Consider the following 56,791-nt stretch of genomic DNA (forward strand, 5'->3'; position numbering starts at 1 on the left):
ACAACAAGACATTCTCTCATCCGCAAAACAATTCAATGGATTATCCTACTTATGGGCAGGAACTTCTGGCTTTGGTTTGGATTGTTCAGGATTCACCTATTCTGTTTATCGCCAGCACGGTATAGATATTCCAAGAGATGCGAGTGTTCAAGCCACTCATGGTCTCGCTGTATCGAAAAATAACTTACAGCCCGGAGATCTGCTTTTCTTCGCTTACAATAATGGAAAAGGGAACGTCCATCACGTAGGCATGTATATTGGTGATGGAAAAATGATACACTCCCCTAATCCTAAGAAAACAGTTGAAATTCTTTCTATAAATGCCGAGCCGTATCGCTCTGAATTTTCAGGAGCGCGTCGTTATTTAAAATAACGACAGAGAAAGCCCATTCGTTAAACTTACACGAATGGGCTTTTTTCTGCTGTTATTTCAAAATTTCGTTATACAATTGGCCATCATCTTCTAGTGAAATAACTTTAAGACGTTTTTCATTTTTCACGAATACGCTTTTCAACACTTTTTTACCGTTTTCATCCTCAAAAAGAATTACACGTGTTCCTGGATTGTCAGTCTCAACAATACCATTGTAAGATGAAACATCTTGGACTTCGTTAATTGTGCTGTATTCTTCAAACGAACTCAATTCGTTTGACGAATTTCCATCTTCAGAAGAAGCGTCTTCAGAGCCATCATCTTCAGAAGCCTGTTCTTCAGCCTCTGATTCGTCCTCTGGCGGTGTATTTGTTGCATTTTCCTCTAACGAACTTGACTCATCTTCAGTCGGTTCAGGTGCTGGAGCGGCGTCATTGTCCGCACATCCTGCCAACATAATTGACAAAGCACCAAAGACTAAAAACTTTTTCAAAATCATCGACCTCCAATATATTTTTCCCAATAAAGTATGTTAGACATCTGACGGTTTAAAAACAACTAATTGGTTCTAATCAGTGTATACCCACTTCGTTCTCGACAAAATCCTTTCTAATTCGCATGTTTCTTGTTAAGCTTAAAATGAGAAAAGAAAGTTAAATCCATTTATTCAAACGGTTTTTGAGGAGTTGTTACTGAAGTGTCGTTACGGAAGAATTTTATTATTGGACTCATGCTTTTTGCACTTTTTTTAGGAGCTGGAAATATAATATTTCCACCTAAGCTGGGTCAATTAGCAGGAAGCGATCTAGCAATTGCTATGTTTGGTTTCTTAATAACGGGAGTAGGGTTACCGTTACTAGCTATTTTAGCTATTGCACATGCCGGAGGAAATTTGCGCTCTATTGCAGATCGGGTGCATCCGATTTTTGGTGTTGTCTTCACCATGATTGTCTATTTAGCCATTGGACCATTTTTCGGTATTCCCCGAACAGCAACAGTTTCTTATGAAATTGGCGTATCTCCATTTTTATCCAACCAGTTAGCCGATGCTCATTGGCCGCTCTTTGTTTTCAGTATTCTGTTTTTTGCGATTACAATAGGTCTGGCCTTGAATCCCGCAAAATTAGTAGACCGCATCGGTAAGTTTTTAACGCCGATTTTGTTCTTGGTTATAGCGCTTTTGGCTATAAAAAGTTTTACAAATCCCATTGGTACAATTGGCAGCCCGAATGAAGTTTTTGGTGCTCATCCTTTTTTCAAAAGCTTCGTTGAAGGGTACTTGACGATGGATGTTATTGCCGCGCTAATATTCGGCAGTGTTATAACAGCTGCAATCCATGGAGAAGGTGTAACTTCTTCGAAAGGGCTTATGAAATCGATGATTATTGCAGGGATTGTAGCTGCAGTCGGATTAGGTTTTGTCTACATATCTTTAGGCTATATTGGAGCTACAAGTATGGAAACAATCGGCATCCAAGAAAACGGAGGGGTTGTGTTATCGCTCGCTTCTGAGTTGTTATACGGCTCATTTGGCCCTATGATTTTAGCAATTACAATATTGTTTGCGTGCCTGACAACGTCAGTAGGTCTCGTTTCAGCATGTGCTCAATTCTTTTCTAACATTGTACCTTCAATGTCTTATAAAACATTCGTCGTGATTTTTGCAATTTTTAGTGCAATCGTTGCGAACGTAGGTCTGACCCAGTTAATTTCCTTGTCTCTGCCTGTACTGTTAATGATTTATCCTCTTGCTATCGTCTTAATGCTATTATCTTTCATCGATAATGCATTCGGCAGACGACCGATTGTTTACGTGCTTGCATTGACAGGAACAGCACTTGTCAGTATTTTTGATGGACTGGCTGGAGGTGGAATCGTAATTGAACCTGCCATAACGATTCTGAAGCATTTACCGCTGCATGAACAACAAATCGGATGGCTCATGCCCGCAATTGTTGGGGGAATCATTGGCTGGATTATTACACTTGTCACTCCTTCTCGATCTGCAAGATAAGTAACTCATCTTTATCCATGTTTAGCTTTCGTGAATAACAGGAAGACTAATATTAATTGGACAAAAGGAGAGATTATCATGAATGCAAAAGAAACTGCACAAAAGATTTTAGATGAAAGTCATGTTGGTACAATGTCAACAGTTGAAGCAAATAAACCGTTCAGTCGTTATATGACGTTTTTCCACGAGGACTTCACATTGTATACAGCGACTTCTAAGAAAACGGAAAAAGTGGATGAGCTTGAAAAGAACCCAAATACACACATTTTACTTGGTTACGAAGATGAAGGCTATGGAGATGCCTTTTTAGAAATTGCAGGTAAAGTAACTATTTCTGATGATAAGGAAATGAAAGAAAAGGTTTGGAATGATCATATGAAACCTTGGTTTGATGGACCAGAAGATCCAAACCTAGTTATATTAAAAGTGACTCCAGAGTCAATCCGAGTTATGAACAAAAAAGGCGAAGAACCCCAAACAATTACGTTTTAAATGAATACAAAAAAAAGGATGAGCTCATCGCTCATCCTTTTTTACTATCCAAATCTTTTTCATATTCAACGCGAGCATTTTTAGCGATTGCTTTTAGGTCACTCTCGTCTGCACCGCGCAAGAAGTATGCAATCGCAGCCTTTCCGATTGCGTACGTACCGCCGCTCGCAATACTTGCACTTATCGCAGATCCGGCACCAGGAATTACAAGATTTGCAAATTTACTACCCTGTTGAGCAATCATCCGCAATGTAAAACCGGTCGCACCGATGCCACCGAGTGAAACCAATACTTCACGTGCCGTTTTGAAATCGAGCTCACGTCCAGATAGATACGCAATGATCATAAGCAGAATAGATTGCAGTGCGAGTAACACAGCGATGTCCGTTGCGATTAACGGGCTGAGGGCAACAGTTCCAGCTAGTGCTGTAAAAACTTTAATGAAACGCAGGGCAATTCTTTCAGAAATGCTATTGAGACGAACGGATAGACCTAGATGGATGGCTGCCCGGATGTCCAGGCTGTCTTCCAAAAAATCGATTAGATCCTCGATTCCAAAACGCCCGTCAAATTCAATTGATGGGCTGCCTTCTTCGTCTTCTGACCATTCTATATATGAGGACACTGGAAGGAAAGCGGATGCTTTTAAGTCATGCTGATCAAAAATACGTTTGAGCTGCGTTATTTTATCCTCTATTAAGCGAAGTTTTTCTGTAGGATACTTTTCAGGTTCTTTCACGCGTGAAGGGTTTAACTCATCCACTTGAGTGATCACTGCGATTAAGGGAAGACCTTCAGCGGCTTTTTTCATAATCTTTTTTGTGATTTCCACGTCTTTGTCGATATGAGCGCGTTCTGCGGCTTTTTGTAAAAATAGAACAGCATCCGGTTCGAACGATTGAATCACTTCTTTTAATGCCTCTTCGGCTTTTGTATCAAATGATTCCGATTCCCCAATACCACGTGTATCGATTACTTCAAAGTAAACATGTCCATCGGCTTCATAGGCATAACGTTTTGCTTCCGTCGTTCCGATTTCAATCTCACTTACTTCTGCCAGATAATGACCGCTGATAGCGTTTATTAAGCTGCTTTTCCCAACGCCAGTTCGGCCTACTAATACAAATCTGGGCGGCCGTGGATTTTTTAAACCATCTAACAAATTTTGAAGTTCATCATCATCCATCATAATTTGCATCATTTTTTTACGCTGCTTCTCAGATATCAAATTTCCGGGTAGTTTAGTGAACAGCTCTTCAATGTAATTGGACAAATTGCCAATGTGATGAAGTCGCTGGCGCATTTCTTCAAATTGGGTTCCCATCAACAACACCCTCTTTCGTAGTTCTATATATATCTTGTACCCATAACCGCTTGTCTTCAAGCGGAACGTAAGCTGTGTGAAAATATTGTACAAACTTATGATGAATTGCATGGTATACTGAGGAACGAAAATTTGAACGGTATTAAAGCGGTATTAATTGGGGGAATTACATATGAAACAGCTGGCAGGCGGTATTCAATGGGCGGTATTTTTAATGGCATCATCCATTGCAGCTCCTATTGCAATCGCCCACGTATTTGGAATGGATTCTGGAGATACGGCATTGTTTTTACAGCGCACGATTTTTGTATTAGGAATAGCCTGTTTACTGCAGGCATTCATCGGCCATCGACTGCCAATCAATGAAGGGCCCGCAGGTCTTTGGTGGGGAATCTTTGTTGTCTATGCCGGTATGGTAGGTGTTTTTTATAGTACTCCGCATGATGCTTTACAGGCACTTCAAAGCGGTATGTTATACAGTGGCGTGCTGTTCCTTATTCTAGCAGCTGCAGGTGTAATCACAAAAATGAAAAAACTGTTTACGCCTGCAATCACTTTTACGTACTTAATGCTACTAATTTTACAATTGAGCGGTACTTTTTTAAAAGGGATGACAGGTGTAGAAAACGAGGGTGATTTAATTGACCTTAAAATTGTTTTAGGCAGTTTTCTTGTGCTCCTGATCACATTCCTCGCCATGGGGAATAAGAGAGAATGGGTTTCTAAATATGCAGTGCTGTTATCGATTTTAATTGGCTGGGGAATTTTTGTCTTACTTGACCGAGCGCCAGATGTAGATATTGTTTCGAAGCACTTGATTGAGTTACCTAAAGTGTTTGTGTATGGACTGCCGGTTTGGGATGGCGGCGTGTTTGTTACAGCTATTTTCATAACTCTGCTGTTAATAGCCAATATGCTCGCGTCCATCCGAGTTATGGAGAATTTGTTGAAACAAAAGTTTTCTATGGAAGTGGTAGACCGCACACGTCAAGGTTCGTTCATTTCGGGCATTAACCATTTGCTCTCAGGTGTGTTTTCGGCGATTGGTCCGGTGCCGATTTCAGGGGCTGCCGGATTCGTTGGTACAACGGGTATGGCTTCTATTATCCCGTTCATTGTCGGAAGCGGATTGATCGTCGTGATCACATTCTTCCCAGCGATTATGGCGGTATTCGCCGCGTTACCTGCACCTGTTGCTTATGCTGTGACATTTGCAATTTTTACTAAGATGGTATCGATGGCATTCTCTGAACTGGATGAGGATGCTGAAAAAGAACGGGCGAGGAAAGCGGTGGCCATTGGTCTCATGACGGGTGTCGGCAATATGTTCATTCCATCTGAAAGTTTTGCGGAACTGCCGGCAGTTTTAGCTTCAGTCTTATCAAACGGCTTAATTACCGGAACGATCGTTGCGATTATAGTAGAACAATTATCGATCTACCAAACACGTCGACAGTAAAGATTCCTTTTAGGTTTGCCTAACCTCTATTTGCGGGAATGAGTTTAGAAGATGAACGCAACTAGGAAAGGAAGATAGAGATGAAACTTACAACAGGACAGACATATTGGGATAAAACTGCAAAACCGGCAGATCGTTTTACCACATTAGAAAAATCTATAGATACAGAGATTTTGGTTGTCGGCGGGGGAATGTCCGGCACTTTGACTGCTTATAAATTAGCCAGCGCGGGAAAAAAAGTGACAGTTGTAGACCGTGATGAAGTAGGGAAGGGGAGCAGCTCCGCTAATACTGGCCTTCTTCAGTATTGCAGTGATACGATGCTATCTGAATTTGTAGACCGTATAGGCGAAGAAGACGCGGTTCTATTTTACAAGATGTGCTTAGAAGCTATGCGTGAACTAACTGAGATTGCTTCAACATTGCCTGAAACTACGGGTTATCGTCTAAGGGACAGTATTTATTATGCATCGACTGAAAACGATGTAGACAAATTGAAACGGGAATTCAGTTATTTAGAGAAATATGGCTTTCCAGCTGAGTATTTGTCCAATGAAGAACTAATGGAGCGGTATGGCGTGGACAAACCAGCTGCACTAAGAACCTGGAATGATGCGGAAGTAAATCCTTATCAATTCATACAAGCGTTAACTGCAGAAAACTTGAAAATGGGTGTTACATACTTTGAACATACATCTTTGGATATGGATTCTATAACGGATGATACAATCCAAACAGGAGCAGGGGACACCATATCATTTGAATCACTAGTAATCGCTACAGGATATAGTAAATTGTACAGGGAATTAAATGATAAAGCACAAATCAATCAGACATTTGCAATTGCTACAAAACCTATAGAAGGCGAGCTTTGGAAAGACAATGTAATGGTATGGGAAACGAAAAAACCATATTTATACTTCCGTACCGCTCCTGGAGGAAGAATGATCGCAGGAGGATTGGACCAAGAATCGAGTGACTTACACGAGAATGCGGAAGTAATTCTTCAAAAAGGCCAAGAAATACTAGATGAAATTACAGAAATTTTTCCTCATTTGGAAGTGGAGATAGACGATTCGTGGAATTCGTTATTCGGTATTTCAAAAGACGGTTTACCGTTTATGGGTCGATCTGCCGAGACTGCGACCGTGTATTATTTATTAGGTTTTGAAGGGAATGGGACATGTTATTCAATGGCAGGTGCTTCGATTATTTTAGATCTGATTGAAGGGAATCAGAATAAGTATGCTCATATTGTAAAACCGAGCCGTTAACTTAAAAAATATCCGTGCCGTCGATGACTTGACGGCATGGATATTTTTGTTTAAGTTATTAAAAGTTTAAGCCGGAAAATGTGTTGCCGCCTTCAATTGTTCCATTTTTAAACCCTTTATAAAACCAATCTTGTCTTTGTTTTGAAGTTCCATGAGTAAAACTTTCCGGTACAACATATCCTTGTGATCGCTTTTGAATGGTATCGTCACCGACAGCACTAGCTGCAGTAAGTGCTTCTTCTAAATCTCCCTCTTCCAGCAGATTCTGCTGCTTTGCCCGGCCAGCCCAAACGCCAGCATAGTAATCGGCTTGCAGCTCAAGTCGTACAGAGTATTTGTTGTATTCTTCTTTAGATAGACGATTTCGAAGTGCATTCATTTTATCACTTGTTCCGAGTTGCTTTTGAACGTGATGTCCAACTTCGTGAGCAATTACGTACGCCATTGCAAAATCTCCTGGTGCTTGAAACTTACTTTTTAATTCATCATAGAAACTTAAATCGATGTATAATTTTTCATCACCAGGACAATAGAAGGGTCCTACTGCAGAACTTGCGCTGCCGCATGCAGATTGGACGCTGCCCGTATACATAACAAGGGTAGGGTCTTCATAAGTCATTCCTTCTTCAGCAAAAACATCGGACCAAACATCTTCCGTGTCAGCTAGCACTACGGACACAAAGTCAGCTAATTCCCGTTCTTGCTCTGTCTCTTCGTACGGCAGTGATTGACTCGTTTCACCGCCAGTGATTGACCCAAGTAATTCAGAGGGGTCTCCGCCTAGAAAGAGGACAACGAGTGCGATTACAACTGTTCCGATTCCACCTCCGACAACTGCTGTCCCGCTCATTCCGCGTCGATCTTCTACATTTGAACTTTCCCTTCGTCCACGCCATTTCATATGCATTACTCCTTATAATCATTAATGAGTGCTCGCTTGCTTAGTTGTTCTATACCCAAAAGTGACTGCACTTTATCCAAAAATGAGAAAGCTGTTTTATTTTTATGAGATTTTTTCAGTGAAACGTTTAAATAACCCTGATCCAACCTATACAAGAATCTTTTGCAGAAACCAAAGGCAGACTGAAGCATAGAATAAATGGATTGTGGGAAGAAGTAGGTAAACACTATTTGAGGGGGGGAGTAAGTATGAGGGAGCAACTGAATCAAACAATGGTGGTCGGCGGTACAGGAATGGTTTCAGGAAAACCGGATCTTGTCTCAATTCAACTGGGCATTACAACGCATGCAGCGCAATTGTCTGACGCACTAACTGATAACTCTGACCGTTCTCAATCTGTCATTGATCAGCTGACGGCACTTGGGGTATCCCGGGAAGATATCCAGACTTCTCTTTTTAATGTATCGCCGCAATATGACTATATTGATGGTCAGCAGCATTTCAGGGAATATGAAGTTCATCACCAGTTGAAAGTGACAGTGCGAGACATTCAAGATGTTGGCGAGATTATCGATGCTGCGGTTCGAGCAGGTGCCACTGAAGTATCTTCTATTCAATTCAGTATTGATAATTCATCTGAACTCTATGAAGAAGCACTTACAAAAGCTGTACGAAATGCACAATCACATGCTTTAGCATTAGCACAAGCCGCAGAAGTGGTGTTAAACCATGTACCCGTTCATATACAAGAGACAACACAACCTCAGGCAATGCCTTTTACGGTCCAGGCTATGAAAATGAGTAAAGCTCCGCCTATTGAGTCCGGTGTCCTTGAAGTAGTAGCAAATGTGATGATTACGTACAGTTATCGGTGAAGGTACTCCTATGCATGACAGGAAAAGATAGGTAAGTCCTGCATGGTTCATAAAAAATGTCACATATTTATCAATTCAGGTCTTTCTGTTTCTGTCCAAATGATGATATAGTAGGATGAAGGAAATATTGTCTTCGTACTACTTATCATTCTTCAAAGGATGCGAACTTATGCAAAAAACAATGGAGCGAACGATTGAAAAAGAACAGTCAGCCTCTACACTTGCGACTGATTTGAAATATTTATTCAAAGGACCTGTGTTAGTTGCAAACGTACTTCCTGTTTTTGCAGGATTTTGGTTGGCGATTTACTTTTATGGCGGGACATTTGCGGAATACATCTCATTATTTTTCTTAACAATGGTAGGAAGCACTCTTTTGATGGCTGGTGCACTCACGTTAAATAACTGGTACGAAGTAGATCTCGACCGAGTAATGAAACGCACTCAGCAGCGCCCGACAGTAACGGGCAATATTTCGATGGTGAACATTCTCAAAATAGGAATAGGCTTGTCTGTTGTTGGATTTTTAATGCTTTATGCGGCAACACCTAGTGCAGCCATTTATGGGTTTGTCGGGTGGTTTACGTATGTCGTATTGTATACGATGTGGTCAAAACGAAAGTATACACTGAATACGGTTATTGGCAGTGTTTCAGGTGCTGTCACGCCGTTAATTGGCTGGGCAGCTGTTGGGCCATCTTATCACATGGTACCGATTGTACTGGCGATTGTTCTATTCATTTGGCAGATGCCACACACTTTTGCCATTGCCATTAAGAAAGTAGATGAGTATCGAGCAGCTGGGGTCGCGATGCTTCCGGTTGTTAAAGGAATTCCAATGACAAAAAGACAGTCCATCGTCTACACGGCTTGTCTCCTGCCTCTTCCATTTTTCCTTGCGGCGTTTGGGACAGGATTCATCTTCCTGATAACGGTTATGAATATTGGATTTTTCGTACTGGCTGTTGCGGGGTTGTTTATGAAAGATGATTTTAAATGGGCGCATTGGATGTTTTTGTACTCAGTCAACTATATGACCATCTTCTTCATGTCGATGATTCTTATGACAACTTCAATTTTATAAAACAAAAGGCAGAGTGCTTAAGCACTCTGCCTTTTGTTTCAGACTGTAGACAAACTCTTAAGTTTTGGAGTTTGCCTGCAGTCTTTTTTCTTTTACAATGGAAGCAACGTGAAAACTGTTGATTTCCGCTGCGAGCGGACGCTTTCCGGGGGGCACGGCTTCAGCCGCTTCCTCCGCTTCGCTCCGTCCAGGGTCTTCAGCTCGTGCTGATCCCCCAGGAGTCGCCGCTCTCCGCTCCAATCAACTGATGTCTCTTACTACTCAATGAGGTGATGGATATGATGACAAAAAATCAAGTTAATGAACGCGACCAGTTGGAAATCCTGACGATTGAACAATTGGTTCCACAAGATCATCTGGTCCGTAAACTGGATGCCGCCCTTGACTTTTCCTTCGTCTATCCACTGGTTGAGAATTTATATTCGGTTGTAGGACGGCCAAGCATCGATCCGGTTGTCCTGATCAAGATGACATTCATTCAATATACCTTCGGTATCCGCTCAATGAGACAGACCATCAAAGAGATTGAGACCAATGTGGCGTATCGCTGGTTCCTTGGCTTCGGCTTCCATACTGAAGTTCCTCACTTCTCAACGTTCGGGAAGAATTATGTCCGCCGATTCGCAGATACCGATCTCTTTGAACAGATATTCTACCGCGTACTCAAAGAAATTACAGACCACGGCCTGCTGAGCCCTGATCATGTATTCATTGACTCCACACATGTGAAAGCCAGCGCGAACAAACGAAAGTTTGAAAAGAAGACAGTTCGCAAAGAGAGTCGTGCGTATGAACAGAAGCTCCAGGAGGAGCTCAACTTAGACCGTGAGGAACACGGAAAGAAGCCATTTCCTCCAGAGAAGTTCGAGAAAGAGGAACACAAGGAAATCAAGGAGTCCACGACAGATCCAGAAAGCGGCTACTATGTGAAGGACGAGCGGACAAAACAGTTTGCTTATTCCTTTCATGCAGCCACAGATGAAAAGGGATTTGTGTTATCTGCAATTGTGACACCGGGAAACGTACACGACAGTCATATCCTTCAACCGCTTGTTGAGAATGTCATTGAAAAGGTGAAACGGCCGTTGGCCGTTGCGGCAGACGCTGCCTATAAGACCCCTGCGATTGCAAAATTTCTTTTGGAGAATCAGATTTTACCGGTACTTCCTTATAAACGACCGATGACGAAAGAGGGCTTTTTTAAGAAGCATGAGTATGTTTATGACGAGCATTATGATTGTTATCTTTGTCCGGAAGGACAAGTTCTACCTTATCGAACGACCACGAAGGAAGGTTACCGTCAGTATGCCTCATCTCCTTCTATCTGCTCCAGCTGTCCGGTAATTGATCAATGCACAAACAGCAAGAATCAACAAAAGGTCATCCAGCGGCACATCTGGCAAGATTATCTGGACATGGCAGAAGAATTGAGACACCATACCGAAATCAAAGAAATTTATGAGCAGAGGAAAGAGACGGTTGAACGTGTCTTTGCGGATGCGAAAGAGAAGCATGGAATGCGATGGACAGTCCTGAGGGGCCTTAAAAAATTGTCCATGCAGGCGATGCTTTCTTTTGCTGCCCAAAATCTGAAGAAACTTGCCAGCTGGGCATGGAATCCACTTGGTAACAAAGGTGCCCATACATATTCAGTGTCCTAAGGGATACCGAGTTGATCGGAGTGCAGGGCGGCGACTCCTGGGGGATCAGCGCAGCGCGAAGACCCCGCAGGAGCGAAGCGACGAGGAGGCTGAGGGCAAGCCCCCCGGAAAGCGTCCGCCCGGAACGGAGATCAACGTCTTTCGACCACTTGCATTTTTATCACTTCAAAACCAAAAGGGTTGGAAATCGATTTGATTTCCAACCCTTTTGTTTAGTTGTTAAAAATCCATGAAAGTATCTTGTTGGGCTCGCTGGATGTCTTCGGCGATCAGTTGAAGGTCATCTGCGGAAATTGTGAGGATTTCGTAAGGCTGCTTGTCTGCAAACTTTTCTGCCATCCGTTTCATGAATTTGGGGGATCCATCGTTTTCTTCGTCATAGACTACCAGCAAACCATCTGTATTGCGTAACAGAAACTTATCGCGTTCGATGAACTGCCAAGGTGCTTCATATGGACGTTTTGTTAGGCTCACTTGATAATCGGCAATGACCTGCAACTCTTCGTAGTCTTGCTTCTTCAAATCATTCCAATTTTTTTCTTGCTCTAAAAACGGAGTGATAATCGCTAACTTGAGTGAAGGATAGGTATCTTTTAACTCAGCGACGACTTGTCCCGCCCAAGTTTCACAGCCCGGCTGTCCGCTAATAATAACCCATTCAAGTCCGTTGTCCACTAACGCCTGCAACCGATCGAATAATGCCTTTTTAATAATCGCTATTCCTGGATTCTTTGTATCGAATATACCTAACTCATGCGGTTTATAACCCGTAACCAAAACGCGTTTCACTCAATCACCTCGCAATGCATTGCAGCTTTTGCTTCCTGCCACGGGACGGTATACCCTTTACCCTTAGTGCAGAATACAGAGGAAGAGGAGTATTCTGGATCGGCAGATTTGTCGTAACCAATTCTCTCAATCACTTCTTCAGTGTTATGACATGGGCCATATCCGTCGAAAGTCAGAAGTAAAACACCTTTGCCTCCAGTATAGGAAGCAAATTCAGTGTTGTAATTTATAAACGTTGCCACTGGGACACTTCCTGTAACAATTGTATGGGGACCAGATGTCTCGGGTACATTAAACGTTCCATGCGCTTGCTGGATATCCGTTAATACCCGGCCGATGAGTTCGCTATCCACTTTCATCTTAAACGCATAGTAAGGTTCAAGGAGAAGGTTTTCTGCTTGTTCCAGTCCTTGCCGGATTGCACGAAACAGAGATTCTCTAAAATCCCCGCCGGAAGTATGTTCGTTATGCGAACGACCGGTCAATAACGTTACCGATAAATCGGTTAGGGGAGAGCCGGTTAATAATCCATGATGCTCCCGTTCAAACAAGTGTTTTTCAATTACACGCTGATGTCCATAAGAAAGCGCGTCCGTATGACAGACAGAGTGAAATTGAATACCCGTTTCACGCTCAGCCGGTTCTAATTTAACATGGACTTCGGCATAGTGTTTCAAGGGCTCGAAATGGCCATATCCGTAAACAGGGGCTGCGATGGTTTCTTTATAAAGGATTGTCGGCGTCCCGAATGTGACGGACATATTGAATCTCTCGTGTACGATATGTTGAAGCACCTCAAGCTGTATAACACCCATGACCCGGATTTCGATTTCTTGGCTATGTTCGTTCCAAGCTGCATGTAAAGTTGGATCTTCAGCATCGAGCAATCTGAAGATGTTCCATACATCTTTACTGGAGTGTGAGGGATCGAATTGAACGGCAACTTTCAGGGCAGGAACCGAACTGAATTCAGCGCATTCACCTTGTACTCCAATCGAATCCCCCGTTGCCGCATTCGTTAAACCGGTTACAGCTACCAAATCTCCTGCTGCCGCTTCAGAAATCTGTGTAAACCTCGTTCCGCTATAGACCCTGATTTGAGTAATCTTTTCAGACAGGCTGCCAACAACGACTTCGTCCCTCGCGCGAAGTACCCCGCTATGTACTTTTAAAAATGTTAGACGCTGACCGTTTTCATCATGACGGATTTTATAAACAGACCCGCTGAATGGGGCAAGGCTGGAGTCCTGGAAAGGCCGGTTCGTCAGACGAACAAATGTAGAAAAGAAAGATTCGATACCGATATCCTTTAGTGCAGAGCCGTTACCGCAAGGAAACACACGGCCATCCATAATTAGTTTTTTTAACGTATCCAACCACATAGCCGAGTCGAATCCGTCTTCCAAATAGTGTGTTAGCAGCGTTTCATCTCGTTCTGCCAGCCACTCGACGAATTCCTCAGACATAGTCCCGTCGCTATGAATATGGCGTAAGTCAAAGCAATCAGACGAGAGGGATTCTTGCAGTTCAGTGAGAATTGTGTTGGCATTCGCTGTATAGCGGTCCATTTTGTTAATGAATAAAAAAGTAGGAACGTTGGCACCTCGTAATAACTGCCAAACCCGTTCAGTATGACCTTGGACACCGTCTGCAGCGCTAACTAGCAAAATCGCTGCGTCCATGACGTGTACCGCGCGTTCCATTTCAGGAGAGAAGTCTGCGTGACCTGGTGTATCAATCAGTGTAAATGCATGACCATCATATTCAATCTCTGCTTGTTCGGCAAATACGGTAATACCGCGAGCACGTTCAATGGAATGATTGTCTAAAAATGCATCTTGATGATCGACTCTTCCACGTTCCCGGATTTGTTTCGTTAAATAGAGTAGTTGTTCTGAAAATGTCGTTTTCCCTGCATCCACGTGTGCAAGAATTCCGATTGTCTGCTTCATTGTATATACCCGCCATTCCACAAAATCATAGTACTGACAGTATATCATCAACCCGTTTTTAGATGAAACCCAAACTGTCTTGAAAGCTGAAATAAGCAAGTAACCAATAGAGATGCAGTACAGCAATACCGGCATAAAGGATAATGCAGAAAGATAGAAGGCGATGTATCACACGGGAATGAGCAACGAAAGAATGAAACGCGACTAGACTAAAGGGAAGACCAAGTTTGATGAAATAGAAAGCAAAAATGCTATAAGAATATACATAGGACATCAAAGGATTCGCTTCGTCGATTAACCCAAAACGAAGTCCAAAATCAGTAGTACCTGCATCAAAGACGGATAATAAGATTAGTAATACTAGCTTCCATTCAAATCTTATTTGAATTGGCACACGCTGCTCTTTCACCTCATCCACGATCATTCTCCGTTCTGCTATGCAGCTGTTTCTACACAGCATGCATAGCGGAAAGCTCCTCTATACCCAAATGTATAATTCCTTTCGAGGAGATTGGAAATGGTTGATTAAGTAAAACGTTGATTTTCGTTCTGGACGGTCGCTTTCCGGGGGGGCTTGCTCTCAGCGGAAATCAACTTTTCCTAGTTAATACTATTGTAAAAGAAAAAGACTGTAGGTACCCCATGATTTCTGAGGTATGTCTACAGTCTGAACCTTTCTCCAATGAGAAGAAAGGTTAGCCGGTCAATGGATCGCGGACTTAAATCGGGATCCGTGGGTTTCTTGTGTATTCATAATCGTAGTGAAAGCAGAAGGATCGATATCATGCACAATTTGTTTTAACTTTGTCAACTCGAGCCGTGTCACAACAACATAGATTACATCCTTTTCATCATCACTGTAGCCGCCTTTACCATGTAATTTAGTAACAGAACGTCCCAAGCGTTCACCAATGGCAGATGCCAATTCTTCAAATTCATCGGAAACAATAATTGCGGCTTTTGTTTCATCAAAACCTTGAATGACCGCGTCAATCGCTTTTGCTGCTATGTAATACGTTAAGATCGAGTACATCGCTTTTTCAGGTCCCAGAACAAAACCTGCCCATCCAAAGATGAATATGTTAAGAAACATGACAAATTCTCCGACAGAATACGGGACTTTACGAGTTAACAATATACCTAGTATTTCGGTGCCATCCAATGCACCGCCATTTCTAATAACTATACCGACACCCGCACCTAAAAGAATTCCTCCAAATGCTGTCGCTAAAAGGGGGTCCGTCACAAAAGGTCCGACCGCTTTAAGTGGAAATTCGATAACTGCTAAGAATACAATTGCGAAAGTTGAAGAGAGAAAGAAGTTTTTCCCGATATGCTTGTACCCAAAAAATACGAACGGCAAGTTAATGATCAATATTAAAATACCAAAAGGAATATCCGTTAAATAATTGATGATCAGGGAAATCCCGATAATCCCGCCGTCGATAACAGAATTTGGTATAAGGAACAGTTCCAATGCCACTGCGGCTAAACCCGCGCCAATCGCTATAAATAAATATCTGCGGACAAAATGGCCAAAGGACTCCTTTTTATGTTCTTTTCTCATAGAAACTAACCACCTTAATTTTATAAAAATGTTTGCCTGACTTAACTTATCAATTTGGAAATCCCCTGGATTAATGGGCGAAACTATCGATATTAAGTAAGTATACCATTGTAACCGTTTACAGAAAAACTATTGACAATCAAATTAATCGCATATAAAATTTTATTAACGACGATTTAGCGACATTTCTTGCTTATCTGAAAATTCATTAGGGGTGGGGTAAAATGATGGATACAAAAACTCGTGAGAAAAAAGAGATAAATTTTTGGATGGCGATATTACCTCTTATAGTGATGATCGGAGTTATGCTCGTCACTGTGGTCTGGCTTAAACAAGGTCCTCATATGCCATTAATAGTTGGGACATCAGTCGCTGCTCTAGTTGCATGGAAATACGGTTTTAACTGGAAAGAAATTGAGGAAATGATGTATAAGGGGATTCGTTTAGCTCTTCCAGCTGTTATCATTATTATGTTGGTCGGATTAACGATCGGCTCTTGGATGGGCGGCGGAATTGTCGCAACCATGATTTTTTATGGCTTGAAGTTGATTACACCCGCTTGGTTTTTAGTAGCGATTATGATTATTTGTTCCATCGTCTCTCTAGCGATCGGCAGCTCTTGGTCGACAATGGCGACGATCGGTGTCGCAGGAATGGGTATTGGTCTTAGTATGGGTATTCCAGCAGGAATGGTTGCAGGTGCTGTCATTTCAGGTGCTTATTTTGGAGATAAAATGTCACCGCTTTCAGACACCACCAACTTAGCTTCGGGGCTTACAGGAACAGACTTGTTTGACCATATCAAGCACATGCTCTATACAACGATTCCGGCACTTATTATTGCATTTGGGGTATTTACAGTGCTTGGACGGCGTTTTGCTTCGAGCAATATAGATTTAGATAAAATTGCCCAAACTTCAAAAGTGATGAGTGAAAGCTTTTTGATTTCTCCGTGGCTATTACTTGTGCCGCTTGCAGTTATTGTAATGGTTGCAATGAAAATACCTGCAGTTCCAGCATTAATTGTCGGAATTGTCATGGGATTCTTAAGCCAGATCTTCATTCAAGGCGGTACCGTAACAGGTGCTTTATCAGCTCTTCAAGAAGGATTCTCGATCCAAACTGGAAACACGCTTGTCGATAACTTGTTTGATGGCGGCGGTTTGGACTCGATGATGTACACAGTGTCCATGACAATTGTCGCGATGACATTTGGAGGAATATTAGAATACTCCGGTATGCTGAAAGCAATTATGGATCAGCTGATGAAAGTTGTTAAGTCAACGTCGTCTCTTATCATTTCTACAATCGGTGCATGTATTATGACAAACGCTACGTGCGCAGAACAATACATCTCTATCGTTGTACCTTCACGTATGTTCAGTAAGGCTTATAAGGACAAGGGGTTAAGTTCAAAGAACTTGTCACGTGCCCTAGAGGATGGGGGAACGCTGACTTCTGTATTCATTCCTTGGAATACATGCGGCGTGTTCATCCTTGGAACTCTGGGAGTAGGTGTAACCGAATACGGACCGTATGCGATTATTAACTTAGTCGTTCCGATTCTATCGATCATCTATGCACTCACAGGATTCTCAATCGTGAAAATGACCGAAGAAGAAAAGGTACGGATGCAGGAAAAAGAAGCGCTGCTCGATCATTCTTCTGAAGAAAACGAGCAACTACCGGTACACTCATAATTTGAAAAAGCTGTTCAGGACGTCAAATTACAGACGGCCTGAACAGCTTTTTGTTAATACACAGGGAAACTTAATTCGTAAACAGCTCGCGGCCGCCCTTGCCGATATGTCATTTCTTCACCAACGGCGTGTGCATAATTATTGTTCAATAGCTTTTTGATGGTTCGCTCAGCAGTTCTGCGGGAAACGTCTAAATGATTTGCAAGGTCATTTGCAGTAAATTGTGTAGATTGGTGACTCTGACCAAATGATGATAATTTTGATAAAACTGCCGGACTAAGCGCAGTCTTTTCTGCTATTTCCGTCAAAAAAGGTTCAATTACCCGCAACTCCACCGGATCAGCCGCAGACTCCAATAGATTGTGAAGTTCCTTCTTTTCATCCAGCAAATAGACTCCGACTTGTTTTTCGAATTGCATATAACGGAGCGCACTGACTGCATTTTCTTTTGCTGCTGTCAGCGTGTGTCCGCTTCCAAATGCTAGGTTGCCACTGAACTGCGTAGTTATTTCAACAAATTCAGGAATGTACCGGGCTGACTGAATTGCGCCTTGAGTGGTATAAAACAAAATACCTTCATCCGCTTCAATGAAATGCGCGTGCAGCAATTTTGCTAGTAATTCGTAAGTCCCCTCAGACACTGAAGGGGAACTAGGCAGTTCCAATATTCCTGCAGCGATTTTGGAAGTTTCACTCTTATGCAGCAGGGCTTCCTGACAAACCTGATCCAACGTAGCGAGAAACGAACTTTTTACATTAATCATTTTAACTACTGGAATATTGAGCTCCACCAAACGATCATAGGCAGCATGTACACTCGTGATTGCAAGAATCGTTTCTTTCCTCTGATAGGATGCAACGTGAAACTGGATAATATCCTCTAACAAATAATCTTCTTTCAGCTCATAGACTAGGGGCCGTTGATCCATTTTGTCGATATCTGATAATACATTGTCTAAAACATCCGCGTTCCGGACATCAATGGACGTCTCGTGCAGTTTCAAGCCTTCCTGAAGAGATATCGCGAGTAATGTAGTCGCAATTTCAGTTTCGTTTTGCTTTAAATAGAATGCGGGTATAGGAATCGTTTCCAGCACGTTTATCGAAGCAACATAGGGAAGGGATCCTGAGAATAGAATCGCATCACAGGGTAGTAGGCTTTTCAACAATTCAGGTGCTTCGCTTGGTATGGCATATGGATAACAATCCAAAATCACCTCACTGCGCTGATCTGTATATTGAACAGCGCGTTTACAAAATTCTTCGGAGCCGAATATGGCTACTTTCATTCTCATCGAAATCCACCTTTATAATTAGCGACTATTTACCGACAATGATACAATAAAAGAGTACATAAACCAAGCAGGGAGGAACTATATCATGAAAATTCAAGAAATTGAGATTTTCGCTATTAGACTACCACTCCACGAGCCATTCGTCATTAGTTATGCAACTTATGATAATATGCCTTCAATTATTGTGAAACTGACGACGGATACTGGAGTTGTCGGATATGGTGAAGCCGTAGCAGACGATCACGTAACAGGCGAGAGCTGGGAAGGAACGTTTGCGGTTCTTCGTCACACGCTTGCGCCGGCAGTAATTAGACTCGATCCCAGCGAATTTGAACGACTGCATGAGTGTATGGATAAAGAAATTTATGGAGTGCCTACAGCGAAAGCTGCAATTGACATCGCTTGTTTTGATGCAGTTGGTAAACATCTTGGCGTCCCGGCGTATCAATTGCTTGGCGGCCGTTATCATAAGGAATTCCCTATAACTCATGTGCTAAGCATTGGCGAACCTGAAGCAATGGCAAATGAAGCGGCACAGAGAATGGAAGCTGGCTATACATCGTTTAAAATGAAAGTCGGTACCAACGCTGATGAAGACGTTAAACGAATTCAAGCAGTACGTGCGCGAGTTGGAGAGGACATAGCGATACGTGTCGATGTCAACCAAGGGTGGGTAAACAGTTCGACAACACTGCAAGCGATGAAAAAACTGGAATCGTGTCATTTGGATTGGTTAGAACAACCTGTAAAAGCGGATGATATTGATGGGCTAGTTGAAGTGAAATCGAAGAGCGCAACACCGTTAATGGCAGATGAAGGGGTTCGGGGCGTTCGCGAAATGCGTGAAATTATCGCTAAGAGAGCAGCAGATAAAGTCAATATTAAACTGATGAAATGCGGCGGGATGTATCCAGCTATGAAGCTGGCCCATATGGCTGAAATGGCAGGGATTGATTGTCAAGTCGGTTCTATGGTTGAGTCATCTGTAGGTTCAGCTGCAGGGTTCCATGTTGCGTTTTCGCAGAAAGCGATGACTAGTGTGGAATTGACAGGACCATTGAAATTCAGCAAAGATGTCGGCAATTTAACGTACGACGTTCCTTTCATTCGTTTAAACGAAAAGCCAGGTTTGGGTATCGATGTGGATGAAAAAGCTTTAGCAGAACTTACTGTTTTCAGTGAAAAGGTTGTGTCTGCATGAACCAAGTGAAATTAAAAGACGGGACAAACTTGCCTGTAGAGGTTTTAACGATAGAGGACTTACCTGAAGTGAAACAACTGCAAGCTAAAGTATTTGAAAGTTTGGCTAATCGTGCTTTCTTGCAGCCATTAGAAGAAGAAGATTTTCTCAATATTCTAGGAGGAAATGGGGTTGTAATAGGAGTGCGTTCAGGAGGCCGTCTTATTGCATTCAGGGCGATGCTGGATCCAGGAGAAGATCCTGAACACTTAGCTAAAGACGCACGTATTCCTAAGGAGGAATGGAGTACTGTACTTTACTCTGAAATTACGAATGTTGACCCCGAATTTCAAGGGAATGGCTTGCAAAGGCAATTAGGCACTATTGTCTTCAACGAGGTGGACACGAATAAGTACCACTATATTTGTGCAACTGTTGCTCCGTATAATATCGCGAGCATAAAAGATAAATTAGCACTGGGCATGCATATTGCTGCACTTAGTATTAAATATGAAACGTTAACGAGATATATCATGTTGAAGAACCTGAAGAAGGATGTAGAAAAGGCAGCTAATGATACAAGGAAAGTTTCTATGGGAGCAATAGACGAACAGCAGCAACTTTTAAAAGAAGGTTGGATTGGAACAAGTATTCATGAGGATCAGGAAGGCTGGACAGTCGTCTATCAAAAGTAGCAATAAGAAATCGGAAAACTATAAGTCTAAATGAAAAACGGGCATCCAATTAGTAACTGGATGCCCGTTTTTCATTTGTCTTTTCGCTTAGATTGCCGTTGTTTTACAGCGGTATCAATTGCATCCAGTTCGCGAGAAATTTCTTCTCTCATTTCTGATGCAGAAAGCTTTTGTTTTTTAGGCGTTTGTGGAAGTGAAGCCGCATTCTTACCGCCTTTTGAGTGTTCATCGCGTCCCATACATATGCTCCCTTCGATGTATCTTCCAATTCAGTATGTGCAGGACTTTGTAAACCATACGGAGAGATATTAATCAAAGGAAAATGTCTCAGCAGGCCGATATTTAGGTGAGGAGGCAGGGTCAATCGAAAACAAAGTAATTCCTTTAACGGAGTGAAGAAGTGGCGGAAAATGTTCTGTTTCAATTGGATGTGGATTATTATCTTTCTTCTTTTTAGCAATCGTAATATGGGGGGTATACTCTAACGATGCTGGCTTTTGTAAAACAAACTCCAGGCGTTTCCCAAGTGCATGATAAAGTTCAGCCAATTGTAATTCAGGTTGAACGGACAAATAGACAACTCTCGGACCTGTTGGATTGCCGAAAAAGGATATACCGTCGATTGTAACTGTGAAGGATTCCGTATTCTTCGCAATAACCTCTAGCTCTTGCTTAACAAAATCGAGCTGTAATGGGGTTAACGCACCGAAAAAGAGGAGCGTAATATGCAAGTCATCAGGATGGGGGATAACCTTGTAGTGAGATGATAATTCGTAATATGCAGACGCTTTCTTCAGTGGCTCAGCAACGATGCCAAATGGGATGGGAATTGCGACGAAGTAATGTGTCATCAAAAAGATCTCCTTTATCTTTAATTTCAGAAAAACTTCGTAACGAATCATTAGGTAACCCGCCCTAGCTTTCAAGCATACATTAGCACAGAAGACGACATGAATGGATGAAAGGGGATTGCGTGAACAATTTAAATGGAGAACATCCTAACAGAAAGAACCAAAATGCTAAAGAACGGCAATTAGATGAATACCGTGTAAATAACTTCGGTACACAGATGACAACCAACCAAAGTACTAAAGTATCGGGGGATGAGAATTCACTAAAAGCAGATGTGCGGGGACCTTCTTTGCTGGAAGATTTTCATCTGAGGGAGAAAATTACGCATTTTGACCATGAACGGATTCCAGAACGGGTAGTCCATGCGCGCGGTTATGCAGCACATGGTGAATTTGTTTTGCACAAATGCATGAAAAAATATACATCTGCTAAGTTCTTACAGGACGTTGGTAAAAAGACTCCTCTTTTCACGCGGTTCTCGAATGTGGCAGGCAGCAAAGGATCTTTTGACACCGCTCGTGATGTGAGAGGTTTTGCAGTGAAGTTTTATACAGAAGAAGGTAATTATGATTTAGTTGGGAATAATATTCCGATTTTCTTTATACAAGATGCCATCAAGTTTCCTGATTTGATACATGCAACTAAACCCGAGCCTCATAACGAAATTCCTCAAGCAGCTACAGCTCATGATACTTTTTGGGACTTTGTTGCGAACAACCAGGAATCTGCTCACATGATTATGTGGCTCATGTCAGACAGGTCAATTCCAACGAACTTTAGAAAGATGGAAGGTTTTGGTGTGCACACATTCAGGTTAGTGAATGATGACGGTGTTGCCCATTTTGTGAAATTTCATTGGAAACCAAAATTGGGGATGCACTCACTCGTATGGGATGAGGCCCAAAAAATTAGTGGAGCAGATCCGGATTTTCAACGACGGGACTTATGGGAGTCCATTAAAGCAGGTAATTTCGCAGAATACGATTTAGGTGTACAGCTCATCCGTGAAGAAGACGAATTTATGTTTGACTTTGATATATTAGACGCAACAAAATTATGGCCAGAAGAAATTGTACCTGTTGAATTGATTGGGACAATGACGTTGAATCGTAATATCGATAACGTATTCGCAGAGACGGAGCAGGTTGCTTTTCATCCAGGTAATGTCGTTCCGGGAATCGATTTTACAAATGATCCATTACTGCAAGGCAGATTATTTTCCTATTTGGATACACAATTGCTGCGGTTAGGCGGACCGAACTTTGCGGAAATCCCCATTAATCGTCCCGTCTGTCCATTTCATAACAACCAAAGAGACGGATTCAGCAGACAGCGAATTGACGTCGGGCAAGTTAGCTATCATAAAAACTCCCTGGCGGATAATACACCATCACCGACACCAGTTGAAAAAGGCGGATATGGACATTATCAAGAAAAAGTGGAAGGCCATGTAATCCGTGCGAACAGTCCTTCGTTTGAAGATCATTTCTCTCAAGCACGGCTATTTTGGAACAGTATGGCACCTTATGAGAAACAACATATCATCGATGCGTTCAGTTTTGAGGTCGGTAAAGTACAAAGTCAATCGGTTCGTCAGCAAGTTGTGGATATGTTTTGTCACGTCGATAGCGGACTCTCCGAAGCAATCGCAACCGCGGTAGGAGTAAAACGAGCCCAATGCACACCGTCAGATGTGACGGCTTCTTCCCCTGCACTTAGTATGAAAAATATAATTTTCGTACCAGAAACTTTGAAAGTAGCCATTTTGCTCGGAAAAGGATTTGACAGTGCGGTCATCGGGAATACCGTTAGGTCACTCCGTAATGCTGGAGTGACGGTAGATATTGTCAGTACAACATTAGGCCCAGTTCAAAGTGCGTCAGGCAGGACTGCAACTGCAAATCAGACGTTCATAACAGTTTCACCTGTATTGTATGACAGCATTTTAGCAGGCGGAGGGACATCTGAAAATCAAGCGGAATTTGACAGTCATTTGCAAAATTACATTGAGGAAGCCTGGAAACATTATAAACCAATCGCATTCACATTGAATGGTTCACGCTATATATCCAAGACGTCTGTCCAAGAAGGGCCAGGAATCATCGTTGAAAAAAATGAGCGTGATTTTAATAATGCTTATATAAATGCGTTGGCTAAACAAAGGTTTTGGGATCGGAATATCTTTGAATAACGTGACAGCTTTTTGAATGAAGAAGTGATGTGTATAACTTTTTAAATTCTCCTCATGCTAAGCATGTAACACGAATGCTAACGAAAAGAGGAGAGACACATGGGCATTATGAGCGGTAATTCTAAAGATGATCCAATGCATTATGGTGAAGTCATCGGATGTTGGGCATACGTCGGTGCAAACAAAGGGTTAATAAGTGCATATCAAGCATTTATAAACCATGCAGGTGATGAAGACCTGAAAAAGCTGTTGCATGAAGCTGTGGATATGATGAAAAATCATGACAAGCAGCTGGTGGAAGTACTAAAGGCGAATGGCATTATGCCGCCCCCTACGCTGCCTGACCGTCCAACATGTTCGGCAGATGATATTCCGCCAGGAGCGAGATTTATGGATCCGGAAATCAGCGGAGCTGTATCCATTAACGTGGGGCAGGCACTTGTTTCGTGTAGTCAGGTGATGGGTCAATGCTTGCGCGAGGACATTGCAACGATGTTTGCAAAATTCCATACAGACAAAGTCATGTTTGGAGCTAAGCTATTAAAGATGAACAAAGAAAAGGGATGGATTATACCTCCGCCGCTACATTTGAATGGCCACCATACTAAAGAATAAGCAGTATTGTATTTAAAGATAGCGAAAGAAGGGTACGAGTTCTTTCGCTGTTTTACATAGAGGTTACCCCGTTTTTTGGCAAAGTCTCAGTAACTGAAGTACTCAGAATTCAGTGGTATACTATTTTTAAAAGAGGGGGAGAACCTATGGAAAAGTTAATATCAGCAGAGCAATTTGATACATTTAAAAAAGGAGAACGGACCGTATTTTTGTTTTCAGCAGATTGGTGTCCGGATTGCCGTGTAATCGACCCGTTACTTCCGGGAATTGAAGCAGATTATCCTGAATATGAGTTTGTCTATGTCGATCGTGACCAGTTCATCGACATTTGTGCAGAGCATGATATCTTCGGTATTCCAAGTTTTATTGTTTATAGTGAAGGGAAGGAAGTTGGCCGTCTCGTCAGTAAGGACCGGAAAACTAGAGAAGAAATCACAGCATTTCTTGATCATCCTGAAGCTTAACGCATACAAAAAATCGGCAGCTGTTTTTGCTTAGGTGACTTTCAAAGACAGCTGCTAATTTGCATTTTCTATTAATAAAAACTTCAATTCCCTCCAGAAATCCTTCTCCTGCCGTTAGCTGGCTAATTATTTATTTCTCCTTTTGTAAACTCTTTCCACTCAATCGAGTCTTTAAGATCACAAGCACAGTTTAAAATTTGTATAGGGAATTTTCAGAATGAAAGAACTTCTTTGCGTTCTGTCAGTCAACAACCACAATGTACTTGTAATTTGTTAGAATAGTACAGTTGACACGAACGGAGGGACAAGATGACGTTTAAAGAATTTAAGAAATCAGCAATTTTTGACTATCTCCAAATTATTGTAGGGTCAGCGTTTGTCGGACTCGCATTTACTATTTTCTTATTACCTTCCCGAATTGCCGCTGGCGGGGTTTCTGGGATTAGTACAATTGTTTATGAACTTTACGGATTTAACCCTGCATATGTGCAGTGGGCGATCAATTTACCCCTGCTGATTCTGGGACTTGTACTGGTCGGAAAAGACTTCAGCTGGCGTACAATTGTCGGTACGTTTTTTGTGCCTTTTTTCATATTCCTTACAACGGACATTAATGTACCCATTCATAATCCATTGTTAAGCTCCATATATGGCGGGATTATGTTAGGTATAGGGCTCGGTATTGTTTACCGAGGCAACGGATCTACAGGCGGAACAGCTTTAATCGCACAAATACTTAAGAAATATACCAATTTTTCAAGTGGATTCGCACAACTGATCGTAGATGGCTTTGTCGTGATTGTATCCGCATTTGTTTTCGATTTGGAGCTAGCACTCTATGCCATGATGGCGATTTACGTAACGAGTAAGGTCATTGACTTTGTGCAGTTGCAAACATCGCCTACAAAACTTATTTTAATCATTACGGAAGAAGAACAGAAAGTGCAATCGCTAATCAGCAATGAACTCAATCGCGGGCTAACGAAAGTCAAATCGTTAGGCGGCTATTCCAACCAAGAGAAAACGATGATTCTGTGCGTTGTTGAACAGTCTGAAGCAATTTACTTTAAAAAAATCGTACAAGAGCAAGAGCCGACTTCTTTTGTAATTTTCCTGAATGCTTCTGAAATTTTAGGACGGGGATTCTCTCGAGCGCAATTTGACGATTAACCGGCTATTAAAGTCTGTAAAATGGTATTGAGGGAATTTACCGTTATTAGACTATACAAACAACTTAGAAATGGTATACTGTTCTGTAACTGAATATGCTTATCAAGAGAAACTGAGGGAATTGGCCCGATGACGTTTCAGCAACCCCTGAACTTTTCAGGAAGGTGCTACTTCCACGAGACTTTGTCTTGAGAGATAAGAAAAATGGATCACAACTTCCACTTTTTCTTCTCAGAGAAAGTGGAAGTTTTTTATTGAGCTGAATAGGAGTGGAAAGCTATGCCGATTACAATCCCTAAACAATTGCCTGCAGGAGAATTATTGAAACAAGAAAAAATATTTGTGATGGATGAAGAGCGTGCAACAACTCAAGATATACGTCCGCTCCGAATTCTCGTTGTGAATTTAATGCCTCAAAAAGAAAAAACCGAGCTGCAACTTTTACGGCTTCTTGGGAATACCCCTGTACAAGTAGATGTCACGTTTTTACATACAGAAACGTACGTATCAAAGAATGTTAGCCAAAACCATTTGGATTCCTTCTATAAAACATTCCGTGAAGTGAAAAATGAAAAGTTTGATGGGATGATCGTAACAGGAGCACCGATTGAACAAATGGAATTTGAAGATGTGGAATACTGGGAAGAGATGCAAGCGATTTTGGACTGGGCTATAACAAATGTTACGTCTTCCATGCATATTTGCTGGGGTGCACAAGCTGCACTTTACCACTATTACGGGGTGGAGAAATACCAGCTGCCTTCTAAATGTTTCGGTATATTTGACCATATCGTCACAGATCCGACTGTGAACCTTGCTCGAGGATTTAATGATCTCTTTCCAGCTCCTCACTCTAGACATACAGGAGTTTCTGGTGATGCGATAGAACTACACCCCGACTTAACGATACTTGCACATTCAAATGACGTGGGTCCATTTATCGTCTTATCAAACGATGCTAAAAATATTATGATTACGGGACACCTTGAATACGATGCAGGGACATTAAAAGAGGAGTACGATCGTGATGTAGCAAAGGGACTTGAAATTGACATCCCAGTCAATTATTTTCCGAATGACGACCCATCCAATGATCCATTGAATAAATGGCGTTCTCATACGCATTTACTTTTTTCTAACTGGCTGAATTACTATGTTTATCAACAAACTCCTTTTGAGTGGAAATAAATTAGTTAAGCACATAGCGTTGATCCAACTGTAGACCTTGAAGTTTATAGTGGATTAGGATATAATGAATGACAGTCAGTCATATGCGGAGGGATGTTATGAATAAGAAAGACAGGATTGTTGAGTCAGCGATTCAAGTCTTTACTGAAAAAGGCGTGGACAAAACCACAATATCGGATATCGTGAAATCTGCTGGTATCGCACAAGGAACATTTTACTTGTATTTCCCATCCAAACTTTCTCTCATGCCTGCAATTGCTGAGGAGATGGTCCAACTTACGTTAAAAACTGTTATTGAGACCGTTCAAAAAGAATCCTCTTTTCAAGAACGACTGGAGCAGTTTGTCGATGCCATCTTTGCAATTAACAAAGAACATCATGAAATTCAAGCGATGATCTATTCCGGTCTAGCATCCACTGAACACTTGAAAGAATGGGAAAGTGTGTATGCTCCTATGTATGAATGGGTGAGTGAACAAATTGCGATAGGACAAGATCGAAAAGATGTGCGCAATGACAGTCATCCCGATCAGCTAGCGAAGTTAGTTATTGCTTTGACCGAATCAGCTGCAGAACAGATTTACCTATATGATGATGACACAGATCAGGTAATCCGAGCTGAGCAGCAGAAGAAGGAGACGATATTATTTTTAACATATGCCTTAGGCTTAACTAGCACGATATAATAGCGTTTTGTCATTTGCTGCTGTCTTTTTTGAAAAATGGTTAGACGGCAGCAAGAGTTATTGTATTTTTATCTATTAAAATGAATGACAGTCAGTCATACAAAAGAGGAGTATTTTCATGAGAAAAGCGTGGCTTTATGTCGCAGCAACTAGTTTCTTTGAACTTGTTTGGATATTTGGTTTTAATGTTGCATCTGTTTGGTGGCATTGGATTCCAATTATATTATTTATATTTGTAGATTTTCACTTCTTATCTAAAGCCTGTGCGGAGTTGCCAACGGGCACTGTGTATGCAATATTTGCGGCGATTGGTACAATCGGAACGGCTTTAATGGATGTGTTTTTCTTCAGTCAATCGTTAAGCGGCGGAAAGGTTTTCTTTATATCTGTTTTGATAATTGGTGTAATTGGATTGAAGTTAGCAGATGGACAAGATGAAAAAGCTGCAGTAAAGGGGAATGGGTAATATGGGTTGGTTATTTGTAGCATTAGCGGCAGGATGTGAAGTTACAGGTGTAGTTGGCTTAAACAAATACAGTCAGAAGAAAACCATTCCAACTGGTTTGTTATATTTTTCCGGATTCGGGTTGTCGTTCGTATTCCTATATGCGTCGTTCCATTACTTACAAGTTAGTACCGCGTATGCAGTATGGATTGGGATTGGAACAGCAGGTGCTGTGGTATTGAATATGATCTTTTTCGGTGAGTCTAAAAGCCTCGCCCGTCTGGGAAGCCTTGCCCTTATTATCATAGGCGTTGTTGGACTAAAAGCACTTTCATAAATGGGGTTTGATATTTTAATGGATGTTGCGCATAATGAATGGATAAGGAGAAGTGACTATGCGAAACAACTCAAAACAACAATCAGCTCAAGCAATGCAATATACCGTAAAAGAAGAACAAACGTTATTGCCTTTTCTATTACTTTCCGTTAAGAAAAGCAGGAATGCCGTGAAAGGGATTCTGTCCCGTGGCCAAGTGTCTGTAAACGGAGAACTGACAACACAGCACGACAAGTCGTTGAATGTTGGAGATTCTGTTGAAATTACCACTAACGAAGCCACCAAAAAAGAACAGGAACTCACAGGTTTGTCGATTATGTATGAAGACGATTCCATTATTGTTATTGATAAGGAAGCGGGCTTGTTATCCATGGCTGCTAAAGATAAAAAGGAAACGACTGCATTCAGTGAGCTTTCCACTTACGTAAGAAAAGCAAATCGCAATCATCGTGTATTTATTGTCCATCGATTGGACCGTGAAACGTCAGGAGTCATGGTGTTTGCTAAAACTGAAGACGTTAAAAAGATGCTTCAAGATAACTGGGAGCAAGCTGTTCAGCACCGGGGGTATATCGCGTTAGTAGAAGGAAAAGTGCGTCAAGAAACGGGCGAAATCATTTCTTGGCTGAAAGAAACTAGAACGTTCAAAGTCTATTCCAATCCAACCGATAATGGAGGACAAAAAGCAATCACGCGTTATAAGCGTCTTCAAGCGAATGCACAGTTCTCATTACTTGAATTGAAATTGGAAACAGGGCGGAAAAACCAAATCCGTGTCCATATGGAAGAGATTGGACATTCCGTTGCGGGTGACAAAAAGTATGGAGCTTCAACGAATCCCCTCAAGCGTTTAGGGCTTCATGCAGTGCGCTTAACTATGATTCATCCAGTTACTAAAGAAGAGCATACATTCATATCAGATCCACCCACTGCTTTTTATAAAAAATCAAAATAACCGCAAACGCCGTAATGGCGCTTGCGGTTGTTTTTTAGTTCCATTTAAAGAGTATCAACTGAATGAGTTGATTTATAAAAGGCTATACAGTAGTAATAATCACTGCAATGGAGGTAATCCTGGTTGGCCTTGTGAAGGAGCAAACGCATTAAGCAGCTCATTCATATCTTGTGTAGCTAATTGAGGCACTTGGTAATAATGATGTTTGTTTTGATAAATGGAAAGCTCATATGCCATCTCGATACAGTTGGGCACTGAATCTGCAAGCACACGTCGGACCACTGGATTACACACTTCGCACGCTCCCATTGTTTTCATGGAAGCACCTGCTTTTGCAGAGCCTAACAAGAAGCCGGAAATGATTTCATCAGTAATTTGGGAAGCATCCGTGATTGGCTTTTTCGGCTGACCGGGTTTCATGCCATAGATGAAATCATTGCCTTCTTTCATTTTGTAGCTTTGTGTAGGGTGAGATGGATCTTTACCGGATTTGAAGCACTCGACTGTAATGTTGTATTCATCCAAGGTAAAACGATATTGCCGATCGAGTATATCCAAGAGCTCGGGATCTTTGACGTGCGGTCGAAGTAAAATCGCCTGATTGAGAGCACCAATTGTACTCGATAATATTTCATGAACATCAAAAAGTTCATGGCCGCCATGGTTCATGGATGGTGGAACAGTGCCTGTCTGCATGTTTTGATGGGTTGTTTCATTGTGATTTGTTGTCATTGTTTTCCTCCTAGATAGTGGTGTTTTCGTTCAAGGGTAGTATGTGACAGTGACCTATTTCTATCCGGTAATGTGATTTCCATGTATAGCTTACTGTGGGCATTCATACAATGGACTACGAACTTGTATGGAAAGGTGTGCATCAAAATGCAAATACACGTTGTCCGGAAAGGTCAAAGCTTATATTCAATAGGTAAGCAATATGGGATTGGGTGGAAGGAAATAGCGGATGCGAATGAGTTAGGGGATTCGGGTGACTTAGCTGTCGGTCAAGCTTTGGTCGTACCAATAGTTGGAAGTTATTATTGGATAGAACCTGGAGATACTTTATATGAGATAGCCCGTCGAGAAAATATGACGATAACAGAGCTTGCGAATATAAACAAAATTCCTATTTCGGCACCTTTGAAAGTTGGCGAAAGATTATACATTCCACCTGGACCAAAGACACTTAAACAGTCCTTGCTGTATGTTGAACCGCGGACTCCTGTAACTCAAGTAATGATTGATGAAACTGAAAAGAGAGCGGATGCATTAACGTATTTGGCTATGTTCAGTTACGAAGTGAGAAGGGACGGCACATTGAAGGAACCGTCCATCGCCAATTTAACAACTATTGCAGCAAATGCAGGAGCTCTAAATGCCATGGTGATCAGTAACTTGGAAGACTTTGCATTTAGTGCAGGGCTTGCTCATGATATTTTTGTAAGCAGAGGTGTACAGGATTTATTGTTTACAGAAATTCTGAGGGTTGCACAGCAAGTCGGATATAAGGATATCCATTTCGATTTTGAATTATTATTCCCTGAGGACCGGGCCTTATACAATGCCTTTTTGAAGAGGGCACGAGATCGATTCCATCCTGCGGGGCTGACACTTTCTACAGCTCTTGCTCCCAAGGTGAGTGACGTAAAGACAGGTATTTACGGAGCACACGACTATAAGGCACACGGGGAAATTGTCGATTTTGTCTCGTTGATGACCTATGAGTGGGGGTACACCTACAGTGAACCTCAAGCAGTAAGCCCATTGCCGCAAGTAGAGCAAGTGGTGAAATATGCGGTGCAAGAAATACCTAGGAATAAAATATTTTTAGGACAAAATTTATATGGATACGATTGGCAAAAACCGTATCCAACTCAAGGCGGTTTACCAGCAAGGGCGCTTAGTCCAAAACAAGCTACGGAACTTGCCATTCGAGAGAAAGAAGCTATTTCTTATGACGTTATTGCCCAAGCGCCTTATTTTACGTATATCAGCCAAGATGGCATTCAACATGAAGTTTGGTTTGAAGATGCACGCAGCATTCAAGCAAAATTTGACCTGCTGAAAAAGTATGATCTGCGAGGCATTATGTATTGGAAATTGGGTCTGGCATTCCCTCAAAATTGGCTTCTTCTCGAAGATAATTTTAAAATCGAAAAGTTGTAACATGTTAAGTTTATACACAGTGAAAACAGGGGGAAACAGCCCTCTGTTTTTATTTGCAGATTAAAATATATTTTCAAAAATATTCATACTAGCGTATACTGATGTAATACAACAATTTCGATTCGGGATTAGGGGGAAGTGTATGACGAAGTTAAATGTAAAGCATGTAGATGTCCAACAGCGTTCAAATGACTATGTCCACCAAGTGTATGAACAAGTAAAAAGAAGAAATCCAAACGAAGTTGAATTCTTGCAAGCAACACGTGAAATATTCGATTCACTCCGTCCGGTTTTTGCGCAGCATCCAGAATACATTTCGAGCGGTATTCTAGAACGTCTTACAGAGCCCGAGCGCATTGTTACATTTCGTGTGGCTTGGGAAGACGATGCTGGAAGAGTACACGTGAACCGTGGCTATCGTGTCCAGTTCAACAGCGAGCTTGGACCATATAAGGGCGGACTCCGTTTTCATCCATCTGTAAACAGCAGCATTATGAAGTTTTTAGCGTTTGAACAAATCTTTAAAAACGCATTAACCGGTCAACCCATTGGGGCAGGTAAAGGCGGAGCTGATTTTGACCCTAAAGGAAAATCAGATCGCGAAATTATGCGTTTTTGTCAGAGTTTCATGACTGAACTAAGCCGTCATATTGGTCCGGACATCGATGTGCCTGCGGGTGATATTGGCGTTGGCAAACGTGAAATCGGTTATTTGTTTGGACAATACAAACGGTTAAAAGGCGGATATGAAGCAGGTGTGTTAACTGGTAAGGATCCAAGCCATGGAGGAAGTTTAGGGCGAAAAGAAGCGACAGGATATGGAACTGTCTATTTTACAGAAGAAATGCTTAAAGAATATGACATGTCCCTAGAACAAAAAACAGTCATCGTTTCAGGTTCGGGTAATGTATCCATATATGCAATGGAAAAAGCACAGCAACTAGGCGCAAACGTAATTGCGTGCAGCGATTCATCCGGATATATTGTTGACAAAAACGGGATCGATATAGAATGTGTTAAGCAGTTGAAGGAAGTTGAAAATAGACGGATTAAAGACTATTTGAAAACACACCCTGACTCACAATACTTTGATGACTGCTCGGGGGTCTGGTCTGTACCGTGTGATATTGCATTACCTTGTGCAACACAAAACGAGCTGAATGAAGAAGATGCGAAACTTCTCATTAGCAATGGCGTGCTTGCTGTCGGTGAAGGTGCTAATATGCCATGTACAAATGAAGCATTAACACTTTTTCAGGATCATGGAATTTTGTTTGCTCCAGCTAAAGCTGCAAACGCTGGAGGGGTAGCTGTTTCAGCAATGGAAATGGCTCAAAATAGTATGCGGTTGCGATGGACTTCTGAGGAAGTCGACGCGCGGTTACATGTTGTGATGCGATCTATTTATGAAAGTTGTATCGATGCTGCAGAACGGTTTGGCAAACCAGGGAATTTAATAATGGGAGCTAATGTAGCAGGGTTCTTAAAAGTTGCAGATGCTATGGCAGCACATGGCCTTAGTTAACTCGGAAAGAAAAAATGTTGTTACGCTGCGACGTTCTCGCATAAAAAGATGTCTCAAAATGTCATTCAAGTGACCTTTTGAGACATCTTTTTTTGTGGATTTAGCAGTGGATTTCAAAACTTAGCGCGCCGATTATTCTGTCTATTAAAAGAATCTGAGTTTTCTCTTGCAATTATTTTCGAGCATGTTATTATAAATATACTTTATGATGTATAAAGATGCATTCGGATGAGAGAGAGGTTTTTATAATGACAAACAAAAAAGTAGTATTAGCATATTCAGGCGGACTTGATACATCGGTCGCAATTCAGTGGTTAACAGATCAGGGGTACGCGGTGGTTGCTTGTTGTTTAGACGTGGGTGAAGGTAAAGATCTAGAATTCATTCAGCAAAAAGCGCTAAAAGTCGGTGCTGTAGAAAGCTATGTAATCGATGCGAAAGCGGAATTTGCACAAGAGTATGCATTGCTCGCTCTTCAGGCACGTACAATGTATGAAGAAAAGTATCCATTGATTTCCGCATTGTCCCGTCCGCTTATCGCGAAGAAGTTAGTTGAAGTGGCTCACAAAGAACAAGCTGTAGCAGTAGCGCATGGCTGTACAGGAAAAGGAAACGACCAAGTGCGTTTTGAAGTGGGGATTAAAGCGCTCGATCCGACTTTAGAAGTCATTGCACCAGTCCGTGAATGGAGCTGGTCACGTGAAGAAGAAATTGCCTATGCCAAGGAAAAAAACATTCCGATTCCAATCGTGCTGGATAGTCCGTATTCGATCGACCAGAACTTGTGGGGCCGCAGTAATGAATGTGGTATCTTAGAAGATCCATGGGCAGCACCTCCGGAAGATGCATACGGACTTACCGCTTCTATAGAGGAAGCACCGGATTATTCAGATGTTGTTGAAATTAAGTTCGAACAAGGTGTTCCCGTGAGCTTGGACGGCAAAGCATATGAGTTGCAGGATCTCATCCTTCAATTGAATGAGCTGGCAGGAAAACATGGAGTTGGACGTATTGACCACGTAGAGAACCGTCTCGTTGGCATTAAGTCGCGGGAAGTGTATGAATGTCCCGGTGCCATGACACTTATCAAAGCCCACAAAGAACTTGAGGACATTACGCTTGTGAAAGAGACAGCGCATTTTAAACCGCTTGTTTCACAGAAGTTAAGCGAACTGATCTATAACGGTTTGTGGTTCTCACCTTTACGTACTGCGCTTGAAGCGTTCGTAAAGGATACCCAGCAAGTCGTGAATGGTACTGTGCGTGTGAAACTATTTAAAGGTCATGCAATCGTGGAAGGGCGTAAGTCAGATAACTCACTGTACGATGAAAAACTAGCGACGTATACATCGGATGATGAGTTCGACCAAGCAGCTGCAGTCGGCTTCATCAAGCTATGGGGGCTGCCGACTGAGGTAAATGCCGCAGTTAACAAACAACTTGTGAAACAAAAAGCATAATAGGCAATTTAAAAGCCCTTCCGTTTGGAAGGGCTTTTTGCAGTTAACGAAGTAAAGTTTCGATTAAGTGAAACTCGGGCTCTTCAACTTCGTATGTTGCAACAAACTTAAATCCGATTGAAGAAGCAAGCTGTAAACTTTCACGGATTTGAAAACCAACATCGGACGGACGGTGCGCGTCGGAACCAATTGTTAAAATTTCACCGCCGCAATCCTTATACAGTTGAAGAATATCGGGACTCGGCATTGCAGTTGGCATTCCGTATCGTACACCCGATGTATTGATTTCGATTCCTTTACCTTTCGGGATAACCTCATTAAAAATCTGAGATAGACACTCGTGAAAATTAGTTGACGCTGCATTTTTTGAATAGCGCTTGATGAGGTCTACGTGCCCTAAAACGCTATATGCATCAAAGTTCTTTATACAGCGAAGTAATTCCTGATAGTATGCATCAAACGATTCGTCAATGGTTCGATTCTCAAAAACAGTACCGGCGTGTAACCCTTGTTTTTCAACGGTGTGAAGAGAACAAATAACAAAGTCGAATGCTTCTTCTTGTATGAACGTTGTGTACCGATCTAACAAATGAGGCTGCAGTCCAATCTCAACACCACGCTTTAACTTAATATCTGAAGCATAGCGATCTTGAATTTTCGCGATCTCTTCACGATAGTCTTGCTGGTCAAATTCAAAAATAAAATTTTCATCAGGATAGTCATAATCTACATGATCTGTAAAACATAGTTCTGTAATCTCTCTTTTGATAGCTGCACGAACCATTTCTTCCGGAGGTATTTTACAATCCGCCGAGAAAGCAGTATGCATATGATAGTCGAACATTGTGGGACATCTCCTTTTCGGTTGACATTTCTTAATGTTCTATTTATAGTACTAGATAACTTCATCGTAGTAAAGTGATAAAGTGTAAAGGGGTGCTGGTTTGACTAATTTATTTCAATCTGCAGAACAAGATCAGGAAATACGAACAGTTTTTAGAGATTGTTTTTCAACGAAGGGATATCGGGAAGTGAATTTGCCTGCACTTGAGTCCTATGAAACCTATACATCACTGCAATCTATACAGAGCAGAAAAAGATTGTTGAAATTGATTGACCATACAGGAGACATTTTAGTTTTACGGCCGGATGTGACAATCCCTCTAATGCGTGAACTTGCGAGTACGTATGAAACACTAGAGGATGAGATTCGATGCTGGTATGTACAGTCTGTGTATCGGAAGACGGATGATTTAACGATACCAACTGAGAGGAGACAAGCCGGAATAGAGTTGTTCAGTGAACAAAGTGTTGAAAATGATGCAGAAGTCATTGCGCTTTCATGCCGTGCCCTTATAGAACTAGGAGTGAAAGAATTTAAAATTGAACTTGGGCATGCCGGTATTCTTCAAGAAATGAATCGCATTTTAAACTTATCAGAAAGTGATCAGTTCCGAGTGAAGTCTTTAATACAAATGAAGAACTTTAGTGAGTTCACTGAGTTTCTTCAAAACTATCAACCAGATGAAGAGATGAATCAAAAGCTACGGCAAATAATTTTTACTTATGGAGAAGCAGATACAGTTTTGAAAAGAGTACTTGCAAATCCTGTGAACGAGAAATTCACTGCCATTATTCAGCATATCCAGGATGTGTACGAACGGGTTGTATCTTATGGCTATGGAAGTCATGTCACAATCGATTTAGGGATGGTCAATGACATGGACTATTATTCGGGTATTCAATTCCAAGGTTTCAGTCAAGCAATCGGAAAGCCTGTTCTCATGGGCGGGCGATACGATGACGTGAGCAAAAACTTCGGTGCTCATCTGCCGGCAGTGGGATTCGCTTGTGATGTAGAAGCGATTTTCACAGCGAAGAATAGTAATGATAAAACAAGTTAATGGAAAGGAGTGAGTCTCATGGAGCCTATGAAACTAGCGGTCGCAAAGGGAAGGATTGCCGAAAAAGCAAGAGCGCTTTTGTCGGAAGGCGGTATCGCTTTTCCGGATACGCTGTATGATGAACGAAAATTGGTAATTACGAGTATCGATGGTTCTTTCCAATTGTTATTTGTTAAAGCTGCAGATGTCCCGACCTATGTGGAGAAAGGGGCTGCAGATATTGGAATCGTCGGAAAAGATACCATAATGGAAGATGGTAAAGACGTCTATGAGCTGCAAGATCTAGGATTCGGAAAATGCCAGCTCGTTGTTGCGGGGTTTCCTGGCAGTTTTCCGGATGATGCGAAGTATTTAACAGTTGCAACCAAGTATCCAGCAATTACAAAAGAGTATTTTGATAAAGCAGGAATTCGAACTGATATAAGCCGCTTGAACGGTTCAATTGAACTTGCGCCAATTGTGGGCCTTTCTGAAGTCATCGTCGATATTGTTGAAACGGGTTCCACACTTCGCGATAACGGACTCGTCGTATTGAAAGAAATTGCAAAAGTCAGTACACGCGTGATTGCAAACAAAGCAAGCTATGCAACACGAACGGAAGAAGTTCAAACGTGTATTGAACTATTGAAGAAAGGAGTGAAGGAGCGCCGTGAAGATTCTTACCAAACGTGAACTAATCGAACAAAGAATTGCTCGAAGGAGTACAGTATCGACAGTTGAACCTACAGTGAAGGCGATTATAGAACGAGTTAAATCGAACAAAGATGCTGAGCTGATAGCAATGACGAAAAAGTTTGACGGCGTGGAACTGCAGGAACTTCGTGTATCTGAACAAGAGATATCAGATGCTTATGGAAAAGTTTCTTCTTCTCTGCTTCAAGCTTTACGAGATGCTCTTGAGCGTATACAACGTTTTCACTTTCGCCAGAAAGAAGAGAGCTGGAAGTTTGAACCAGAATCCGGAGTTCTTTTAGGGCAACAAATCCGGCCGCTAGCATCTGCAGGAATTTACATACCTGGCGGAAAAGCATCGTATCCATCCACCGTATTGATGAATGCAATCCCAGCAAAACTAGCGGGAGTAGAACGAATTGTATTAACAACACCACCTGAAACAGGTGGAAGTGTTAATGCCGCTGTACTTGTTGCGGCAAATCTTTGCGGGGTAGACGAAATTTACAAAGTTGGCGGAGCTCAAGCAATCGCAGCACTAGCCTATGGAACGGAGTCCATTCAAGCTGTGCACAAAATAACTGGGCCTGGTAATGCTTATGTAGCATGTGCCAAGAAACTGGTCTTTGGAGATGTCTCAATTGATATGATTGCTGGCCCAAGTGAAGTTTGTATATGGGCAGATGAGCAATCGAATCTAGCCTTTGTCGCAGCAGACTTACTTGCACAAGCGGAACACGATGAAGATGCAACTGCCTGTTGTATCGTTCCTACAGTTGACTATGCCGAAGCGTTGTCTAAAGAAGTGTTTACACAACTTGAAAAAATGGATAGAAAAGATATTGCCCGGAAGTCGATTACCGGAAATGGCTGGATAGCGGTCGTTGAATCAGATGATGAAGCAATTGGAATTATTAATGAGCTAGCGCCCGAGCATTTGGAAATTATGACATCCGAACCTGAAAAAAGGCTGCAAGATATTCATCATGCAGGAGCCATTTTCATTGGAGCCTATTCACCAGAAGCGCTTGGGGATTATATGGCAGGGCCTAATCACACGTTACCTACAAGTGGGACAGCCAAGTTTTCATCCCCGCTGGGTGTTTACGATTTCATGAAAAAAACGAGCATTATCCGATATAACGAACAAGCACTTGAACGGGTAGGAGAGGCAATTATAGAACTTGCACAATCAGAGCAGCTAACGGGTCACGCTCAAGCCATTCAAGTAAGAAGAAAGGGGTATACAAATGAGGGTCTCGACAATTACACGAAAAACAGCGGAGACTGATATTTCACTTCAGTTGACTTTGGATGGTTCTGGAAAAAGTGAAATTGAAACAGGAGTCGGCTTTTTTGACCATATGCTGGTTCTTATGACGATGCATGGCAATCTCGATTTGCAGGCATCATGCAACGGGGACTTGGAAACCGATCAGCATCACAGTGTAGAAGACGTGGGGATTGCACTTGGTACTGCATTTAAAGAGTGTCTTGGAAACAAGGAAAGTATTGAACGGTATGCATCTGTTACCGTCCCGATGGATGAAGCACTGTCTGCTGTATCATTGGATATTAGCGGAAGATCCTTTCTTGTTTACAATGTCGATGGACTGAAGGATAAGATTGGTGTATTCGATACGGAACTCGCAGAAGAGTTCTTTCTGGCATTTACTAGACATGCAGGTGTGACTCTGCATATCAATTTACACTATGGAAGAAATAGTCATCATATATTGGAATCTATCTTTAAAGGGTTTGGGCGCGCTATTCGAATCGCTGTAGCGAAGAACAATCGTCAAGGTATTCCATCGACTAAAGGAACATTGTAATCATTCAATGAAGGGGGAGGAATTACATGATTTTGTTTCCAGCAATCGATATTCAAAATGGGAAATGTGTGCGGTTAGTACAAGGAGATTTTGCACAAGAGACCATTTACAATGAGTCGCCGCTCGAAGTAGGAAAGAAATGGAGCGACCAAGGGGCTGTTTGGCTCCATGTTGTTGACTTGGATGGGGCTAAGGCGGGTCAATCAAAAAATCGGGATGCGATTATTGAACTTGTATCCACTCTTCAGATCCCCGTTCAAGTAGGTGGAGGTATTCGATCATTTGAAGCAATAGAGGATTATTTAGAGAATGGAGTGGCACGCGTTATTCTAGGTACATCGGCTATAAATGACCCTGAGTTACTAGCGAAGGCTGTAGCGAGGTATGGAAGGAAAATCGCCGTTTCTGTAGATGCAAAAAATGGGAAGCCCACGATAGCGGGGTGGACAGAAGACTCGGACTTAGATGTTACGACGTTAGTTAAAAGATTGGAAGATGCAGGTGTCGCGACGATTATTTACACAGATATTGCGAAAGACGGTATGCTTTCTGGTCCGAACTTCCAAGAACTTCAACAACTTCAGCAAAATACGAATATGGACGTAATCGCTTCAGGCGGAGTGACTACAGTAAAGGATATTGAAAGGTTGCTAACAGAAGAACTTTACGGCGCTATCGTTGGAAAAGCAATCTATGAAAACGAAACACGATTCGAGGAAATGATGGAGGGAATAAAATGACTAACAAAAAAATTATTGCGTGTTTGGATATAGATAACCGACGTGTCGTTAAAGGAAAGAAGTTTCAAGATGTAAAAGAGTTAGCCGATCCATTGGAGCTAGCGAAGAAATATGAGGCTGAAGGCGCTGATGAATTAGTATTTTATGATATCTCCGCTTCTGTCCAGCAGCGGGGAATGTTTTTAGACTTGATTCGCCAAATCGCTGAAGATATTGAGATCCCTTTCATAGTGGGTGGCGGCATCCAAAGCCTGTCCGATGTCGAACTTGCTATTGAAGCAGGTGCAGACAAAGTATCCATAAATAGCGGAGCACTAAAAAATCCGAATCTTATCGAAGAAGCGTCAGAAAGATATGGCGCGAGCAGAATCATACTTTCAATGGATGTGAGTGGAACGGCTAGAGAGAAATGGACTGTCTTTGCAAAAGCAGGACTTGAAGATACAGGGATGGACGCGATAGAATGGGCAAAAAAAGGAGAACAATTAGGAGCTGGAGAAATTGTTTTGAACTGTATTGACGAAGATGGAATGCGAAATGGCTATAATCTTGAACTGACTCAAGCAGTTTCAGATGCTGTAGCGATCCCAGTGGTAGCGAGCGGAGGCGCTGGAAGCGCTGATGACATCCGTGAAGTGTTTGAGAAAACTGGAGCGCAAGCAGCACTCGTAGCTTCTGTATTACACTTTGGCCTTGTTTCTATACCTGACTTGAAACAGGCGGTTAGGAGTGTGTCGAATGAACAGTAACAACGTGCGATTTAACGAAGAAGGATTAGTTCCTGCAATTGTGCAAGACGTTCGAACGGGTGACGTCCTGATGCTTGCATACATGAACGAGGAATCTTTGCAGAAAACAATCGAAACAGGTGAAACTTGGTTTTTTAGCAGGTCGCGGAAAGAGCTTTGGAACAAAGGAGCGACTTCAGGAAACCGTCAAACTGTTAAACAGCTGGATATAGATTGTGACCAGGATACGATTCTTATTCAAGTGGAGTCAGCAGGTCCTGCTTGTCATTTAGGGACAGCGACATGTTTCACTAGGGAATCCAATGACGACCTGCGGCGGCAGCGTACGATTGTTCAAGAAGTTGCAAAGCAAATCGAAAAAAGAAAGCAAAGTCCGCAAGACGGAGCGTATACGACCTATCTGTTCCGTGAAGGAATCGATAAAATTCTGAAGAAAGTAGGGGAAGAAACAACCGAGGTTGTCATCGGAGCGAAAAACAATGACTTAGATGAAACAGCAAACGAACTTGCAGATCTAACGTATCACATTCTTGTCCTAATGGAAGAGTTGGGACTGCCGATTGAACGAGTTAAAGACGTGCTGAAGTCCCGTCGCCTGCAAGAGGAGGGAATTCAGTGACTGAACTTTGGAGTGACATGGCTCGACGGACGAAACCATATAAAGCAGGAGAACAAATAAATACAATAGATACGATTAAACTAAACACAAACGAAAATCCTTATCCACCCAGTCCGCGCGTAGTTGAAGCATTGCAGAAAGCCCTCACAGCAGACTTACGCAAATACCCGGAGTCAGACCCTGAAAAGCTGAGAAATGCTTTGGGTGAGTACCATAAGGTATCTGCAGCGGAAGTGTTTGTAGGCAATGGATCTGACGAAGTTTTGGCACTTTCTTTTATGGCCTTCTTTACCCCGGGGAAATCGATACTGTTTCCAAGCGTTACGTATTCTTTTTACCCCACATATGCAGCATTGTTTGATATTCAATACGACGAGGTTCCAATGGGAAAAGACTTTACAATGAATGAAGAAGCGTTTTATCAATCAGCTGGAGGCGTGATTTTCCCGAATCCAAACGCACCTACCGGTATTGCATTGCCCCTTCAATCCGTTGAACGCATCATTCAAGAGAATCCAGGCCGTCCCGTTATTATTGATGAGGCATACATCGATTTTGGCGGAGAGACCGCGATTTCCCTGCTTTCACGCTATGATAATGTGCTGATTACACGTACGATGTCAAAATCCCGTTCATTAGCCGGATTGCGAATTGGATATGCAATTGGGTCTGAACTGATGATTGAAGCATTGACTCGGGTGAAAAATTCTTTTAACTCCTATACGATTGATCGATTAGCGTTAACCGCTGCAGAGGCATCAATAGAAGATGAGCTGTACTTTACTGAGACGATACAACGGATAATCGATACACGGGAACGATTTAAGAAAGTATTTGAATCCATAGGTTTTACAGTTTTACCTTCATCCGCCAACTTCTTATTCGTTCATCACCCAAAAGTTCCGGCTGTACAGTTATATGAATTATTAAAAGAGCATCATATTTTGGTTCGGCATTTCTCTCAGCCTGAAACCGAGCGGTGGCTGAGGGTTACGATTGGAACAGATGCCGAAATGGAACAGTTAGCCCAGCAATTGTTTAAGACTGTCGATGCGTGGACTGACAAAAATACGGCATATTAATGCAGTAAATTGTTCTCCGCCGCTTCACTTTGTTTGGTATAGTGGAAACAGACAGTGAATGGGGGAAAAATCATGACAGAACAGCTGCCAAATTGTCCTCAGTGTGGATCGCCTTATACATATGAAGACGGTCTGCAACTAGTATGCCCGGAGTGTGCGTATGAATGGACAGAAGGCGAAGGACTAATTCAAACAGAATCATTGAATGTTAAAGACGTGAACGGCAATCCATTACAAGATGGAGATACGGTAACAGTTATTAAAGATTTGAAAGTTAAAGGAAGTTCGTCTGTATTGAAAATCGGTACAAAGGTAAAAGGAATTCGATTAGTAGATGGAGACCATAATATTGATTGTAAAATTACTGGTTTTGGTGCGATGAAGTTAAAATCTGAATTCGTGAAGAAGGTGTAACGGATGATGAAACTATTTAATTCCAAAACGGTAGACATCATTTTCGCAGTTCTGCTCGGTTATTTTGCCTGGAACCGTTATTCAGACGGCCACACAGGAGTCGGGATTTTGTTGGCAGTCATTGCCGTGTTAAACCTCGTTGCATTTTTTGCGAAACTCAATATTGAAAAAAAGACCAACCAAAATATAAAATAAACTAAAATCGACCGCTCTTGTCAAAGAGCGTCTTTTTTTATGAAGACACAGATTGTAACTGTTTAATATGTCAGCAGGAAGGAATAGGTAATTATATGGATGAAAGAAAGGTGGTAAAATGAAGAAAAAGATACTGTTTCGTATACCGTTTTTGGTGATTGGAATAATTATTGCTTTTGTGCTGTATCAGTTTACCCCGCCCCTGAATGTCCGGGAATATAGATGGTTGATGGTAGCTTACATTATGATCGGACTTGTTGTAACTGAATGGGTCAGAATAAGGAAAAAGAACGCGACAAAGAACTGATGAATAGGTTTTCATTAACTTCAAGAAAGGTTAGGAATAACCGATTCGTTCTTTAACGCAGATCACATCCTTGTCTGTCAACTTGCAAAGCAGTTGTTTCTATTGTAACTATCCTGTACAATGGACGGATGAAAAGTATTATCTGAAATGAGGATGTCTAATGAAAAAATCAATATATGGTCTAACATTTGAACAGCTTACGACATGGCTGATCGACAATGGACAACGTAAATTCCGTGCTGAACAAATTTGGGATTGGTTATATAAGAAACGCGTAACACAGTTTTCGGACATGAAGAATATTAACTCAGACTGTATCGAGCTAATGGAAGAGCACTATGTCATTCAATCGCTCGAGCAAGCAGTTAAACAAGAATCAGAAGATGGCACGATTAAGTTCCTTTTCAAAATGCAAGATGGGAACTTAATAGAAACGGTTCTTATGACATTCCCTTATGGACACTCTGTATGCGTAACGACACAAGTCGGCTGTAACATCGGATGCAGTTTCTGCGCAAGCGGCTTGTTGAAGAAGAATCGTGACTTGAATGCTGGAGAAATTGTGGAACAGATCATGAATGTTCAACATCACTTGGATACAAAAGGAAATGAAGAGCGTGTAAGCCACATCGTTGTAATGGGTATTGGGGAGCCGTTCGATAACTACGATAATTTGATGGACTTTTTACGTGTCGTGAATGACCAAAAAGGACTCTCAATCGGAGCTCGTCATATTACAGTTTCAACAAGCGGCCTGACACCAAAGATTCGTGATTTCGCAAACGAAAATCTTCAAGTTAATCTTGCGGTATCCTTACATGCTCCAAACAACGAATTACGTACACGAATCATGAAGATTAATCGTGCATATCCGATTGAAAAGCTAGTGGATGCGATTGATTACTATTTGGAAACGACGAACCGTCGGATTACATTTGAGTACATTCTGTTGAATAATGTGAATGACCATGTAGAAGAAGCAGAGCAGCTTGCAAAACTCTTGCACAATAAGCGTCACTTGTCTTATGTGAACTTGATTCCTTACAATCCAGTGGATGAGCATGACCAGTATACGAGAAGTGAGCCGGTCAATATTAAGAAGTTCTACGAAACGCTTAAACGACGCGGCATTAACTGTGGTGTGCGTATGGAACAAGGTACGGATATCGATGCAGCTTGCGGGCAGTTGCGCAGTAAGCAGATTAAAAAAGAAAAAGCTGTTTAATTTCATAAAGAAAAGGCAGAACAGGAAATCCTCTAGATTTCCTGTTCTGCCTTTTTTAACGTTTTATTGATTCTTCTTTATAAGAATAATGATGAATTGAACAATCAATCCTATACCTAAACTAAAGGAAGAGAAGATATAAACAGAAAGAATTGCGAGGGATTGACCAAGTTCTCCTCCAATCATAAGAATACTGCGGAAGAACTCTTCAAAACTTATCACCATGCCTGCCATGAAGAACCAAAAGGCAAGTCGCAATTTATAATGCAACAGTAACAGTGCAATGAGTCCGACTGTTAAACCGAATACAGAGAAAGCTAAATAGTTTTTCCAACCCAGTTCATAACCACCAATTGTCCGAATCCCAACGATGAAAAGAACGAGCGTGGACAATCCTGTAAATAAACCAATTTTCCCTAAGTGACGATCCATGACATGCACCTGCTTTCCATCCACCATCATACCGAAAAACAGCATGTTCTGCACAACAAAAAAGCACAACCTCGTGAACGAGGCTGTGCTAGGATCATTGAATTAGTTTTTGTTTGCAATGACAACAAGTTTCCCTTTGTCGAGTTCGCTCTCTGCAGCAGCTGCGTCGTCTTCAGTCAGACCAGCACCGTGCATTTTACTGCGGAGTTCGTCTCCACGAGAGCTGAACATATTTTTCATGGAATCGAGGAAGCCTTGTTCTTTCATACCTGCTTCTTCTGTATCCAATGCATCGTTGATATCAGAGCCGCGTTTTTTATCATGGGCAAAGATGTAAATGTCATCATGTGTATAGCCTTTTGTTACGAGTTCTTCAACTTTCTCTTTTGCTTGTACTGCGTTTTCAACATAAAATTTTTCTACCATTATGAATCCCTCCAAGTAATTTTAGTAACTCTTAACTGCTCTAGTGTTTGTATACCATCATTCGATTGAATTTAAACAATCTTATTCAAAGTAATGACAAAACCATGTACAGTTACTATAACGGAGGGATCTATTAAAGGTACAGATCACCTTTTAAACGCTGATATGCTTTCAAGAAAAACGAAGGATCCATATTGACATGAAAAGAGCGTACCCCTTGGTTTGTGTGCAGATAAAACAAACCGGATCCATCTGAGAAGGGCTTATATGAACAATCGAGTACAGCGTCGATTGGAAACGAATAATGTTGTGAGTGAATCACTGTTTCATGTAACGTTAGTTGACAGTCATTTGTGGAGATTGTTTGGTCAATCCATCCTACAGTCTTTTGCGAAACGGTATACGTCAACGTTGCGAGTATGTCTTGCGACAAAGAATCCCTCCTAGTTTTTTTGTTTAGTATATTGTTTCACTGTTTTCAATAAATCATGTACGTAATCTTCATCTACATAATTAAATTCACTAACCAGTTTTCCATCTTTAGCGATCAAATAAAAATTAGTGCCATGTATGACTTGGTCGGATGCTTCAGGCTTCTGGATGATCGTTTGGAAGTTTTCACGGGCAAATGTGGTGATTTCTTGTTTTGAATAGCCCGTAAGAAAATGCCAATTGCTTTGATCATCCGTGTATTGAGCTGCATAAGTCTGTAATATTTCCGGAGTATCTATATCCGGATCTGCGGTAAACGATACAAACTGGACATCCAAATCATTCTTCTTAAACTCTTCTTGAAGTGCTGCCATCTCTGACGTCATGGGAGGACAAACAGTTTCACAATTAGTAAAAATGAAATCCGCTATCCAAACGGTATCTTCCAATTGACTAAGTCCGAACGCATCTCCTTGTTGATCCAGAAAAGTGAAGGAGGCTATCTCCCGTTCAGGAGTCTTTGGTGATGAGCAGGCAGAAAGCAAAGCGATGACTGAGGCAAATAGGACGACGAATCGAATTACTTTCATAATTACTCCTCCTCAGTGAACATCGGCAAATCGATTGTTACGATTGTACCGGATGTTGGATCGCTGTCCATGGTGAATACTCCGTCATGTAAGCGAACGATTTCCTTAACGATAGACAATCCAAGACCAGTTCCGCCTGTCGTCCGTGTTCTTGCTTTGTCAGTGCGGAAGAAACGTTCGCCCATGCGGCTCAGATCTTCTTTAGAAATAGTCAGCCCTTCATTTTGAACTTCGTAACGGACGACAGCTGCAATTTCATGCAATCCAATTTGAATCGCACCCCCATCTGATACGTACTTAACAGCGTTATCAATCGTATTATAAAAAACCTGTTGTATCCGATTAGGATCACCAAGAATAATGAGGTCCTCCTCGATATCCAGGTGTAATTGAATGGATCGGGCAGCCAAATGGATACGGAACAGGTCGATTGTATCGACTAACAGTTGGGCAACGACAATGGGCTCTCTTTCTACTGTGAACAAACCTTCTTGAAGATGATTTAAATCAGTCAAATCATTAATCAGCTTACTTAAACGGGCTGTTTCTTTTTCAATGGTATTTAAATAGTTCGCTGCATCTGAATCATTGTCGTCTGAAATTTGTTTTAAGGCATGCGTATATCCGCTAATGTACGTAAGGGGGGTTCGCATTTCGTGTGCGAGATTACTTGTGAACTCCCGTTTCCTTTCTTCCTGGGCTTCCAATGAGGAACTCATTGTATTAAAAGCAACGGCAAGTTCCCCGATTTCGTCAGAACGGGTTGTCTCGACCCTGCCTGAAAAGTCACCGTGAGATACATTAGCAGCAAGACCTTGCAGCTTTCTTAATGGACTGAACAGGGAACTCCAAACCCGATTAATAAGCAAGAAAAGGATAATGAAAAAGCCAGCACCTGCAGCAATGAGCAAAGGAAGACTTTCTTTAAATACATCTTGAATCGCAGCCAGTGGAACATAAATGTAGATAAAACCTATGAGTGAATCTTTTCCGCGAATCGGAAAAATGGCACCGAGAATCTCCCGATTGAACTCTTCGACGTATCCTTTTTTTACAACGTAAGAACCTTTATCCAATATTTTACGATCAGAACTGTCCACTAGATTTTCGTAATTCACTTGATAGGGGAAGTAGGAGGATAAGTCGTCTAATTGGTCCACTACCACAATTTCGTATTCAGAGACGACATTGTACCATTGGATTTTTTCGATAATGTCCTCACTAAGTTCGCCGAAGTGATAATGCGCAGCAGTCCGTTTTCCTTGGTATACAATCGATTCCTCAATACTTTCTAAATACAACTTGGAGTATAGAAAGTGGATGAAAAAAAATGAAAATAATATCGTAAAGGCGAGGCTTAAAAAAAACAACGATAAGATTTTTTTACTTAATGTCAGTTTCAATTGTTTACACCTCGAACTTATAGCCGATGCCCCAGACAGTTTCTATTTTTTGACCTTCGTCTCCTAGTTTCAAACGCAATGTTTTTATATGAGTATCCACGGTTCTTACACTGCTGTCGTGTTCATCTCCCCACACGATTTGAAGAAGCTCATCGCGTGAGTAAACTCTTCCAGAATGTTTGGCAAGAACGTACAAAATGCCGAACTCTTTTAATGTAAGGGACAATGCCTTACCATTTACTGTTGCGCGATGCGCTTCTTTATCGATTTCAAGCGGTCCGTACGATAAAGCGTTATGCACTTCTTGGCGTTGATAAGATCTGCGCAATACGGAAGCGACGCGTGCTATTAGTTCGCCAGGCAAAAAAGGTTTCACAATATAGTCATCACCGTGTTTAAGTCCTTTAATTTTGTCCCATTCTTCTCCTTTGGCCGATAAAAAGATGATAGGAATGTCAATCGTTCTTTTGACTTCTTGAGCAAAAAGGAATCCATCCATGTAGGGCATCATGACATCGACTAAACATAAGTCAACACGCACTTCGTGTAGAAGGGAGAGGGCGTGTACACCATCTGTTGCTTCAATGACCCGATACCCTTCCTTTTCCAAAAATGTTCGAATCAACTTCCTCATTTCAGCTTCATCGTCTATGACCATTATTGTATATGCAATCATATTGTTTTCCCCATTTCATCAATCATTAAGTATGGTAATTTTCTCAAAAAAGAATGAACATTACATGAAGTTTGCAGACTTCATACTTCCTTCTAATTTACTTTGTAGAATGGGACTCATACAGTAATAATACTTGAAAGATTGCAAAGCGTTAAGCAAAAAGGAGCGAATTGGAAATGAAGAAGAGATATTTGGCAGCGAGTACAGCACTCATCGCATTATTAGCAACAGGATGTGGCCAGGAAGATACCGATGCAAACTCCAGTGCAGAAGAAGAAATGGTCGTCCCAATTTCTGTCGATCTGACTGTCCCTGAAAGCGGGGAAGCCGGCGAAGCAGTTCATTTGTCAGCCGCAGTTACCCAAGGGGATGAGAAAGTTGCAGACGCAGATGACGTAGAGTATGAAATTTGGGAAGAAGGAAAGAAAGAAGATAGCTGGATGGTTAAATCTGAACAAAATACAGACGGTTTGTACGAAGCCGAAGCGACTTTCGAACATGACGGGCTGTTTCACGTGCAAGTACACGTAACTGCTCGGGATATGCACACAATGCCTATGAAAGAAATTACAATTGGTGAAGGTGCAGCTGAAGAAACAGGAGAAGCAGGTCATGAATCAGGTCATGGGGATCACCACGGTGAACACGCAACTGAAGGCTTTTCTATGCACTTCATGGAACCGGATGCTGTAAAGGCCAATGAGCCGGCAATGATGATGGTTCATCTGCAGCAAGATGATCAGCCGCTTGAAGGAGCACGCGTCCGTTTGGAAGTTGTTGTGAACGATAAATCTGATGCAGCGCAATGGGTGAAGCTTTCAGAGGAAAAACCGGGCGAGTATACCGGTGAATTGACAGTGGACGCCATCGGAAAAGCAACTGTCACAGTTCACGTTGAAGATGACGAAGGATTACACGAACACGAATCTCATGAACTGACAATTTCAGAATAAAAGAGCGTTCGATGTCGATATTTCATACTAAACCCCTTATAATAGAAATAGTCTAAAGAAACGAGGGGTTTTTAAATGGAATATCCAGAAAAAACGTGTTCAGTTGAACGGCTTGTAACAGTTCCAGAAGATGTGAAAAAAGTGTTAGAAGGCACAAAGTCAGCTACAAGAAGAAATGGAATTTACGCTTATCCTGGTGAGGTTATGGAACTTGAAGGAAAGCAATTTAAAGTAGAAGCGCTTTATCAGCAATCACTTGGTGAAGTGACTGAAGAAAACGCTAAAGCTGAAGGGTTTGAAAACCTGGATGCCTATAAAAAATCTATTCTTGATATGCATGTAGGAATGAAATGGATACCAACAATGAAAGTATGGGTGCATGAGTTTACTCCCGTAAAGAATTGATGGATCTGGGATGGGCTTGTTCTATACCATCATCGTCTACCTTCATGTGCTGTCAGCAGTTGCTTCAGTAGGACCGCTATTTTTGCTGTTTCCGATTATTTCTCGGATTCGCAATGCGAGTTCACTGGAACAGAGTAGTCTGCTTTCATTATTTAAGTGGACTACCCGATTTGTAATGCATGCGGGACATGTTCTCGTTGTTACTGGTGTTATCTTGATTTTAATTGGGCCGTGGCCATGGTATACTTCGTGGGTCATAGTAACGCTTGGTGTTATGATGTTATCGATCGTATTCCTTGCAAGCGGTTTTTCGAAAGTTCTTAATCGATTTGTGACGGAACCCGAGAATCGGGAAGAGTTACTAGAAAAACTAACAAAAACATCGAGGCGTTACATCGGGTTACTGTTAGTGATGCTCTACCTTATGGTAGCAAAACCGGCATTTTGGTAAATGGAAAACTTGAAAATATACATACAAAAAGCAGAGGCGACCACCTCTGCTTTTTTGTACTGCTTATGAATTTGTTAGTTGTGCTTCTGCGTTAATCTGTTCTGTTAACTCGACTAGCTGGTCTATTAAGCTTCCGATATAAGCAATTGTATTACGCAGCGGTTCTTCGGTTGTAATATCGACTCCCGCCATTTGAGCGAGTTCAGCAGGTGTTTTTGTCCCGCCCGCTTGTAATACTTTTATCCAATCATCTACTGCAGGTTGTCCTTCATCAAGTACGCGCTTCGCAACTTCCGTTGAAATTGTTAGACCTGCACTATACGTATATGGATATAGACCCATGTAGTAATGCGGCTGACGCATCCATGTGAGCTCTGCGCCTTCGTTGATCTCCACTGTATCACCCCAGAAATCTTCCAGAACGCTTCGCTTCAGTTCGTTCAAAATCGATGCGTTTACACTTCCGCCTGCGTCAATTTTCTCATATACTTTACGCTGATAAGCAGCTTCTAGTAAATGGGTAACGAAGTTGTGATAATACGTACGTGAAATGATTGAAGAAATAACCCAACGCTTAAACTTCAAATCTTCCGAATTTGAAAGAAGATGGTTAGCTACAAGCATTTCATTCATCGTAGATGGTGCTTCGACGAAATACGTAGATGGACGTGAGTTAAATGCATTCTGTTTCTTGTGGGCGTTATAGAAATGACCTGCGTGTCCAAGTTCGTGTGCAAGGACAAAGACGTCTTCCATGCTGCCCGTCCATGAAATTAAGATATAAGGATGGGTTCCGTAAGGGCTAGCGCAAAAGGCGCCTGTTGCTTTACCTTTGTTTTGTGCAAAATCAGTCCAGCGTTCATCATACGAACGTTTTACCATATCTAAATAGTCAGGACCCATAATTGCAAGTGCATCATTAATATATTTCTTGGATTCTTCAACAGTGATTTTAGGTTCATAGGATGCATCTAACGGGGCTTTCAAATCCGCAAACGTTATTTTTTCCAGTCCGTAAACATCTTGAAGAAGCTTTGCATACTTGCGCATATGCGGTGCCAATTCTTCAGTAATTAAATCGATTTGACGATGATACATCGACTGATCGACTTCCTGATTGAACAATAAGTAATCAATCACGCTGTCATAACCGCGTAAGTCCGATGTGATTTTTTCGATTTGTAAGTGGGAATCAAATGTTTTAGCCGTTGTATGCTGATACTCGCGTAATTTTGATGAAAATGCATCAAAAGCAGCACGCCTTTTTTTCGTGTCTGGCTCAGACTCCCAGTCTCCTTCAAATGATACATAACTTAGGGGATATGCTTTACCGTCAACGGTGAAGTCTTCAAAGTTCATATCCACCATTTTTGTTGTGTTATACAATCCGTACGGCGCGTCGAACGCAGAAGAATAGGCAGCCAATGCTTTTTCAACTTCAGGATGAAGACGATATTGTTTTTCACGGATAAGTTCTTTTAAGTAATGGCTATATTCTTCGGATTGCTCCATAGCTTGTTGAAGGACTTCTTCCGAAAGATCGAGCAGCTCACTAGTTACAAAGGAGAGCTGACTGCCGATTTTAGCAGAAATCGATCCAAACTGACTGTCTCGCATTTGGGCTTCGTCATCGGTCTGATCGACGCTGGAAGCCAGATTTGTATACGTTCCAAGCGGGATGAGCTGTAAGTAGATTGCTTCATAATCTTTCAGTACTGCTACTACTTGTTCAGCTGTTTTAATAGTTCCTTGATACTTTTTTTCGAAAGCTGTTACTTCTTTTTGTAAGGATTCTAACGCAGAAGTATAGTCTTCCTCTGTAGCGAACAAATCTTTCAAATTCCAAGTTTCTTCTGTAGGTACTTCTGAACGTTTAGGCAGTTGTTTAACCAATAGGCTCTCTCCTTTATTTCGAATTCCGAACTGTTTCCAGTATAAAACAAATCACTTAAAATGTACAAAGATTAGTAGGGAAAATCTATTAATTATGAGGAATGGCTTAACAAGATGAAATTCACCATCCAATCCACGTCAAGCGGGCCATCAAGTACTGTATATTGTTCGCCTGTATGAGTAACAACGAAATTGTCTTCAATCATTATAGTAATTAAATTATGTTCACTATCTTCGAGACTTATTGTAAATTGATTGAAGTTTAAGTCGTCCAGGTATTCTTGAGAATCTCTTTTCTTTAACTCATAGTCATTTAAAAATTCCAGTAGCATGGCAATTTGCTCTCTATCCGTTGTCATCCAGGCAGGTGGATCTGTGCTAGTCGCCGATGGCTTAGTAAAAATAAGTTGCTCGATTTGGTTTTCAGGTACATGCAGCACTTCATGAAAACCTTTGCTCGTGTATTCATTGATTGACTGAAGCATTGCGTATGCTCCGCCAATTAAAAGTAATAATAATAGAAAACCTCGCATTTTCATTGTGTCGACCTCCTAAATGTTCGTTAATGTACTATACGCAACTTGAAGTACACGTGTTATTGCATTCCGACATTAATGTATGCGATGGCCTGTCTAAAAAGTCTTTTAATTTCTATGATATACTGGGAAGGAAATCAGCAAAGGGGGAATTCGAATGGAAACTAAAGTGAAAAGTGCAATACAAGATCGTTATCCTGACGACTTTTCATGGTGTTATGGATGTGGAAGATTAAACAAAAAGGGGCATCAATTCAAAACTGGATGGGATGGGGACCAAACAGTTACATATTATGAACCGGAGCCTGACCATACAGCAATTCCCGGATTTGTCTATGGGGGGATTATAGCTTCTCTGATAGATTGTCACGGGACTGGATCTGCAGCGCTTGCTCTTCACAGGAAAAATGGATACGAACCCGATAGTGAAGAACTTCCGCCTCGATTCGTAACCGCTTCCTTATCAGTGAATTATGTAAAGCCTACTCCTCAAGGAACTCTGTTAAAAGCAATCGGGACAATCGAGGAAGTTCATCCTAAAAAGTTCAAAGTCACTGTTGAAGTGCTGGCAGATGGAGAACGCTGTGCAACAGGAGAAGTTGTAGCAGTCGTTATGCCTGCATCTTTTGGAGCTAAGTAATGTGAAACTTTTCATAACACCCTCTCGTATACTAGGTAAGATATATTGAGAGGGTGTAAACTGATGGAGACTAAAGGATTAAAAATTCTTATCCATGCGAGCGCGTTCTTTGCTCCATTTTTAGTACCTGTTCTAGTTTTTCTATTAACATTATTTGTAGAAATGGACGTTCAAGTGAAACGTCTTTCCATACAAGCGCTGTTATTTCAACTAGTGATGGGGGCATTAATTGTACTATCAACAATTTTTTCAGTTATACTGATCGGCTTACCATTTTTGGCGATATTCATCATCATGACAATCGTGATTCCAATAATTGCGATTGTGAAAACCCTGCAAGATGAGCCATATAGTTATCCAATTGTTGGACGCTGGTTCTGATAACCTGAATAGAAACTTAATGATAAAAACCTTTCTAAGCGTCTTAGGGCACTCTCGAAAGGTTTTTATCAATTTATTGAAAGTCTCGGGCGATTCTGCCATATAGTGATAGCAGAATGTTGTGAGGCGGTGTTGAAAAGTGGGTATCGTTCAAAGAGTTTGGGTGTTATTAGTAGGGACATTGCTGCTTGCAATTGGCTTAAACGGATTTTTAGTTCCACACGGGTTAATGGAAGGAGGCGCGCTGGGAATCAGCTTGATAGTTCACTATGTAATGGGAACTAAAGTGGGCCTGACATTCCTTCTGATAAGTATTCCTATTTTCTTATTGGCTTGGCTGACACATCGGCCGTTTTTCTACAATGGAATTCACGGAATGCTCATTTCTGCCATTGTCATTGATATGATGGCACCGCTTCGGGAGATTGCTTTTCAGCTGCATATAGCTCCTCTGACTAGCGCTGCAATTGGTGGATTACTCATTGGGATTGGGACCGGAATTATGATGTCGTATGGAATAAGTATTGGCGGCACGGATTTACTTGCACAGCTCGTAGCAAAAGGATTGAAAACGAATTCCGGGCTGATCATTTTGCTATTTGATATTATGATTGTTATGATAGGTAGCTCACTGATCACCGAAGTTTCATTACTTTTATCACTAGTTACTGTATTGTGTGTTGGTCTCGCAATCAGTGTAATCGTCTTTCGAAAAACCACTATTCAGTCGAAGCGTGTATTGCAGTAGATTTAATCCTTCTGTGCTGCTTTTTCAGCAGTTTGATAACTTTGATAGACATCTACTGTATTGACGATAAAGAGCGAAATAACTAGAACAACGGACAGCAGAGATAGTCCTTCCTCATTTAAAGGTGAAGCTGTGTCAGGACGACCTTCATATAGCGCTTCAATCATACGCTGGAATAATGCGGTATCGAGCAATAGGGGAAATAATGTACATGTCCAGCTCATGTTAAGCAATAGCTTACCTGCCGCTAGTTTTTTATTCCAATATCCTTCTGAACTTTCGTAAGCCCCTAAAACAATCTCAATCACAATAAGAAAAAGCATAATAGGCAAGTACAGTGTTAAAGCAATTTCATCAGAAGCTGTCATAAAGTCACGTCCTTTACATATGAATTGTATCCGCATTGAGGATTGTTTAATCACTGTCAGGATGTTTAAAAACTGTGTTTTTATAAAGTGAATGTTATCCAGATAAAAATCAGGGTATTAGAAAAAATATAAACTTATAGGAGTCGTTGCCGTTGGAGAGGAAGTTTTGGAAAAACCCAGTGTTTGTAATATCAGCTGCAGTTATTTTTGTTTTAGTATTATTAGGAGCAATCATGCCGGTCAAATTTGGGTACGTAGCAGATAGATTATATGATTTTACAACTCGGAGCTTCGGTTGGTTTTATTTGCTTATTGTATTTGCTTTGATCGTTTTCTTGATTGGTCTCGCACTTAGTAAATATGGCGCAATTCGTCTTGGAGGAGATGATGAGCGGCCGGACTTTCCGTTCTTTACTTGGATAGGTATGTTATTTTCTGCCGGCTTTGGAGTGGGACTAGTATTCTATGGTGTTGCCGAGCCGATGAGTCACTATATCAATGCACCTGTTTCGGGCATAAAACCGGGTACAGAAGAAGCCGCAAGATTGGCAATGGGGTATTCGTTTTTCCATTGGGGCATTTCACAATGGGCTATTTTTGGTTTAGTTGGACTCGTTATTGCATTTTTACAGTTTAGAAAAAAGAAAGACGGTCTCATTTCAACTGCTTTAGAACCTGTTGTCGGTTCAAACAAATACTTAAAGGGCGGTATAGATTCGTTAGCAGTTATTGCTACAGTCATGGGGATCGCAACTTCACTTGGTCTTGGTGTACTGCAAATGAGCGGAGGATTGGAATACGCTTTTGACATTAAAAATACATTTGTCATCCAGTTTGCCATTATTGCTGTTGTGTTTGTTGCCTACATGCTATCCGCTTCAACTGGTTTAAATAAAGGAATCCGTTATTTAGGAAATTTCAACTTGGGCTTAGCAATTGCTCTTCTCGCATTCTTTTTCATCGTAGGTCCGAAAGTCTTCATATTAGACAGCTTTACATTAGCAATCGGTGATTATATAACGAACTTCATTCAATATAGTTTGCGTTTGCAGCCATACGGAGAAGGAACTTGGGTACAGAAATGGACCATTTTCTATTGGGCTTGGACAATTGCTTGGTCTCCATTCGTTGGAGCGTTTGTAGCCCGTGTATCTAAAGGCAGAACCATTCGGGAGTTCATCGTCGGAGTTATGGTGATCCCTCCTGTTTTCGCCTGTATGTGGGTTGCTACATTAGGCGGAACTGCACTTTATAGTGATTTGAAAAACGGGACAAACATTGCAGAAGTTGTGAACCAAGATGTAACTTCAGCACTTTTTGAAACGTTTCAACATATGCCCTTTACTGGATTGCTGACACTCTTAGCAATTGTTCTTATATTCACTTTCCTGATTACATCTGCAGACTCCGCTACTTACATTTTGGCTAGTATGACAACTAAAGGCAGTCTATTGCCGCCAATGGCTGTAAAAATGACATGGGGAGTACTAATGTCAGGTATTGCAGCTGTCTTGCTAAAAGCAGGTGGTTTAGAAGCATTGCAATCCGCCTCCTTAGTTTCTGCATTGCCGTTTGGAGTGTTTTTAATCATCATGCTGTTTGCAATGGTGAAAATGCTCAAAAAAGAACCGATTACAGTTCGGCCGCGAGATGTGCGTCGTTTTGAACGGGTCGAAGCCGAATATAATAAGAAAAAAGAGCGTAGGCTCGAGAAGGAACGTAAGAAGAAAAAGAAATAACGTTAAAAAAGGAAGTTATGAGTTCAATAACAACTCATAGCTTCCTTTTTAACTTGAAGACTTCACATATAGTTCTTGCTTTTCAGGAAGGATCAGGCAATTTAGTTGGCCGCCGAATACTGCACCGCCATCAATTCCAATAATCGAGTTAGCGCCGTGAAAAATACTGTGATTATTCTCATCGTTGTGCAATCCGCTTGTTGGTGTATGACCGAAAATCACTGTCTTTGTCCAGTCATAATTATTATGGAAGTCGTCACGTATCCAAATTAGGTCATATGGATCCGTTTCTT

At 41.6% G+C, this 56,791-nt stretch carries 64 protein-coding genes and 1 riboswitch (2 of these 65 running past the window's edge); of the genes, 41 read left to right on the plus strand and 23 right to left on the minus strand.

Annotated elements, in window-relative coordinates; translation table 11 throughout:
• A protein-coding gene (locus QT716_RS09390) for an NlpC/P60 family protein (protein WP_317935783.1) crosses the window boundary here: on the plus strand, window positions 1-373 show its 3' portion. Its footprint begins 1,181 nt before the window's first position; the window shows 373 of its 1,554 coding nt (coding positions 1,182-1,554); its start codon lies off the left edge, out of view; the stop codon is at window positions 371-373.
• Between the two features lie 52 nt (window positions 374-425).
• Here QT716_RS09390 and QT716_RS09395 read toward each other — a convergent pair whose 3' ends face one another.
• On the minus strand, window positions 426-866 hold the full coding sequence (locus tag QT716_RS09395; RefSeq protein ID WP_317935785.1) for a hypothetical protein: 441 nt from the start codon (window positions 864-866) through the stop codon (window positions 426-428).
• A gap of 204 nt (window positions 867-1,070) precedes the next feature.
• Between QT716_RS09395 and brnQ the strand changes: the two genes are divergently transcribed.
• Both brnQ and QT716_RS09405 read left to right on the plus strand, forming a co-directional pair.
• Window positions 1,071-2,387, plus strand: a complete 1,317-nt coding sequence (gene brnQ, locus QT716_RS09400; RefSeq protein WP_317935786.1) for a branched-chain amino acid transport system II carrier protein — start codon at window positions 1,071-1,073, stop codon at window positions 2,385-2,387.
• 78 nt (window positions 2,388-2,465) lie between these two features.
• The gene (locus QT716_RS09405) at window positions 2,466-2,879 is read left to right on the plus strand and encodes a pyridoxamine 5'-phosphate oxidase family protein (RefSeq protein WP_317935787.1); all 414 of its coding nucleotides are present in this window, start codon (window positions 2,466-2,468) and stop codon (window positions 2,877-2,879) included.
• A gap of 31 nt (window positions 2,880-2,910) precedes the next feature.
• Here QT716_RS09405 and QT716_RS09410 read toward each other — a convergent pair whose 3' ends face one another.
• Window positions 2,911-4,203, minus strand: a complete 1,293-nt coding sequence (locus QT716_RS09410) for a GTPase (RefSeq protein WP_317935788.1) — start codon at window positions 4,201-4,203, stop codon at window positions 2,911-2,913.
• 172 nt (window positions 4,204-4,375) lie between these two features.
• Between QT716_RS09410 and QT716_RS09415 the strand changes: the two genes are divergently transcribed.
• Window positions 4,376-5,662, plus strand: coding sequence for a purine/pyrimidine permease (locus QT716_RS09415; protein WP_317935789.1), 1,287 nt, complete (start codon window positions 4,376-4,378; stop codon window positions 5,660-5,662).
• An 80-nt stretch (window positions 5,663-5,742) separates the two neighbouring features.
• Window positions 5,743-6,936, plus strand: coding sequence for an NAD(P)/FAD-dependent oxidoreductase (locus QT716_RS09420; RefSeq protein ID WP_317935790.1), 1,194 nt, complete (start codon window positions 5,743-5,745; stop codon window positions 6,934-6,936).
• Window positions 6,937-6,994: 58 nt separating this feature from the next.
• Here the strand turns inward: QT716_RS09420 and ypfJ are convergent, their stop codons facing one another.
• The gene (gene ypfJ, locus QT716_RS09425) at window positions 6,995-7,837 is read right to left on the minus strand and encodes a KPN_02809 family neutral zinc metallopeptidase (RefSeq protein ID WP_317935791.1); all 843 of its coding nucleotides are present in this window, start codon (window positions 7,835-7,837) and stop codon (window positions 6,995-6,997) included.
• A gap of 248 nt (window positions 7,838-8,085) precedes the next feature.
• On the opposite strand from ypfJ, the gene QT716_RS09430 reads away from it, so the two are divergent.
• Complete coding sequence (locus QT716_RS09430; protein WP_317935792.1) at window positions 8,086-8,712, plus strand: SIMPL domain-containing protein; 627 nt, start codon at window positions 8,086-8,088, stop codon at window positions 8,710-8,712.
• Window positions 8,713-8,881: 169 nt separating this feature from the next.
• Complete coding sequence (gene cyoE / locus QT716_RS09435; RefSeq protein WP_317935793.1) at window positions 8,882-9,796, plus strand: heme o synthase; 915 nt, start codon at window positions 8,882-8,884, stop codon at window positions 9,794-9,796.
• A gap of 57 nt (window positions 9,797-9,853) precedes the next feature.
• On the opposite strand, the gene QT716_RS09440 is transcribed toward cyoE, so the two are convergent.
• Window positions 9,854-10,036 (minus strand): hypothetical protein, encoded by a 183-nt coding sequence (locus QT716_RS09440; protein WP_317935794.1) that lies wholly within the window; start codon window positions 10,034-10,036, stop codon window positions 9,854-9,856.
• A 38-nt stretch (window positions 10,037-10,074) separates the two neighbouring features.
• Here QT716_RS09440 and QT716_RS09445 point away from each other — a divergent pair, with 38 nt between their 5' ends.
• On the plus strand, window positions 10,075-11,457 hold the full coding sequence (locus QT716_RS09445; protein ID WP_317935795.1) for an IS1182 family transposase: 1,383 nt from the start codon (window positions 10,075-10,077) through the stop codon (window positions 11,455-11,457).
• A gap of 219 nt (window positions 11,458-11,676) precedes the next feature.
• Here the strand turns inward: QT716_RS09445 and QT716_RS09450 are convergent, their stop codons facing one another.
• The 4 genes from QT716_RS09450 to QT716_RS09465 all read right to left on the minus strand — a co-directional run bounded on the left by QT716_RS09450 (window position 11,677) and on the right by QT716_RS09465 (window position 15,765).
• The gene (locus QT716_RS09450; protein WP_317935796.1) at window positions 11,677-12,246 is read right to left on the minus strand and encodes a DUF1273 domain-containing protein; all 570 of its coding nucleotides are present in this window, start codon (window positions 12,244-12,246) and stop codon (window positions 11,677-11,679) included.
• Entirely contained in the window at window positions 12,243-14,198 is a 1,956-nt protein-coding gene (locus QT716_RS09455) for a translation factor GTPase family protein (RefSeq protein WP_317935797.1), read from the minus strand. Before QT716_RS09455 ends, QT716_RS09450 begins: the two co-directional genes overlap by 4 nt.
• 58 nt (window positions 14,199-14,256) lie before the next feature.
• Window positions 14,257-14,622 (minus strand): DUF5658 family protein, encoded by a 366-nt coding sequence (locus tag QT716_RS09460; RefSeq protein WP_317935798.1) that lies wholly within the window; start codon window positions 14,620-14,622, stop codon window positions 14,257-14,259.
• Between the two features lie 279 nt (window positions 14,623-14,901).
• Window positions 14,902-15,765, minus strand: a complete 864-nt coding sequence (locus QT716_RS09465) for a YitT family protein (protein WP_317935799.1) — start codon at window positions 15,763-15,765, stop codon at window positions 14,902-14,904.
• A gap of 227 nt (window positions 15,766-15,992) precedes the next feature.
• Here QT716_RS09465 and nhaC point away from each other — a divergent pair, with 227 nt between their 5' ends.
• The gene (nhaC, locus tag QT716_RS09470; protein ID WP_317936017.1) at window positions 15,993-17,465 is read left to right on the plus strand and encodes a Na+/H+ antiporter NhaC; all 1,473 of its coding nucleotides are present in this window, start codon (window positions 15,993-15,995) and stop codon (window positions 17,463-17,465) included.
• A 53-nt stretch (window positions 17,466-17,518) separates the two neighbouring features.
• Here the strand turns inward: nhaC and QT716_RS09475 are convergent, their stop codons facing one another.
• Window positions 17,519-18,760 carry an HTH domain-containing protein gene (locus QT716_RS09475; RefSeq protein WP_317935800.1) on the minus strand — a complete coding sequence of 414 codons (1,242 nt, stop codon included), beginning with the start codon at window positions 18,758-18,760 and terminating at the stop codon, window positions 17,519-17,521.
• 85 nt (window positions 18,761-18,845) lie between these two features.
• On the opposite strand from QT716_RS09475, the gene QT716_RS09480 reads away from it, so the two are divergent.
• Together QT716_RS09480 and QT716_RS09485 are read left to right on the plus strand one after the other, a co-directional pair.
• Window positions 18,846-19,961 carry a mandelate racemase/muconate lactonizing enzyme family protein gene (locus QT716_RS09480; RefSeq protein ID WP_317935801.1) on the plus strand — a complete coding sequence of 372 codons (1,116 nt, stop codon included), beginning with the start codon at window positions 18,846-18,848 and terminating at the stop codon, window positions 19,959-19,961.
• Window positions 19,958-20,635, plus strand: coding sequence for a GNAT family N-acetyltransferase (locus tag QT716_RS09485; RefSeq protein WP_317935802.1), 678 nt, complete (start codon window positions 19,958-19,960; stop codon window positions 20,633-20,635). Before QT716_RS09480 ends, QT716_RS09485 begins: the two co-directional genes overlap by 4 nt.
• Window positions 20,636-20,706: 71 nt before the next feature.
• On the opposite strand, the gene QT716_RS09490 is transcribed toward QT716_RS09485, so the two are convergent.
• Complete coding sequence (locus tag QT716_RS09490; protein ID WP_317935803.1) at window positions 20,707-20,874, minus strand: YfhD family protein; 168 nt, start codon at window positions 20,872-20,874, stop codon at window positions 20,707-20,709.
• Window positions 20,875-20,943: 69 nt separating this feature from the next.
• Window positions 20,944-21,486, minus strand: coding sequence for an RNA 2',3'-cyclic phosphodiesterase (gene thpR / locus QT716_RS09495; protein ID WP_317935804.1), 543 nt, complete (start codon window positions 21,484-21,486; stop codon window positions 20,944-20,946).
• Window positions 21,487-21,593: 107 nt separating this feature from the next.
• On the opposite strand from thpR, the gene QT716_RS09500 reads away from it, so the two are divergent.
• The 9 genes from QT716_RS09500 to QT716_RS09540 all read left to right on the plus strand — a co-directional run bounded on the left by QT716_RS09500 (window position 21,594) and on the right by QT716_RS09540 (window position 29,538).
• A complete protein-coding gene (locus tag QT716_RS09500; protein WP_317935805.1) occupies window positions 21,594-23,678 on the plus strand; it encodes a catalase in 2,085 nt (694 codons plus the stop codon).
• A gap of 99 nt (window positions 23,679-23,777) precedes the next feature.
• Window positions 23,778-24,293, plus strand: a complete 516-nt coding sequence (locus QT716_RS09505; RefSeq protein WP_317935806.1) for a DUF3231 family protein — start codon at window positions 23,778-23,780, stop codon at window positions 24,291-24,293.
• Window positions 24,294-24,439: 146 nt separating this feature from the next.
• Window positions 24,440-24,757, plus strand: a complete 318-nt coding sequence (locus tag QT716_RS09510; RefSeq protein ID WP_317935807.1) for a thioredoxin family protein — start codon at window positions 24,440-24,442, stop codon at window positions 24,755-24,757.
• A gap of 309 nt (window positions 24,758-25,066) precedes the next feature.
• A complete protein-coding gene (locus QT716_RS09515) occupies window positions 25,067-25,927 on the plus strand; it encodes a YitT family protein (RefSeq protein WP_317935808.1) in 861 nt (286 codons plus the stop codon).
• Window positions 25,928-26,023: 96 nt separating this feature from the next.
• A riboswitch (SAM riboswitch) is annotated at window positions 26,024-26,129 on the plus strand.
• Window positions 26,130-26,206: 77 nt separating this feature from the next.
• Window positions 26,207-27,115, plus strand: a complete 909-nt coding sequence (metA, locus tag QT716_RS09520; protein ID WP_317935809.1) for a homoserine O-acetyltransferase MetA — start codon at window positions 26,207-26,209, stop codon at window positions 27,113-27,115.
• 98 nt (window positions 27,116-27,213) lie between these two features.
• The gene (locus QT716_RS09525; protein WP_317935810.1) at window positions 27,214-27,801 is read left to right on the plus strand and encodes a TetR family transcriptional regulator; all 588 of its coding nucleotides are present in this window, start codon (window positions 27,214-27,216) and stop codon (window positions 27,799-27,801) included.
• Between the two features lie 118 nt (window positions 27,802-27,919).
• Entirely contained in the window at window positions 27,920-28,267 is a 348-nt protein-coding gene (locus QT716_RS09530) for a DMT family transporter (RefSeq protein ID WP_317935811.1), read from the plus strand.
• Between the two features lies 1 nt (window position 28,268).
• Entirely contained in the window at window positions 28,269-28,583 is a 315-nt protein-coding gene (locus tag QT716_RS09535) for a DMT family transporter (RefSeq protein WP_317935812.1), read from the plus strand.
• A gap of 58 nt (window positions 28,584-28,641) precedes the next feature.
• The gene (locus QT716_RS09540; RefSeq protein ID WP_317935813.1) at window positions 28,642-29,538 is read left to right on the plus strand and encodes an RluA family pseudouridine synthase; all 897 of its coding nucleotides are present in this window, start codon (window positions 28,642-28,644) and stop codon (window positions 29,536-29,538) included.
• Between the two features lie 99 nt (window positions 29,539-29,637).
• Here QT716_RS09540 and QT716_RS09545 read toward each other — a convergent pair whose 3' ends face one another.
• Window positions 29,638-30,270, minus strand: coding sequence for a spore coat protein (locus QT716_RS09545; RefSeq protein WP_317935814.1), 633 nt, complete (start codon window positions 30,268-30,270; stop codon window positions 29,638-29,640).
• Between the two features lie 147 nt (window positions 30,271-30,417).
• Here QT716_RS09545 and QT716_RS09550 point away from each other — a divergent pair, with 147 nt between their 5' ends.
• The 3 genes from QT716_RS09550 (at window position 30,418) to QT716_RS09560 (ending at window position 34,686) form a co-directional block, all read left to right on the plus strand.
• Complete coding sequence (locus tag QT716_RS09550) at window positions 30,418-31,701, plus strand: LysM peptidoglycan-binding domain-containing protein (RefSeq protein ID WP_317935815.1); 1,284 nt, start codon at window positions 30,418-30,420, stop codon at window positions 31,699-31,701.
• A 142-nt stretch (window positions 31,702-31,843) separates the two neighbouring features.
• Window positions 31,844-33,226 carry an NADP-specific glutamate dehydrogenase gene (gene gdhA, locus QT716_RS09555; RefSeq protein ID WP_317935816.1) on the plus strand — a complete coding sequence of 461 codons (1,383 nt, stop codon included), beginning with the start codon at window positions 31,844-31,846 and terminating at the stop codon, window positions 33,224-33,226.
• Between the two features lie 245 nt (window positions 33,227-33,471).
• The gene (locus QT716_RS09560) at window positions 33,472-34,686 is read left to right on the plus strand and encodes an argininosuccinate synthase (protein ID WP_317936018.1); all 1,215 of its coding nucleotides are present in this window, start codon (window positions 33,472-33,474) and stop codon (window positions 34,684-34,686) included.
• A 43-nt stretch (window positions 34,687-34,729) separates the two neighbouring features.
• Here QT716_RS09560 and QT716_RS09565 read toward each other — a convergent pair whose 3' ends face one another.
• On the minus strand, window positions 34,730-35,530 hold the full coding sequence (locus QT716_RS09565) for a histidinol-phosphatase HisJ family protein (protein WP_317935817.1): 801 nt from the start codon (window positions 35,528-35,530) through the stop codon (window positions 34,730-34,732).
• Between the two features lie 100 nt (window positions 35,531-35,630).
• On the opposite strand from QT716_RS09565, the gene QT716_RS09570 reads away from it, so the two are divergent.
• The 11 genes from QT716_RS09570 (at window position 35,631) to rlmN (ending at window position 44,425) form a co-directional block, all read left to right on the plus strand.
• Window positions 35,631-36,590 carry an ATP phosphoribosyltransferase regulatory subunit gene (locus tag QT716_RS09570; RefSeq protein WP_317935818.1) on the plus strand — a complete coding sequence of 320 codons (960 nt, stop codon included), beginning with the start codon at window positions 35,631-35,633 and terminating at the stop codon, window positions 36,588-36,590.
• A gap of 18 nt (window positions 36,591-36,608) precedes the next feature.
• Window positions 36,609-37,262 carry an ATP phosphoribosyltransferase gene (hisG, locus tag QT716_RS09575; protein ID WP_317935819.1) on the plus strand — a complete coding sequence of 218 codons (654 nt, stop codon included), beginning with the start codon at window positions 36,609-36,611 and terminating at the stop codon, window positions 37,260-37,262.
• A complete protein-coding gene (gene hisD / locus QT716_RS09580; protein WP_317935820.1) occupies window positions 37,240-38,553 on the plus strand; it encodes a histidinol dehydrogenase in 1,314 nt (437 codons plus the stop codon). Before hisG ends, hisD begins: the two co-directional genes overlap by 23 nt.
• On the plus strand, window positions 38,513-39,094 hold the full coding sequence (gene hisB / locus QT716_RS09585) for an imidazoleglycerol-phosphate dehydratase HisB (protein WP_317935821.1): 582 nt from the start codon (window positions 38,513-38,515) through the stop codon (window positions 39,092-39,094). Before hisD ends, hisB begins: the two co-directional genes overlap by 41 nt.
• Window positions 39,095-39,120: 26 nt before the next feature.
• Window positions 39,121-39,834: a 1-(5-phosphoribosyl)-5-[(5-phosphoribosylamino)methylideneamino]imidazole-4-carboxamide isomerase gene (hisA, locus tag QT716_RS09590; protein ID WP_317935822.1), complete on the plus strand. Its 714-nt coding sequence runs from the start codon at window positions 39,121-39,123 to the stop codon at window positions 39,832-39,834.
• Window positions 39,831-40,583 carry an imidazole glycerol phosphate synthase subunit HisF gene (gene hisF, locus QT716_RS09595; protein WP_317935823.1) on the plus strand — a complete coding sequence of 251 codons (753 nt, stop codon included), beginning with the start codon at window positions 39,831-39,833 and terminating at the stop codon, window positions 40,581-40,583. The genes hisA and hisF overlap by 4 nt, the downstream gene beginning before the upstream one ends.
• A complete protein-coding gene (gene hisIE, locus QT716_RS09600; RefSeq protein WP_317935824.1) occupies window positions 40,573-41,202 on the plus strand; it encodes a bifunctional phosphoribosyl-AMP cyclohydrolase/phosphoribosyl-ATP diphosphatase HisIE in 630 nt (209 codons plus the stop codon). The genes hisF and hisIE overlap by 11 nt, the downstream gene beginning before the upstream one ends.
• Window positions 41,199-42,284: a histidinol-phosphate transaminase gene (gene hisC / locus QT716_RS09605; protein ID WP_317935825.1), complete on the plus strand. Its 1,086-nt coding sequence runs from the start codon at window positions 41,199-41,201 to the stop codon at window positions 42,282-42,284. Before hisIE ends, hisC begins: the two co-directional genes overlap by 4 nt.
• Window positions 42,285-42,356: 72 nt before the next feature.
• Window positions 42,357-42,698, plus strand: coding sequence for a zinc ribbon domain-containing protein YjdM (locus QT716_RS09610; RefSeq protein ID WP_317935826.1), 342 nt, complete (start codon window positions 42,357-42,359; stop codon window positions 42,696-42,698).
• A gap of 3 nt (window positions 42,699-42,701) precedes the next feature.
• On the plus strand, window positions 42,702-42,893 hold the full coding sequence (locus QT716_RS09615; RefSeq protein ID WP_317935828.1) for a hypothetical protein: 192 nt from the start codon (window positions 42,702-42,704) through the stop codon (window positions 42,891-42,893).
• Between the two features lie 467 nt (window positions 42,894-43,360).
• Window positions 43,361-44,425 carry a 23S rRNA (adenine(2503)-C(2))-methyltransferase RlmN gene (gene rlmN / locus QT716_RS09620; protein WP_317935829.1) on the plus strand — a complete coding sequence of 355 codons (1,065 nt, stop codon included), beginning with the start codon at window positions 43,361-43,363 and terminating at the stop codon, window positions 44,423-44,425.
• Window positions 44,426-44,488: 63 nt separating this feature from the next.
• Here rlmN and QT716_RS09625 read toward each other — a convergent pair whose 3' ends face one another.
• The 6 genes from QT716_RS09625 to QT716_RS09650 all read right to left on the minus strand — a co-directional run bounded on the left by QT716_RS09625 (window position 44,489) and on the right by QT716_RS09650 (window position 48,384).
• Window positions 44,489-44,857 carry a hypothetical protein gene (locus QT716_RS09625; RefSeq protein ID WP_317935830.1) on the minus strand — a complete coding sequence of 123 codons (369 nt, stop codon included), beginning with the start codon at window positions 44,855-44,857 and terminating at the stop codon, window positions 44,489-44,491.
• Window positions 44,858-44,959: 102 nt separating this feature from the next.
• A complete protein-coding gene (locus QT716_RS09630) occupies window positions 44,960-45,283 on the minus strand; it encodes a general stress protein (RefSeq protein ID WP_317935831.1) in 324 nt (107 codons plus the stop codon).
• Window positions 45,284-45,416: 133 nt separating this feature from the next.
• Entirely contained in the window at window positions 45,417-45,716 is a 300-nt protein-coding gene (locus QT716_RS09635; RefSeq protein WP_317935832.1) for a hypothetical protein, read from the minus strand.
• 10 nt (window positions 45,717-45,726) lie between these two features.
• Window positions 45,727-46,305 (minus strand): SCO family protein, encoded by a 579-nt coding sequence (locus QT716_RS09640; protein ID WP_317935833.1) that lies wholly within the window; start codon window positions 46,303-46,305, stop codon window positions 45,727-45,729.
• Between the two features lie 2 nt (window positions 46,306-46,307).
• Window positions 46,308-47,708 (minus strand): sensor histidine kinase, encoded by a 1,401-nt coding sequence (locus tag QT716_RS09645; RefSeq protein ID WP_317935834.1) that lies wholly within the window; start codon window positions 47,706-47,708, stop codon window positions 46,308-46,310.
• Window positions 47,709-47,712: 4 nt separating this feature from the next.
• Window positions 47,713-48,384, minus strand: coding sequence for a response regulator transcription factor (locus tag QT716_RS09650; protein WP_317935835.1), 672 nt, complete (start codon window positions 48,382-48,384; stop codon window positions 47,713-47,715).
• Window positions 48,385-48,560: 176 nt separating this feature from the next.
• On the opposite strand from QT716_RS09650, the gene QT716_RS09655 reads away from it, so the two are divergent.
• From QT716_RS09655 to QT716_RS09665, 3 genes are all read left to right on the plus strand, one after another.
• Entirely contained in the window at window positions 48,561-49,337 is a 777-nt protein-coding gene (locus QT716_RS09655) for a FixH family protein (protein WP_317935836.1), read from the plus strand.
• Window positions 49,338-49,412: 75 nt separating this feature from the next.
• Entirely contained in the window at window positions 49,413-49,742 is a 330-nt protein-coding gene (locus QT716_RS09660) for an ASCH domain-containing protein (protein WP_317935837.1), read from the plus strand.
• A 10-nt stretch (window positions 49,743-49,752) separates the two neighbouring features.
• On the plus strand, window positions 49,753-50,193 hold the full coding sequence (locus tag QT716_RS09665) for a hypothetical protein (protein WP_317935838.1): 441 nt from the start codon (window positions 49,753-49,755) through the stop codon (window positions 50,191-50,193).
• Window positions 50,194-50,256: 63 nt separating this feature from the next.
• Here QT716_RS09665 and pepF read toward each other — a convergent pair whose 3' ends face one another.
• Window positions 50,257-52,086 carry an oligoendopeptidase F gene (gene pepF, locus QT716_RS09670; RefSeq protein ID WP_317935839.1) on the minus strand — a complete coding sequence of 610 codons (1,830 nt, stop codon included), beginning with the start codon at window positions 52,084-52,086 and terminating at the stop codon, window positions 50,257-50,259.
• Window positions 52,087-52,178: 92 nt separating this feature from the next.
• Complete coding sequence (locus QT716_RS09675) at window positions 52,179-52,625, minus strand: hypothetical protein (RefSeq protein ID WP_317935840.1); 447 nt, start codon at window positions 52,623-52,625, stop codon at window positions 52,179-52,181.
• A gap of 154 nt (window positions 52,626-52,779) precedes the next feature.
• Here QT716_RS09675 and QT716_RS09680 point away from each other — a divergent pair, with 154 nt between their 5' ends.
• The 3 genes from QT716_RS09680 (at window position 52,780) to QT716_RS09690 (ending at window position 54,391) form a co-directional block, all read left to right on the plus strand.
• On the plus strand, window positions 52,780-53,262 hold the full coding sequence (locus QT716_RS09680; RefSeq protein WP_317935841.1) for a PaaI family thioesterase: 483 nt from the start codon (window positions 52,780-52,782) through the stop codon (window positions 53,260-53,262).
• A 63-nt stretch (window positions 53,263-53,325) separates the two neighbouring features.
• On the plus strand, window positions 53,326-53,643 hold the full coding sequence (locus tag QT716_RS09685) for a DUF4870 domain-containing protein (protein WP_317935842.1): 318 nt from the start codon (window positions 53,326-53,328) through the stop codon (window positions 53,641-53,643).
• 139 nt (window positions 53,644-53,782) lie between these two features.
• Window positions 53,783-54,391 carry a YitT family protein gene (locus QT716_RS09690; RefSeq protein ID WP_317935843.1) on the plus strand — a complete coding sequence of 203 codons (609 nt, stop codon included), beginning with the start codon at window positions 53,783-53,785 and terminating at the stop codon, window positions 54,389-54,391.
• A gap of 2 nt (window positions 54,392-54,393) precedes the next feature.
• Here the strand turns inward: QT716_RS09690 and QT716_RS09695 are convergent, their stop codons facing one another.
• Complete coding sequence (locus tag QT716_RS09695; RefSeq protein WP_317935844.1) at window positions 54,394-54,759, minus strand: hypothetical protein; 366 nt, start codon at window positions 54,757-54,759, stop codon at window positions 54,394-54,396.
• 152 nt (window positions 54,760-54,911) lie between these two features.
• On the opposite strand from QT716_RS09695, the gene QT716_RS09700 reads away from it, so the two are divergent.
• Window positions 54,912-56,498, plus strand: a complete 1,587-nt coding sequence (locus QT716_RS09700; RefSeq protein ID WP_317935845.1) for a BCCT family transporter — start codon at window positions 54,912-54,914, stop codon at window positions 56,496-56,498.
• 48 nt (window positions 56,499-56,546) lie between these two features.
• Here QT716_RS09700 and QT716_RS09705 read toward each other — a convergent pair whose 3' ends face one another.
• A protein-coding gene (locus QT716_RS09705) for a metallophosphoesterase family protein (protein WP_317935846.1) crosses the window boundary here: on the minus strand, window positions 56,547-56,791 show its 3' end. Its footprint extends 472 nt past the window's final position; 245 of the gene's 717 nt are visible here — the last part of the coding sequence; its start codon lies off the right edge, out of view; it ends in the stop codon at window positions 56,547-56,549.

The organism is Sporosarcina aquimarina, from assembly GCF_033253705.1.
GTDB classification, from domain to species: domain Bacteria; phylum Bacillota; class Bacilli; order Bacillales_A; family Planococcaceae; genus Sporosarcina; species Sporosarcina aquimarina.

Excerpts from the sequence above, each read along its gene's own strand:
- hisF (WP_317935823.1), top strand. The coding sequence starts at position 39,831 with ATGACTAACAAAAAAATTATTGCGTGTTTGGATATAGATAACCGACGT.
- QT716_RS09545 (WP_317935814.1), bottom strand. The coding sequence starts at position 30,270 with ATGACAACAAATCACAATGAAACAACCCATCAAAACATGCAGACAGGC.
- QT716_RS09550 (WP_317935815.1), top strand. The coding sequence starts at position 30,418 with ATGCAAATACACGTTGTCCGGAAAGGTCAAAGCTTATATTCAATAGGT.
- hisB (WP_317935821.1), top strand. The coding sequence starts at position 38,513 with ATGAGGGTCTCGACAATTACACGAAAAACAGCGGAGACTGATATTTCA.
- QT716_RS09515 (WP_317935808.1), top strand. The coding sequence starts at position 25,067 with ATGACGTTTAAAGAATTTAAGAAATCAGCAATTTTTGACTATCTCCAA.
- QT716_RS09615 (WP_317935828.1), top strand. The coding sequence starts at position 42,702 with ATGATGAAACTATTTAATTCCAAAACGGTAGACATCATTTTCGCAGTT.
- QT716_RS09665 (WP_317935838.1), top strand. The coding sequence starts at position 49,753 with ATGGGCTTGTTCTATACCATCATCGTCTACCTTCATGTGCTGTCAGCA.
- QT716_RS09500 (WP_317935805.1), top strand. The coding sequence starts at position 21,594 with ATGAAAGGGGATTGCGTGAACAATTTAAATGGAGAACATCCTAACAGA.
- thpR (WP_317935804.1), bottom strand. The coding sequence starts at position 21,486 with ATGACACATTACTTCGTCGCAATTCCCATCCCATTTGGCATCGTTGCT.
- QT716_RS09625 (WP_317935830.1), bottom strand. The coding sequence starts at position 44,857 with ATGGATCGTCACTTAGGGAAAATTGGTTTATTTACAGGATTGTCCACG.
- QT716_RS09650 (WP_317935835.1), bottom strand. The coding sequence starts at position 48,384 with ATGATTGCATATACAATAATGGTCATAGACGATGAAGCTGAAATGAGG.
- QT716_RS09610 (WP_317935826.1), top strand. The coding sequence starts at position 42,357 with ATGACAGAACAGCTGCCAAATTGTCCTCAGTGTGGATCGCCTTATACA.
- QT716_RS09685 (WP_317935842.1), top strand. The coding sequence starts at position 53,326 with ATGGAGACTAAAGGATTAAAAATTCTTATCCATGCGAGCGCGTTCTTT.
- QT716_RS09505 (WP_317935806.1), top strand. The coding sequence starts at position 23,778 with ATGGGCATTATGAGCGGTAATTCTAAAGATGATCCAATGCATTATGGT.
- QT716_RS09445 (WP_317935795.1), top strand. The coding sequence starts at position 10,075 with ATGATGACAAAAAATCAAGTTAATGAACGCGACCAGTTGGAAATCCTG.
- hisIE (WP_317935824.1), top strand. The coding sequence starts at position 40,573 with ATGAACAGTAACAACGTGCGATTTAACGAAGAAGGATTAGTTCCTGCA.
- QT716_RS09540 (WP_317935813.1), top strand. The coding sequence starts at position 28,642 with ATGCGAAACAACTCAAAACAACAATCAGCTCAAGCAATGCAATATACC.
- nhaC (WP_317936017.1), top strand. The coding sequence starts at position 15,993 with ATGGATACAAAAACTCGTGAGAAAAAAGAGATAAATTTTTGGATGGCG.
- QT716_RS09465 (WP_317935799.1), bottom strand. The coding sequence starts at position 15,765 with ATGAGAAAAGAACATAAAAAGGAGTCCTTTGGCCATTTTGTCCGCAGA.
- QT716_RS09655 (WP_317935836.1), top strand. The coding sequence starts at position 48,561 with ATGAAGAAGAGATATTTGGCAGCGAGTACAGCACTCATCGCATTATTA.
- QT716_RS09660 (WP_317935837.1), top strand. The coding sequence starts at position 49,413 with ATGGAATATCCAGAAAAAACGTGTTCAGTTGAACGGCTTGTAACAGTT.
- hisG (WP_317935819.1), top strand. The coding sequence starts at position 36,609 with ATGGAGCCTATGAAACTAGCGGTCGCAAAGGGAAGGATTGCCGAAAAA.
- QT716_RS09525 (WP_317935810.1), top strand. The coding sequence starts at position 27,214 with ATGAATAAGAAAGACAGGATTGTTGAGTCAGCGATTCAAGTCTTTACT.
- QT716_RS09415 (WP_317935789.1), top strand. The coding sequence starts at position 4,376 with ATGAAACAGCTGGCAGGCGGTATTCAATGGGCGGTATTTTTAATGGCA.
- QT716_RS09475 (WP_317935800.1), bottom strand. The coding sequence starts at position 18,760 with ATGAGAATGAAAGTAGCCATATTCGGCTCCGAAGAATTTTGTAAACGC.
- QT716_RS09420 (WP_317935790.1), top strand. The coding sequence starts at position 5,743 with ATGAAACTTACAACAGGACAGACATATTGGGATAAAACTGCAAAACCG.
- QT716_RS09630 (WP_317935831.1), bottom strand. The coding sequence starts at position 45,283 with ATGGTAGAAAAATTTTATGTTGAAAACGCAGTACAAGCAAAAGAGAAA.
- QT716_RS09460 (WP_317935798.1), bottom strand. The coding sequence starts at position 14,622 with ATGATCGTGGATGAGGTGAAAGAGCAGCGTGTGCCAATTCAAATAAGA.
- QT716_RS09535 (WP_317935812.1), top strand. The coding sequence starts at position 28,269 with ATGGGTTGGTTATTTGTAGCATTAGCGGCAGGATGTGAAGTTACAGGT.
- QT716_RS09485 (WP_317935802.1), top strand. The coding sequence starts at position 19,958 with ATGAACCAAGTGAAATTAAAAGACGGGACAAACTTGCCTGTAGAGGTT.
- cyoE (WP_317935793.1), top strand. The coding sequence starts at position 8,882 with ATGCAAAAAACAATGGAGCGAACGATTGAAAAAGAACAGTCAGCCTCT.
- QT716_RS09695 (WP_317935844.1), bottom strand. The coding sequence starts at position 54,759 with ATGACAGCTTCTGATGAAATTGCTTTAACACTGTACTTGCCTATTATG.
- QT716_RS09405 (WP_317935787.1), top strand. The coding sequence starts at position 2,466 with ATGAATGCAAAAGAAACTGCACAAAAGATTTTAGATGAAAGTCATGTT.
- QT716_RS09640 (WP_317935833.1), bottom strand. The coding sequence starts at position 46,305 with ATGAAAGTAATTCGATTCGTCGTCCTATTTGCCTCAGTCATCGCTTTG.
- QT716_RS09680 (WP_317935841.1), top strand. The coding sequence starts at position 52,780 with ATGGAAACTAAAGTGAAAAGTGCAATACAAGATCGTTATCCTGACGAC.
- QT716_RS09510 (WP_317935807.1), top strand. The coding sequence starts at position 24,440 with ATGGAAAAGTTAATATCAGCAGAGCAATTTGATACATTTAAAAAAGGA.
- QT716_RS09480 (WP_317935801.1), top strand. The coding sequence starts at position 18,846 with ATGAAAATTCAAGAAATTGAGATTTTCGCTATTAGACTACCACTCCAC.
- QT716_RS09430 (WP_317935792.1), top strand. The coding sequence starts at position 8,086 with ATGAGGGAGCAACTGAATCAAACAATGGTGGTCGGCGGTACAGGAATG.
- gdhA (WP_317935816.1), top strand. The coding sequence starts at position 31,844 with ATGACGAAGTTAAATGTAAAGCATGTAGATGTCCAACAGCGTTCAAAT.
- QT716_RS09410 (WP_317935788.1), bottom strand. The coding sequence starts at position 4,203 with ATGGGAACCCAATTTGAAGAAATGCGCCAGCGACTTCATCACATTGGC.
- hisA (WP_317935822.1), top strand. The coding sequence starts at position 39,121 with ATGATTTTGTTTCCAGCAATCGATATTCAAAATGGGAAATGTGTGCGG.
- rlmN (WP_317935829.1), top strand. The coding sequence starts at position 43,361 with ATGAAAAAATCAATATATGGTCTAACATTTGAACAGCTTACGACATGG.
- ypfJ (WP_317935791.1), bottom strand. The coding sequence starts at position 7,837 with ATGAAATGGCGTGGACGAAGGGAAAGTTCAAATGTAGAAGATCGACGC.
- metA (WP_317935809.1), top strand. The coding sequence starts at position 26,207 with ATGCCGATTACAATCCCTAAACAATTGCCTGCAGGAGAATTATTGAAA.
- QT716_RS09565 (WP_317935817.1), bottom strand. The coding sequence starts at position 35,530 with ATGTTCGACTATCATATGCATACTGCTTTCTCGGCGGATTGTAAAATA.
- QT716_RS09490 (WP_317935803.1), bottom strand. The coding sequence starts at position 20,874 with ATGGGACGCGATGAACACTCAAAAGGCGGTAAGAATGCGGCTTCACTT.
- QT716_RS09530 (WP_317935811.1), top strand. The coding sequence starts at position 27,920 with ATGAGAAAAGCGTGGCTTTATGTCGCAGCAACTAGTTTCTTTGAACTT.
- QT716_RS09455 (WP_317935797.1), bottom strand. The coding sequence starts at position 14,198 with ATGAAGCAGACAATCGGAATTCTTGCACACGTGGATGCAGGGAAAACG.
- QT716_RS09675 (WP_317935840.1), bottom strand. The coding sequence starts at position 52,625 with ATGAAAATGCGAGGTTTTCTATTATTATTACTTTTAATTGGCGGAGCA.